59 protein-coding genes (2 of these 59 running past the window's edge) are annotated in these 55,620 nt (G+C 55.9%); 36 read left to right on the top strand and 23 right to left on the bottom strand.

Annotation, left to right across the window (positions count from 1 at the left end):
• From ACWJ62_RS12270 to ACWJ62_RS12280, 3 genes are all read left to right on the top strand, one after another.
• Positions 1-211 carry the 3' portion of an ABC transporter substrate-binding protein gene (locus tag ACWJ62_RS12270; RefSeq protein ID WP_449286437.1) on the top strand. It extends 1,001 nt beyond the left edge of the window, so only the last 211 of its 1,212 coding nucleotides appear in the window; its start codon lies beyond the left edge, outside the window; its stop codon occupies positions 209-211.
• Between the two features lie 106 nt (positions 212-317).
• Positions 318-1,205: a branched-chain amino acid ABC transporter permease gene (locus ACWJ62_RS12275; RefSeq protein WP_449286438.1), complete on the top strand. Its 888-nt coding sequence runs from the start codon at positions 318-320 to the stop codon at positions 1,203-1,205.
• A gap of 2 nt (positions 1,206-1,207) precedes the next feature.
• Complete coding sequence (locus tag ACWJ62_RS12280; protein ID WP_449286439.1) at positions 1,208-2,203, top strand: branched-chain amino acid ABC transporter permease; 996 nt, start codon at positions 1,208-1,210, stop codon at positions 2,201-2,203.
• Positions 2,204-2,286: 83 nt separating this feature from the next.
• On the opposite strand, the gene ACWJ62_RS12285 is transcribed toward ACWJ62_RS12280, so the two are convergent.
• On the bottom strand, positions 2,287-2,814 hold the full coding sequence (locus tag ACWJ62_RS12285) for a hypothetical protein (protein WP_449286440.1): 528 nt from the start codon (positions 2,812-2,814) through the stop codon (positions 2,287-2,289).
• An 8-nt stretch (positions 2,815-2,822) separates the two neighbouring features.
• A complete protein-coding gene (locus ACWJ62_RS12290) occupies positions 2,823-3,455 on the bottom strand; it encodes a hypothetical protein (RefSeq protein WP_449286441.1) in 633 nt (210 codons plus the stop codon).
• Positions 3,456-3,699: 244 nt separating this feature from the next.
• Between ACWJ62_RS12290 and ACWJ62_RS12295 the strand changes: the two genes are divergently transcribed.
• Entirely contained in the window at positions 3,700-4,890 is a 1,191-nt protein-coding gene (locus ACWJ62_RS12295; protein ID WP_449286442.1) for an efflux RND transporter periplasmic adaptor subunit, read from the top strand.
• Entirely contained in the window at positions 4,887-7,991 is a 3,105-nt protein-coding gene (locus ACWJ62_RS12300) for an efflux RND transporter permease subunit (protein WP_449286443.1), read from the top strand. The genes ACWJ62_RS12295 and ACWJ62_RS12300 overlap by 4 nt, the downstream gene beginning before the upstream one ends.
• A 12-nt stretch (positions 7,992-8,003) precedes the next feature.
• Here the strand turns inward: ACWJ62_RS12300 and ACWJ62_RS12305 are convergent, their stop codons facing one another.
• On the bottom strand, positions 8,004-8,777 hold the full coding sequence (locus tag ACWJ62_RS12305; RefSeq protein WP_449286444.1) for a DODA-type extradiol aromatic ring-opening family dioxygenase: 774 nt from the start codon (positions 8,775-8,777) through the stop codon (positions 8,004-8,006).
• 26 nt (positions 8,778-8,803) lie between these two features.
• Entirely contained in the window at positions 8,804-9,244 is a 441-nt protein-coding gene (locus ACWJ62_RS12310) for a DoxX family protein (protein ID WP_014576415.1), read from the bottom strand.
• Positions 9,245-9,348: 104 nt separating this feature from the next.
• On the opposite strand from ACWJ62_RS12310, the gene ACWJ62_RS12315 reads away from it, so the two are divergent.
• Positions 9,349-10,239, top strand: a complete 891-nt coding sequence (locus ACWJ62_RS12315) for a LysR family transcriptional regulator (protein ID WP_449286445.1) — start codon at positions 9,349-9,351, stop codon at positions 10,237-10,239.
• A 24-nt stretch (positions 10,240-10,263) separates the two neighbouring features.
• Here ACWJ62_RS12315 and ACWJ62_RS12320 read toward each other — a convergent pair whose 3' ends face one another.
• From ACWJ62_RS12320 to ACWJ62_RS12335, 4 genes are read right to left on the bottom strand one after another with little or no spacing between them, the layout of a single operon-like run.
• Positions 10,264-11,091: an ABC transporter permease subunit gene (locus ACWJ62_RS12320; protein ID WP_053114713.1), complete on the bottom strand. Its 828-nt coding sequence runs from the start codon at positions 11,089-11,091 to the stop codon at positions 10,264-10,266.
• Positions 11,084-12,013 carry an ABC transporter permease subunit gene (locus ACWJ62_RS12325; RefSeq protein WP_449286446.1) on the bottom strand — a complete coding sequence of 310 codons (930 nt, stop codon included), beginning with the start codon at positions 12,011-12,013 and terminating at the stop codon, positions 11,084-11,086. Before ACWJ62_RS12325 ends, ACWJ62_RS12320 begins: the two co-directional genes overlap by 8 nt.
• Positions 12,014-12,017: 4 nt before the next feature.
• A complete protein-coding gene (gene potA, locus ACWJ62_RS12330; RefSeq protein ID WP_230707651.1) occupies positions 12,018-13,136 on the bottom strand; it encodes a polyamine ABC transporter ATP-binding protein in 1,119 nt (372 codons plus the stop codon).
• 3 nt (positions 13,137-13,139) lie between these two features.
• Entirely contained in the window at positions 13,140-14,246 is a 1,107-nt protein-coding gene (locus ACWJ62_RS12335; protein WP_449286447.1) for a polyamine ABC transporter substrate-binding protein, read from the bottom strand.
• A gap of 328 nt (positions 14,247-14,574) precedes the next feature.
• Between ACWJ62_RS12335 and ACWJ62_RS12340 the strand changes: the two genes are divergently transcribed.
• A complete protein-coding gene (locus tag ACWJ62_RS12340) occupies positions 14,575-15,939 on the top strand; it encodes a glutamine synthetase family protein (protein ID WP_449286448.1) in 1,365 nt (454 codons plus the stop codon).
• A gap of 65 nt (positions 15,940-16,004) precedes the next feature.
• On the opposite strand, the gene ACWJ62_RS12345 is transcribed toward ACWJ62_RS12340, so the two are convergent.
• Positions 16,005-17,522 (bottom strand): aldehyde dehydrogenase, encoded by a 1,518-nt coding sequence (locus ACWJ62_RS12345; protein WP_449286449.1) that lies wholly within the window; start codon positions 17,520-17,522, stop codon positions 16,005-16,007.
• 184 nt (positions 17,523-17,706) lie between these two features.
• On the opposite strand from ACWJ62_RS12345, the gene ACWJ62_RS12350 reads away from it, so the two are divergent.
• The 3 genes from ACWJ62_RS12350 to ACWJ62_RS12360 all read left to right on the top strand — a co-directional run bounded on the left by ACWJ62_RS12350 (position 17,707) and on the right by ACWJ62_RS12360 (position 21,151).
• On the top strand, positions 17,707-18,987 hold the full coding sequence (locus ACWJ62_RS12350; RefSeq protein ID WP_449286657.1) for an NAD(P)/FAD-dependent oxidoreductase: 1,281 nt from the start codon (positions 17,707-17,709) through the stop codon (positions 18,985-18,987).
• 345 nt (positions 18,988-19,332) lie between these two features.
• Entirely contained in the window at positions 19,333-20,826 is a 1,494-nt protein-coding gene (locus ACWJ62_RS12355) for a hypothetical protein (protein ID WP_449286450.1), read from the top strand.
• Between the two features lie 88 nt (positions 20,827-20,914).
• Positions 20,915-21,151 carry a hypothetical protein gene (locus ACWJ62_RS12360; protein WP_449286451.1) on the top strand — a complete coding sequence of 79 codons (237 nt, stop codon included), beginning with the start codon at positions 20,915-20,917 and terminating at the stop codon, positions 21,149-21,151.
• Between the two features lie 82 nt (positions 21,152-21,233).
• On the opposite strand, the gene ACWJ62_RS12365 is transcribed toward ACWJ62_RS12360, so the two are convergent.
• From ACWJ62_RS12365 to ACWJ62_RS12375, 3 genes are all read right to left on the bottom strand, one after another.
• On the bottom strand, positions 21,234-21,662 hold the full coding sequence (locus tag ACWJ62_RS12365) for a DUF7282 domain-containing protein (protein ID WP_449286452.1): 429 nt from the start codon (positions 21,660-21,662) through the stop codon (positions 21,234-21,236).
• 117 nt (positions 21,663-21,779) lie between these two features.
• Complete coding sequence (locus tag ACWJ62_RS12370) at positions 21,780-22,511, bottom strand: anti-sigma factor (RefSeq protein WP_449286453.1); 732 nt, start codon at positions 22,509-22,511, stop codon at positions 21,780-21,782.
• Entirely contained in the window at positions 22,508-23,116 is a 609-nt protein-coding gene (locus ACWJ62_RS12375) for a sigma-70 family RNA polymerase sigma factor (RefSeq protein WP_449286454.1), read from the bottom strand. Before ACWJ62_RS12375 ends, ACWJ62_RS12370 begins: the two co-directional genes overlap by 4 nt.
• Positions 23,117-23,264: 148 nt before the next feature.
• Between ACWJ62_RS12375 and ACWJ62_RS12380 the strand changes: the two genes are divergently transcribed.
• Positions 23,265-24,275 (top strand): diguanylate cyclase, encoded by a 1,011-nt coding sequence (locus tag ACWJ62_RS12380; protein WP_449286455.1) that lies wholly within the window; start codon positions 23,265-23,267, stop codon positions 24,273-24,275.
• Between the two features lie 10 nt (positions 24,276-24,285).
• Here the strand turns inward: ACWJ62_RS12380 and ACWJ62_RS12385 are convergent, their stop codons facing one another.
• Positions 24,286-25,296 (bottom strand): AraC family transcriptional regulator, encoded by a 1,011-nt coding sequence (locus ACWJ62_RS12385; RefSeq protein ID WP_449286456.1) that lies wholly within the window; start codon positions 25,294-25,296, stop codon positions 24,286-24,288.
• Positions 25,297-25,384: 88 nt separating this feature from the next.
• On the opposite strand from ACWJ62_RS12385, the gene ACWJ62_RS12390 reads away from it, so the two are divergent.
• Positions 25,385-26,998: an FAD-dependent oxidoreductase gene (locus ACWJ62_RS12390; RefSeq protein ID WP_449286457.1), complete on the top strand. Its 1,614-nt coding sequence runs from the start codon at positions 25,385-25,387 to the stop codon at positions 26,996-26,998.
• 58 nt (positions 26,999-27,056) lie between these two features.
• Positions 27,057-28,715: an acetolactate synthase large subunit gene (locus ACWJ62_RS12395; protein WP_449286458.1), complete on the top strand. Its 1,659-nt coding sequence runs from the start codon at positions 27,057-27,059 to the stop codon at positions 28,713-28,715.
• A gap of 112 nt (positions 28,716-28,827) precedes the next feature.
• Here the strand turns inward: ACWJ62_RS12395 and ACWJ62_RS12400 are convergent, their stop codons facing one another.
• The 5 genes from ACWJ62_RS12400 to ACWJ62_RS12420 all read right to left on the bottom strand — a co-directional run bounded on the left by ACWJ62_RS12400 (position 28,828) and on the right by ACWJ62_RS12420 (position 32,448).
• Positions 28,828-29,073, bottom strand: coding sequence for a hypothetical protein (locus tag ACWJ62_RS12400; RefSeq protein ID WP_349521300.1), 246 nt, complete (start codon positions 29,071-29,073; stop codon positions 28,828-28,830).
• Between the two features lie 161 nt (positions 29,074-29,234).
• A complete protein-coding gene (locus tag ACWJ62_RS12405) occupies positions 29,235-30,017 on the bottom strand; it encodes a DUF5602 domain-containing protein (RefSeq protein ID WP_449286459.1) in 783 nt (260 codons plus the stop codon).
• Positions 30,018-30,224: 207 nt separating this feature from the next.
• Positions 30,225-30,968, bottom strand: coding sequence for an SGNH/GDSL hydrolase family protein (locus tag ACWJ62_RS12410; RefSeq protein ID WP_449286460.1), 744 nt, complete (start codon positions 30,966-30,968; stop codon positions 30,225-30,227).
• 24 nt (positions 30,969-30,992) lie between these two features.
• Positions 30,993-31,325: an SMR family transporter gene (locus tag ACWJ62_RS12415; protein WP_008175853.1), complete on the bottom strand. Its 333-nt coding sequence runs from the start codon at positions 31,323-31,325 to the stop codon at positions 30,993-30,995.
• Between the two features lie 97 nt (positions 31,326-31,422).
• Positions 31,423-32,448, bottom strand: coding sequence for a DUF2235 domain-containing protein (locus ACWJ62_RS12420; RefSeq protein ID WP_449286461.1), 1,026 nt, complete (start codon positions 32,446-32,448; stop codon positions 31,423-31,425).
• 878 nt (positions 32,449-33,326) lie between these two features.
• On the opposite strand from ACWJ62_RS12420, the gene ACWJ62_RS12425 reads away from it, so the two are divergent.
• From ACWJ62_RS12425 to ACWJ62_RS12485, 13 genes are all read left to right on the top strand, one after another.
• Positions 33,327-33,977: a hypothetical protein gene (locus tag ACWJ62_RS12425; RefSeq protein WP_449286462.1), complete on the top strand. Its 651-nt coding sequence runs from the start codon at positions 33,327-33,329 to the stop codon at positions 33,975-33,977.
• A 114-nt stretch (positions 33,978-34,091) separates the two neighbouring features.
• Positions 34,092-35,549 carry a TIR domain-containing protein gene (locus ACWJ62_RS12430; protein ID WP_449286463.1) on the top strand — a complete coding sequence of 486 codons (1,458 nt, stop codon included), beginning with the start codon at positions 34,092-34,094 and terminating at the stop codon, positions 35,547-35,549.
• Positions 35,550-36,044: 495 nt separating this feature from the next.
• Complete coding sequence (locus ACWJ62_RS12435) at positions 36,045-36,329, top strand: hypothetical protein (protein ID WP_449286464.1); 285 nt, start codon at positions 36,045-36,047, stop codon at positions 36,327-36,329.
• 110 nt (positions 36,330-36,439) lie between these two features.
• Entirely contained in the window at positions 36,440-37,057 is a 618-nt protein-coding gene (locus tag ACWJ62_RS12440; protein ID WP_449286465.1) for a hypothetical protein, read from the top strand.
• Between the two features lie 34 nt (positions 37,058-37,091).
• A complete protein-coding gene (locus ACWJ62_RS12445; protein WP_449286466.1) occupies positions 37,092-37,808 on the top strand; it encodes a hypothetical protein in 717 nt (238 codons plus the stop codon).
• A gap of 122 nt (positions 37,809-37,930) precedes the next feature.
• A complete protein-coding gene (locus tag ACWJ62_RS12450) occupies positions 37,931-38,809 on the top strand; it encodes a hypothetical protein (RefSeq protein WP_449286467.1) in 879 nt (292 codons plus the stop codon).
• The gene (locus tag ACWJ62_RS12455) at positions 38,809-39,315 is read left to right on the top strand and encodes a Panacea domain-containing protein (RefSeq protein WP_286810104.1); all 507 of its coding nucleotides are present in this window, start codon (positions 38,809-38,811) and stop codon (positions 39,313-39,315) included. Before ACWJ62_RS12450 ends, ACWJ62_RS12455 begins: the two co-directional genes overlap by 1 nt.
• 44 nt (positions 39,316-39,359) lie before the next feature.
• The gene (locus ACWJ62_RS12460) at positions 39,360-39,938 is read left to right on the top strand and encodes a hypothetical protein (RefSeq protein ID WP_449286468.1); all 579 of its coding nucleotides are present in this window, start codon (positions 39,360-39,362) and stop codon (positions 39,936-39,938) included.
• A gap of 104 nt (positions 39,939-40,042) precedes the next feature.
• Positions 40,043-40,792, top strand: a complete 750-nt coding sequence (locus tag ACWJ62_RS12465) for a DUF4145 domain-containing protein (RefSeq protein WP_449286469.1) — start codon at positions 40,043-40,045, stop codon at positions 40,790-40,792.
• 88 nt (positions 40,793-40,880) lie between these two features.
• Positions 40,881-41,285: a hypothetical protein gene (locus tag ACWJ62_RS12470; RefSeq protein ID WP_449286470.1), complete on the top strand. Its 405-nt coding sequence runs from the start codon at positions 40,881-40,883 to the stop codon at positions 41,283-41,285.
• A gap of 116 nt (positions 41,286-41,401) precedes the next feature.
• Complete coding sequence (locus tag ACWJ62_RS12475; RefSeq protein ID WP_449286471.1) at positions 41,402-42,094, top strand: toll/interleukin-1 receptor domain-containing protein; 693 nt, start codon at positions 41,402-41,404, stop codon at positions 42,092-42,094.
• 187 nt (positions 42,095-42,281) lie between these two features.
• The gene (locus tag ACWJ62_RS12480; RefSeq protein WP_449286472.1) at positions 42,282-42,947 is read left to right on the top strand and encodes a M15 family metallopeptidase; all 666 of its coding nucleotides are present in this window, start codon (positions 42,282-42,284) and stop codon (positions 42,945-42,947) included.
• A gap of 262 nt (positions 42,948-43,209) precedes the next feature.
• A complete protein-coding gene (locus ACWJ62_RS12485) occupies positions 43,210-44,115 on the top strand; it encodes a homocysteine S-methyltransferase family protein (protein WP_449286473.1) in 906 nt (301 codons plus the stop codon).
• Between the two features lie 101 nt (positions 44,116-44,216).
• On the opposite strand, the gene ACWJ62_RS12490 is transcribed toward ACWJ62_RS12485, so the two are convergent.
• Entirely contained in the window at positions 44,217-45,416 is a 1,200-nt protein-coding gene (locus ACWJ62_RS12490) for an MFS transporter (protein ID WP_449286474.1), read from the bottom strand.
• Between the two features lie 120 nt (positions 45,417-45,536).
• Between ACWJ62_RS12490 and ACWJ62_RS12495 the strand changes: the two genes are divergently transcribed.
• On the top strand, positions 45,537-45,995 hold the full coding sequence (locus ACWJ62_RS12495; RefSeq protein WP_449286475.1) for a hypothetical protein: 459 nt from the start codon (positions 45,537-45,539) through the stop codon (positions 45,993-45,995).
• A 31-nt stretch (positions 45,996-46,026) separates the two neighbouring features.
• Here ACWJ62_RS12495 and ACWJ62_RS12500 read toward each other — a convergent pair whose 3' ends face one another.
• Complete coding sequence (locus ACWJ62_RS12500; protein ID WP_449286476.1) at positions 46,027-46,428, bottom strand: GFA family protein; 402 nt, start codon at positions 46,426-46,428, stop codon at positions 46,027-46,029.
• On the bottom strand, positions 46,425-47,030 hold the full coding sequence (locus ACWJ62_RS12505; RefSeq protein WP_449286477.1) for an NAD(P)H-dependent oxidoreductase: 606 nt from the start codon (positions 47,028-47,030) through the stop codon (positions 46,425-46,427). Before ACWJ62_RS12505 ends, ACWJ62_RS12500 begins: the two co-directional genes overlap by 4 nt.
• Positions 47,031-47,140: 110 nt before the next feature.
• Between ACWJ62_RS12505 and ACWJ62_RS12510 the strand changes: the two genes are divergently transcribed.
• The 6 genes from ACWJ62_RS12510 (at position 47,141) to ACWJ62_RS12535 (ending at position 50,932) form a co-directional block, all read left to right on the top strand.
• Positions 47,141-47,500 carry a winged helix-turn-helix transcriptional regulator gene (locus ACWJ62_RS12510; RefSeq protein ID WP_449286478.1) on the top strand — a complete coding sequence of 120 codons (360 nt, stop codon included), beginning with the start codon at positions 47,141-47,143 and terminating at the stop codon, positions 47,498-47,500.
• Positions 47,501-47,540: 40 nt separating this feature from the next.
• On the top strand, positions 47,541-47,870 hold the full coding sequence (locus ACWJ62_RS12515; RefSeq protein ID WP_449286479.1) for a TfoX/Sxy family protein: 330 nt from the start codon (positions 47,541-47,543) through the stop codon (positions 47,868-47,870).
• A 68-nt stretch (positions 47,871-47,938) separates the two neighbouring features.
• Positions 47,939-48,325 carry a GFA family protein gene (locus ACWJ62_RS12520; RefSeq protein WP_449286480.1) on the top strand — a complete coding sequence of 129 codons (387 nt, stop codon included), beginning with the start codon at positions 47,939-47,941 and terminating at the stop codon, positions 48,323-48,325.
• Entirely contained in the window at positions 48,322-49,536 is a 1,215-nt protein-coding gene (locus tag ACWJ62_RS12525; RefSeq protein WP_449286481.1) for a serine hydrolase domain-containing protein, read from the top strand. Before ACWJ62_RS12520 ends, ACWJ62_RS12525 begins: the two co-directional genes overlap by 4 nt.
• Positions 49,533-50,468: a M14 family metallopeptidase gene (locus ACWJ62_RS12530; protein ID WP_449286482.1), complete on the top strand. Its 936-nt coding sequence runs from the start codon at positions 49,533-49,535 to the stop codon at positions 50,466-50,468. Before ACWJ62_RS12525 ends, ACWJ62_RS12530 begins: the two co-directional genes overlap by 4 nt.
• Before the next feature lie 77 nt (positions 50,469-50,545).
• Complete coding sequence (locus ACWJ62_RS12535; RefSeq protein WP_219123163.1) at positions 50,546-50,932, top strand: phosphate-starvation-inducible PsiE family protein; 387 nt, start codon at positions 50,546-50,548, stop codon at positions 50,930-50,932.
• On the opposite strand, the gene ACWJ62_RS12540 is transcribed toward ACWJ62_RS12535, so the two are convergent.
• On the bottom strand, positions 50,929-51,738 hold the full coding sequence (locus ACWJ62_RS12540; protein WP_449286483.1) for a substrate-binding periplasmic protein: 810 nt from the start codon (positions 51,736-51,738) through the stop codon (positions 50,929-50,931). The genes ACWJ62_RS12535 and ACWJ62_RS12540 overlap by 4 nt on opposite strands.
• A 141-nt stretch (positions 51,739-51,879) precedes the next feature.
• Positions 51,880-52,956, bottom strand: a complete 1,077-nt coding sequence (locus ACWJ62_RS12545) for a TauD/TfdA dioxygenase family protein (protein ID WP_449286484.1) — start codon at positions 52,954-52,956, stop codon at positions 51,880-51,882.
• Between the two features lie 190 nt (positions 52,957-53,146).
• Here ACWJ62_RS12545 and osmF point away from each other — a divergent pair, with 190 nt between their 5' ends.
• The 3 genes in view from osmF to ACWJ62_RS12560 are tightly spaced (at most 36 nt apart) and all read left to right on the top strand, a layout consistent with a single transcriptional unit that may run on beyond the window.
• Positions 53,147-54,070, top strand: a complete 924-nt coding sequence (osmF, locus tag ACWJ62_RS12550) for a glycine betaine ABC transporter substrate-binding protein OsmF (RefSeq protein ID WP_449286485.1) — start codon at positions 53,147-53,149, stop codon at positions 54,068-54,070.
• Between the two features lie 36 nt (positions 54,071-54,106).
• Positions 54,107-55,261 carry an ABC transporter permease gene (locus ACWJ62_RS12555; protein ID WP_449286658.1) on the top strand — a complete coding sequence of 385 codons (1,155 nt, stop codon included), beginning with the start codon at positions 54,107-54,109 and terminating at the stop codon, positions 55,259-55,261.
• A 20-nt stretch (positions 55,262-55,281) separates the two neighbouring features.
• A protein-coding gene (locus ACWJ62_RS12560; RefSeq protein ID WP_449286486.1) for an ABC transporter ATP-binding protein crosses the window boundary here: on the top strand, positions 55,282-55,620 show its beginning. The gene runs 609 nt beyond the window's last position; the window shows 339 of its 948 coding nt (coding positions 1-339); its start codon is at positions 55,282-55,284; the stop codon falls past the right edge of the window.

Here is a 55,620-nt window from a genome sequence, read left to right on the forward strand (position 1 = left end):
GATGATGGACACACCGATCAACGACATGTTTGCCAAGAACGGCAAGATCCGCGTTGATGGCCGCATGGTGCACGATATGTACCTGGCGGAAGTGAAGACCCCGGCCGAGTCCAAGAACGAGTGGGATCTGTACAAGATCCTCCGGACCATCCCGGCTGAAGAGTCCTATCGTCCGCTCTCCGAGAGCAAGTGCAAGCTGGTCAATAACTAAAAGCGACCGTTATGGGTTCGTCCTGCGACAGGGCAGGGCGAACCCATGAAAACGGAAAAGAATAAAGCCAAAAAACAATCCCTGTGCTGCTTCTGGAGTTAGCCCAATGTCCATGATTTTCGGCGTCCCTTTAGCTGTGCTATCCGGCCAGCTCCTGATCGGAATAATCAACGGCGCCTTTTACGCCCTGCTGAGCCTTGGGCTCGCGGTCATCTTCGGTCTGCTGAAGATCATCAATTTCGCCCATGGCGCCATGTATATGCTTGGCGCTATGACCACCGTCCTGATGTTCGATTATCTGGGCGTGAATTACTGGGCCGCCTTATTGCTGGCGCCACTTCTGGTTGGTGCCTTCGGTGTCGCCATTGAATATTTTCTACTGCGTCGCATCGCGGGGCAGGATCACATCTACAGCCTGCTGCTGACGTTCGGTGTCGCGCTGATCATTTCGGGTGTGCTGGTGAACTGGTTCGGGGTTTCCGGCCTTCGTTACACCATGCCGGACTTTTTCAAGGGCGGCGTAAACCTTGGCTTCATGTTCATGCCGTACTACCGGGCGTGGGTCATCCTAGCGGCACTGGTCGTCTGCTTTGCAACCTGGTTCGTGATTGAGAAAACCAAGCTGGGCGCCTACCTGCGGGCCGGTACGGAAGACTCTCAGTTGATGCAGGGTTTTGGCATCAATGTACCTTTGCTGATTAGCCTCACCTACGGTTTTGGTGTGGCGCTGGCAGCCTTCGCCGGTGTTCTGGCCGCGCCCATTTATTCGGTGACACCGGTCATGGGGTCGGCCACACTGATTACGGTATTCGCTGTGGTGGTCATCGGCGGTATGGGCTCCATCGGCGGTGCCATTATCACCGGCATTCTGATGGGCGTTATTGAAGGGCTCACCAAAACCTTCTACCCGCCGGCATCCTCGGCGATCATCTTCCTGGTCATGGTTCTGGTTCTTATGTTCCGGCCCAGTGGCTTGTTCGGTAAGGAGGCATAACCATGAATCAGCCAGTCAATTCCGCCGACATTCACAAGGCTATCGTTCAGGAACAAGCCGCTCAGGATCGCAAAAAGATGATGCTGAACGGTGCGCTGCTGCTGATCCTGCTGGCGGCACCGTTCATGATCTATCCGGTCTTCCTGATGAAGATCCTGTGCTTCGCGCTGTTTGCGGTGGCGTTCAACCTTTTGTTCGGTTTCACCGGACTGTTGTCATTCGGACATGCGGCCTTTCTGGCCACAGGGGGCTACACCACCGGTTACCTGCTCAGTAATTACAGCGGGCTCAGCACGGAGATGGGCATCATCGCCGGTACACTGGCGGCCACGGTGCTCGGCACAGGCTTTGCCTTGCTGTCAATTCGTCGCCAAGGCATCTACTTCGCGATGGTCACCCTGGCGCTTGCGCAGCTTGTCTTCTTCTTCTTCGTCCAGTCCGAGTTCACGGGCGGTGAAGACGGTATGCACGGCATTCCCCGCGGCGAGTTGTTGGGCTTCATCAATCTCGAAGACAACCTGAACATGTATTACTTTGTTCTGGCGGTGTTCATCGCCTGCTACCTGTTGGTGCAGCGTATTGTCGGTAGTCCGTTCGGCCAGGTGCTGAAGGCAATCAAGCAGAACGAACCCCGTGCCGTCTCCCTGGGTTACAACGTGGACCGCTACAAGGTGTTGGCATTCGTGATTTCAGCAGCACTGGCAGGGCTTGCCGGCTCAATGAAGTCCGTAGTCTTCCAGTTGGCCTCCCTGAACGATGCCCACTGGCATATGTCGGGCGAGGTTATCCTGATGACTCTGGTGGGCGGTATGGGAACACTGCTCGGCCCGGTGGTCGGCGCCACCTTTGTGGTGAATATCGAGTACCAGCTGTCTCAGGGTGCGCTGCGTGATTGGGTGGATCCGATTCTTGGTGGCATCTTCGTGCTCACCGTTCTGGCATTCCGCAGCGGGATCGTGGGTGAGATCCAGAAGTTTGTGAAGAAGAATTTGGGCTGAAACGTTTTCTGCCCCTCAAAACCAAAAGGGCCACCTCTCACGGTGGCCCTTTTGCGTTTTATGGCAGGCTTGCGGTTAGTCGGCTACAGCTCAGCCAGACGACTGGGTGTTCCAACATAAACATAAACTGCGGAATCCCCGCGGAAAGCCACCCTGTGAACCGACACATTCGGTGTGCCCTTTTCTGAAGAGCTGAATCTGGTCATCATACCCGCATTCTCGCCATCCCGAGTCCTCTCGCCTTCCTGGCTTGTCCAGCTATCTCCGAGGCACTGTCCCATCCAGTTTACGGCTGTGTTGTACCTTGTGGTGGCAACTTCGTCGTTGGGAGTATTGCCGGAGCAGACATAGGCGCTATCGTCATTCGCCCAGCTCCAGATTTCGCAGTCTCCCCGTATCAGCTGTTCCTTTGCATTGTAGACAGTAACCGAGCGGAGGCTATTTGCACCGCCCCGGTATTGTTCGAACCCCGATGGATAGTCAGCAATGATTCCTTTCAGTGAAGCGCAGGGATCCTCGACCCCCAGCGACAGCGTGTCCTGAAAGGAGCATCCCGCCAGGGACACTCCCAGCATTACGGCAGTAAAATTCGCGGTCTTGCGGATGGTCATGTGTTGTCTCATTCAGTGAAAGATTTTTGAAGCTCTCGCACGGCTACGCGGGCAAACTCCCGGGCCGCCTGTTCGAGCGAGTTGGGATCAATGGTGCTGGAAAACATTTGCCAGATCGCCTTGCCAGAGTCCGTATCGAACAATGTTGTTCTCAGGATGTATTCCGTGGATTCCTCGTAACGGTCCGGAATTGTCATGGTTTCCATATAGGTGACGGAAGCAAGAGCACCAATATGTGTGGTTACTGGGTTATAGACAACCTGGTTGGGCACATACTCAATCTGACGATTTTTTCTAACTAGTGAGACGGTTAAAACACCATCGGCAGTCTGTGTTTGCAAGCGCTCTATTACTTTCTCCTTCAGTGCGGCTGAATCTTCCCACGGAAGGGAGGGTGCCGGGCCGTAGGGTTCAGCCTCGAATCCGTCGGAACGGAGCTGGGATACAAGCGCGGATTCCATCAGAGTCCTGCTGCTTTCTTTCGGACTGATTGCCAACACCAGCAGATTTCTGGGCGCATCGGAAACGTCCGGAGCTTTACTGATACTTTTCACCTCCGGGCCTGATGAGGCGCAACCACCAAGAAACAAAGCAGCAAAGACAATCATGAGTAAGGGACGAAGGTGAATCGGCAGTGTCATTGGCAGGTCCATTTGTAAAGCGTCCATGGGTGGAACGATTTTACCCCGTTCCGGCTTGATCTAGACCAAATATAGCAAACTTTTGAGGTCATCTAGTGGTCGACGGAAAGCGGATAAGATAACACCGGCCTTTTCCCATTTGAGAAAAACAGAGCCTTCTATGGCCTGCCTTAGAAGCTTTGTCTAATCTTATTGCGGGCGTTTGCTATCCAACCGGGGAGTACCCATTCAAGGAGATGAAATAATGCCTTTTTTTGCAATATGGAAAGCAGGTTTGAAAAAAGGGGCAGCTCTCCAACTTATGGTATGGGGCGCAATCATCCTGGCAGGCTGCTCTGAGCCTCAAGAGCCAAAGCAAACCAATCCCGTTGCCGTTTCTGTGGTGGAACTTGAGGCCAGTGAAATCCGGCCCTCCCGGGAGTTTGTTGCCAGAACGGCCGCTTCCGCCAAAGCCGATATCACGCCACGCATTGAAGCGGAAATCCGGGAGATTCTTTTCACCGAGGGAGCGAAAGTCAGCCAGGGCGAGCTCCTGATCCGGCTTGAGGATACTCGTGCAAGCGCTGATCTTCAGCAGGCAGATGCGGAACTGGCGGCCGCCAGAGCCGAAGTGGACTCCGCAACCCGAAATCTCAAGCGAGGGGAGGAGGTGTCGGAGAAAGGCTTCCTGTCGGCTGCGGACCTGGACAAGCTCAAAGACCGCTTCAGCGCAGCAGAAAGCCGCCTGAAGGCTGCACAGGCCTCGGTTCAGAAGGCGGGCAGCAATCTCGAATACGCTGAGATACGTGCACCTTTCGATGGCTGGGTCGGACGCCTGAATTACGATGTGGGAGCCGTGGTCAGTCCTGCAACCGGGCCTATAACGTCGGTTCTGGTGACAGACCCTGTCTACGTCGAATTCCAGATCAACGAGGCTGACTTCATCAACTTCCGCCGCAGAGGAACGGAATCGGCTCAAGCGCTATCCAGATCCCTGGGGCTCTTTCTTACCCTGCCAGATGGTGAGCGCTATGAGCAGAGCGGGGTTGTGGATTTCGCCGATGTGCAGACCGATGCCAGCACGGGCACCGTTGCGATGCGAGCGGTTTTCCCGAATCCCGATGCGGTGCTCGTTCCGGGGCTTTATGTGACTCTCCGAATTGAAGGTCAGTCCGGTGAAGCCCGCGTGCTTGTGCCTCAGGTAGCGGTTCAGGAAACCATTGAAGGTAAGTTTGTGCTGGTGGTCGATGACCAGAACCAGGTTGCCCAGCATTTTATCCAGACCGGCTCCCGGGAAGGCGCGCTGCTGGTGGTCAATTCGGGGCTGGCAACTGGTGACCGGGTGATTGTGGAAGGCCTGCAGAAAGTCCGGCCCGGGGTCACGGTCAGCGCTGTTCCAAAGCAGATTGATCCGCAAACCGGAGCGCTCATCCAGACGGGTGAGGCGAGCCAATGATCAGTCGGGTTTTTATCCATCGACCGAAGTTTGCGTTTGTTATTTCCATTCTGATCACCCTGGCCGGATTGCTGGCGTTGCGCATTCTGCCGGTCAACATGTATCCGGACATGGCCCCGCCCCAGATCCAGGTGAATGCCTCGCTCCCCGGGGCCAGCTCCCAGGTGGTGGAGGAGGCGGTTATCCGGCCGGTAGAGCAACAGCTGAACGGCGTGGAGGGCATGATCTATATCGAATCCACCGCGTCCAGCGATGGCACGGCCAAGATCACCCTTACTTTCGAGAGCGGCACCGATACAGACATCGCCCAGGTTAACGTCCAGAACCGCGTTGCCCTGGCGGAACCGTTTCTGCCTGATGAAGTCCGGCGACAGGGTGTGGTGGTCAGCAAGCAGGCCGGCAACATGCTGATGGGTATCAACCTGACCTCCGAGCGACCGGATCTCGACGGTGTCTTTCTCAGCAACTACGCCTCGAACAACCTTGTTGAAGCCCTTGGTCGAGTGCCAGGGGTGGGTTCGGCAGAAGTGATGGGTGCGAAAGACTACAGCATGCGAGTCTGGCTGGATCCCCGCCGGATGGCCTCCCTGGATGTGACCGTTGCAGAGGTTGCCGCCGCGCTCCGGGAGCAGAACCAGATTGTCGCCGCGGGCAAACTCGGCCAGCCGCCAGTGCCTGCGGGCCAGCAGTTTGTCTACAGCATCCAGACCCGGGAACGCCTGTCAGATCCTGAAGAGTTTGCCCAGACCATTCTCCGCTCCAGGCCCGATGGCGGCTTTGTGCGCCTGAGGGACGTTGGCCGTATCGAGCTGGGTTCCCGCTCCTATACCTCCACCGCGAAACTGAACAATCAGGACACCGCATTCCTGGTGATCTACCAGCTGCCCGATGCCAATGCGCTGGAGGTCGCGGAGCGGGTAAAGGCCCTGGGTGAAGAGGCCTCAGGCAGTTTTCCGGCGGGCGTGAATTACACCGTTCTGTACGACACTACGGAATTCATCAGCCGCTCCATCAGTGAAGTCATCATTACCCTGTTCCAGGCCGTCGGCCTGGTGATCCTGGTGGTGTTCCTGTTCCTGCAGAACTGGCGTGCCACTTTGATTCCGAGTATTGCCATCCCGGTTTCCCTGATCGGGACCTTTGCGGTTATGTCAGTGCTTGGCTATTCCATCAACACCATCACGCTGTTCGGGCTGGTGCTGGCGATCGGCATTGTGGTGGACGACGCCATTGTGGTTATCGAGAATGTGGAACGCATTCTTGCGGAGGAGAAGCTGCCGATCCGCGAGGCGGTCACCAAGGCAATGGCGGAAGTCACGGGGCCGGTAATTGCCACCACCCTGGTATTGCTGGCCGTGTTCGTGCCTGTTGCGTTTATGCCTGGAATAACCGGCAAGCTTTACCAGCAGTTTTCGGTCACCATTTCGGTGGCCGTGATCATCTCCTCAATCAATGCGCTCACACTGAGCCCGGCCCTGTGCGTTGCGCTGCTTGGCAGGAGCGGGGAAAAGGCCATTGGCTGGCTCCGGCCTTTCGAGATACTGATTACGCGTACAACCAGTGGCTACTCGAAGCTGGTTGTGCAGCTCCTGCGCAAGGGGGCTCTCGTTGGCGTTACCCTGGTGGTGATCCTGGTTGCCGGTGCTGGCCTGTTCAAATCAGTGCCCTCGGCGTTCGTCCCGCCGGAAGATCAGGGATTCCTTTTCGTGGATGTGCAGTTGCCCGATGCTGCCTCCCTGGAGCGCACGGAAGCCGTGCTAACCAAAGTAACGGACATGGTTCTGGAAGATCCGGCAGTGACCGATTTCATTACGGTATCCGGCTTCTCGCTGCTAGGTGGCACATCCTCAAACAATGGCCTTGGCATTGTGATGCTGAAAGACTGGGAAGAAAGGGAAGATGCCAGTCTAGGTCTGGGGGCGGTCATTCCCAGGCTGTATTCCAGGCTCTGGACAATCCCCGAGGCACAGGTGATGGTCTTCAATCCGCCTCCAATCCCCGGGCTGGGAACCTCATCCGGCTTCGACTTCCGCCTGCAGGATAATCAGGGCAGGGACGTCTCGGAGCTGGCCCAGGTTATGAATGGTCTTATATACGAGGCCAACCAGCGTGAAGAGCTATCCCGGGTATACAGCACCTATCGCGCGAACATTCCGCAATATTTGCTGGAGGTTGAAAGGAACAAGGCCAAGGCCCTGGGTATTGAGCTCTCCGATATCTTCTCTACCCTGCAGACCCAGCTCGGCTCGCTCTATGTGAACGACTTTACCCGTTTCGGCAAGAACTACCGTGTGCTTCTGCAGGCCGAAGGCGAGTTCCGGCAGCGCCCCGAAGATCTGTCCAATTACTTTGTCCGCAACCGGGATGGCGACATGGTGCCGCTGACCACGCTGGCTTCGCTCAATCCCGTACTCGGGCCTTCAAGCATCCAGCATTTTAACCTGAAGCGCTCGGTAACCATCTCCGGGGAAGCGGCAGCCGGCTTTGCCAGTGGCGACGCTATCGCGACCATGGAAGAGCTGTCACAGAGCCTGCCGCAAGGGTATGAATTCAGCTGGGCGGGTCAGAGTCTGCAGGAAATACAGGCGGGTAACCTGGCGGCAGTGATCTTCCTGCTGGCCCTGGTGTTCGTGTACCTGTTCCTGGTGGCTCAATACGAAAGCTGGACCCTTCCGGTGGCGGTGCTCGGTGCTGTGCCATTGGCCCTTGCCGGCGCCATGGCCGGGCTCTGGCTGGTGGGGCTGGCGAACAATATTTATGCCCAGGTGGGCCTGGTACTGCTGATCGGGCTCTCCACCAAAACGGCCATTTTGATTGTGGAATTCGCAATGCAGTTGCGCCAGTCCGGCCTGTCTACCGCCGAGGCGGCCCAGAAAGCGGCGGTACTGCGGTTTCGGGCAGTGTTGATGACCGCACTGTCATTTGTGCTTGGCGTACTACCGCTGGTCTTTGCCAGCGGCGCTGGTGCGGCAAGCCGGGTCAGCCTCGGTATCACGGTTCTCAGTGGCATGGTTGCCGCCACCGTTCTGGGTACATTGCTGGTGCCCGTGTTTTACAAATGGATCCAGTCTGTGCGGGATCGCCGCCAACCGGCGGCATAGTTCGCTGATAGTTCAGGCCGGATGCTGGAAAATAAAGGCGTCCATTGCCAGAACACCGTGCTCGATTCCGCCATCAATCACCACGCCGGGTTGCTGTTCCCCGGCCGCACCGGCCGCCACCAACAGAGGCAGGAAATGCTCGGTGGTGGGATGCGCCCGCCTGGCGTGCGGGGCTTTCTCCAGCGTTGCGATCAGCTGCTGATGGTCGCCTGCTGTCACCTTTGCACGGACCCAGTCCGTAAATTGCCGAGCATAGCCGGAGGCGTTCTCGTCACCCCAACGAACTTCGTACAGATTGTGGGTAAGGCTGCCTGATCCGATGATGAGCACACCCTCATGCTCGAGCGGCTTCAGGGTTTGGCCCAGTTGCCAGGCAGACGCAGGCTCAAGATCCGTTGGCATCGAAACCTGGAACACCGGAACCGAGTGATCGGGGAAAAGGTGCATCATTGGGACCCAGGCCCCGTGATCCAGCCCCCGGGTCTGGTCAGCACTGGCCTTCCAGCCCCCTGCCTCCAGCAACGCCAGAGCGGTTCGCGCCAGTTCCGGGTGGCCGGCTGCCGGATAGTCGAGGTCATAGAGTTGAGCTGGAAAGCCCCGAAAATCGTGAATTGTCTCAGGTGTTTTCGAGACACCTACCCGGATTTCCTTCGTCATCCAGTGCGGTGAAACCACCAGCACAGCTTCGGGCCTGGTAAGGCGTTTGCCCAGTTCCGTCAGGGCCGGGCCAGCCAGGCCCGGCTCCAGTGCGAAGGTGGGAGCGCCGTGGGAAACAAACAGACTCATGATTGCTCCTCCGGGTTGCGGTGGTGTTATCTGGCTGCAATCGCGCGGTCAATGGACGCTCGGCCTGCGCCGCTGAACACCAGGGATACGGATACGGCCAGCAAAGCCAGGCCAAACTCGTACCCATTGTTACTCATGAACAGGCCGTTGCCGATATGAACGCTGAAAATGGCGATCAGCATGGCGAATGCCAGTACCGCGCTGGCGGGCCGAACCAGCAGACCGATGATCAGAGCCAGGCCACCAAAGAATTCCGCGCCGCCGGCTAACAGGGCCATCAGGTAGCCGGGACTCAGCCCGATGGAATCCATCCATTGTCCTGTACCTTCCAGGCCGTAGCCGCCAAACCAGCCAAACAGTTTCTGTGCGCCATGAGCGGCGAAAATGATACCGACCGGAATCCGAAGGGCCAGAGCCCCCCAGCCTGCGTCAGTGGCGATCAGTTTGTTCAGGAATGCGTTGTTCATGATAAATCTCCTCGGGTGTGTTGTGAGCATGTGGGTACTTTACAAATATCAATAAACGGGATAAACGTAGCTTTATTGAATTAACTGTTCCGGAAAAAGAAACAATGGATCGATTACTGGAGATGCAGACGTTCTGTACCGTGGTTGAGGCGGGGAGCTTCGTGGCTGCGTCGGAGACCCTGGGAATGTCCAAGGCCGCTGTTTCGCGTTATGTCAGCGAACTTGAAAGTCGTCTCGGGGTTCGGCTGTTGCAGCGGACTACCCGCCGCCTGTCGCTGACGGGGGAGGGCGAGGTGTTCTATGTCCGGTGCCGGGAGTTGCTGGCTGGCGTTGAGGAGGCAGAAGCGGAAATTACCTCCCGCAATGATGTAGCACGGGGCACGTTACGAGTGAATGCGCCGGTCAGCTTCGGAATCAGCCACCTGGCACCTTTATGGGGAGACTTTCACGCCCGCTACCCGGATGTGGAGCTGTCCATCGATCTTTCAGACCGGCTGGTGGACATCGTCGAGGAAGGCTTTGATCTGGCCATCCGGATTGCCACACTGCAAAGCTCCACGCTGGTCAGCCGACGGATAACCTCCACCCGGCTCATTGCCTGTGCCTCGCCGGATTACATTGCCAACTATGGTTCCCCTGTTAAACCGGTAGATCTGGCCAGCCACAGGATCATCGGCTATAGCAACTTCACCACCGGCAACGACTGGCCCTTTGAAGGCCCCGACGGCGCCACCAGTGTCCGCGTGAGGCCATGGATGTACGCCAATAACGGTGAAACCTGCTGCGCCGCCGCCGTGGCCGGGCAGGGCATCGTTCTGCAGCCCGGTTTTCTGGTGCATAAAGATCTGAAAGCCGGCAGGCTGGTGGAACTGATGCCTGACTACCGTTCCACCGAGCTTGGCGTTTACGCCGTCTATCCAACCCGCAAGTTCGTCACTCCCAAAGTCCGGGCGCTGGTTGATTACCTTGTCTCCGCCTTTCCCGACGCGCTGTAAGGCCACAGGCGTGGCCTGAGTACGCTAGGCGTCCGGTGTTTGCAGGCGCTTCCGTTCGGCGCGGCGCATCAGGTACCAGGCGATAAACGCAATCAGCGAGACGGCCAAAATGATCAGGGTGGCCAGCGCATTGATCTTCGGCGAAACCCCCATCCGCACGGAGGAAAACACCACCATCGGCAGCGTTGTCGCACCCGGCCCGGAAACGAAACTGGCAATAACCAGATCGTCCAGTGAAAGGGTGAACGCCAGCAGCCAGCCAGATACGAGCGCGGGAGCAATCACTGGCAGTGTAATAACGAAGAAGGTCTTCAGTGGCGTACAGCCCAGATCCATGGCCGCCTCCTCAATGGAGCGATCCACTTCCTGCAACCTGGCCGACACCACCACCGCCACATAGGCACTGCAGAAGGTGGTGTGGGCGATCCAGATGGTTGCCATGCCACGGTCCACCGGCCAGCCGATGGTCTGGGCCATCTGCACGAACAACAGCAGCAGCGACAGGCCCGTGATCACCTCCGGCATAACCAGCGGCGCGGTAATCATGCTGGACAGCAGCGTGCGCCCGCGCATCTTCTTGAACCGGGTGATTACGAACGCACACAGCGTGCCCAGGCACACCGCCATGCTGGCGGAGTAGAAGGCAATCCGCAGGCTCATCCAAACCGCCGACAGAATCTGCTCATCCCGGAACAGCTCGCCATACCAGTGCGTCGAGAAACCGGCCCACACCGACACCAGCCGGGACGCATTGAACGAATACACGATCAGCACGAACATTGGCAGGTACAGGAACAGCAGGCCGAGAACCAGCATCACTTTGGAGAAACTGAAGGAACGGGACTTAACCATGCTTTTCCATCTCCCGGGCCTGGAACCGATGGAACAGCACAATCGGCACCAGCAGTAACAACAGCATCACGATCGCCAGGGCAGACGCCACCGGCCAGTCGCGGTTATTGAAGAACTCCTCCCACAACACCTTGCCGATCATCAGCGTATCCGGCCCTCCCAGCAGTTCCGGAATTACGAATTCTCCCACCGCCGGGATAAACACCAGCATGGAACCGGCCAGAATACCGGCCTTCGACAGTGGCAGGGTAATGGCCCAGAAGGTGGTCAGGCTGCGGCAGCCCAGGTCTGATGCCGCTTCCAGCAGCCGCACGTCCAGTTTCACCAGGTTGGTGTAGATGGGCAGCACCATGAATGGCAGGTAGGCGTAAACAATGCCCAGCACCACCGCGAAGTTGGTGTTCAGCATTTTCAGGGGCTGGTCAATCAGGCCCAGCCACATCAGAAAACTGTTCAGCAGCCCCTGATTGCCAAGGATGCCCATCCACGCATAGACACGGATCAGGAACGAGGTCCAGGACGGCAGCATCACCATCAACAGCAGCACCAGTTGCCAGTGCTTCGGCGCCCGCGCCATGGCGTAGGCCATGGGGTAGCCAATTAGCAGGCACACGACGGTGGCGAGGAATGCCGTTTTCACCGACCCCCAATAGGCAGCGAAATAGAGGCTGTCCGAAAGCAGGAACAGGTAGTTGCCAATATTCACCACCACCGAGAGGGTGTTGTCCACCCACCGGAATACGGGCTCGTAAGGGGGAATGGCCATCACCGCCGAGGTCAGGCTGATCTTCAGCACCAGCGCAAAGGGCAGGAGGAAGAACAGCAGCAGCCACAGGAACGGGATGCCGAATACCACCCGGCGATTGAACAGGACTGCACGCACCCGCTCGGTAAAGTGGGCGGATAGAAGTTTCCGTCTCATCGGCTCAGTTCCAGAGCAGGATGGGGCTGGAGGCTTCCCAGGATACGAATACCCTGTCGCCCCAGGTTGGCCGCTCGCCACGGCGCTCCACGTTCGCCATGGTGGCCTGAACGCGTTTGCCGCTGGCCAGTTTCACGTAGTAGGACGTGATGTCGCCCAGGTAGGCAATATTGTCCACCGTGCCGCAGCTCCAGTTGTGCTCGCCGTCCGGTTTGTCAGAGGTGAGGTAGATCTTCTCCGGACGCAGGGCCACCAGTGTTGCCGTGCTTTCCGCCGGGGTGGTCACGCCGCGATCAATAAATACTGGCGCGTCCAGCAGGTCGCTGGTCAGCGTAACGCTGTCGGCTTCGTCTTCCCGGATATGAGCCTCGAAGATATTCACAGAGCCAATGAATTCCGCTGTCATGCGGCTGTTTGGGCTCTCGTAGATGTCGATCGGCGAGCCGATCTGGGCAATCCGGCCCTGGGCCATGATGGCTATCCGGCTGGCCATGGTCATGGCTTCTTCCTGGTCATGGGTCACCATCAGGCAGGTGGCGCCAACGTTTTCCAGGATTTCCACCAGTTCCAGCTGCATTTCAGTGCGCAGCTTCTTGTCCAGGGCACCCATTGGCTCGTCCAGCAACAGCAGCTTGGGACGTTTGGCCAGTGAGCGGGCCAGGGCAACCCGTTGTTGCTGACCACCGGAAAGCTGCTGAGGTTTGCGCCGGGCATAGGGTTCCATCTTGACCAGCTTCAGCATGGCGGCCACCCGGTCGCGAATTTCGCTTTTCGGCAGCTTGTCCTGTTTCAGGCCCATGGCAATGTTCTGCTCCACCGTCATATGGGGGAACAGGGCATAGGACTGGAACATCATGTTGGTCGGGCGCAGGAACGGGGGCAGAGCTGTAACGTCCTGGCCGTCGAGCATGATGGTGCCGGCGTTGGGCGTTTCAAAACCTGCGAGCATGCGCAGCAGGGTGGACTTGCCGGAACCGGAACCACCCAGAAGGGCAAAGATCTCTCCCTTGTGGATGTCCAGGTTCACATTGTCCACGGCCAGCGTGCCATCAAAGCTTTTGGAGATGCCCCGAATGCTGAGTAACACCTCCGCTTGCGCGGAGGTGTTGTTGCCGTTTTCCACCGCTTAACGACCAGATTTCACGTTGGTCCAGGTGCGGGTCATCAGACGCTGGGCGTCCTGAGGCCGGCCTTCCATGATGTACAGCTTCTTCATCACCTCATCGGTGGGGTAGATGCTGGTATCGCTCAGAATCTCCGGATCAACGAATTCGTTGGCCGGCCTGTTCGGGTTGGCGTACCACACATAGTTGGTCACGTCCGCGATGATTTCCGGACGCATCAGGAAATTCATCAACTTGTGGGCGTTCTCCACGTTCGGTGCGCCGGCCGGGATGGTCATCATGTCGAACCACAGCACCGCACCCTCTTTGGGAATGGTGTAGCGGATCACGTTGCCGTTCTCGGCTTCCTCGGCGCGGGCAGCGGCCTGCAGGATGTCGCCGGAGTAGCCTGCAGCCACACACAGATCACCGTTGGCCAGGTCGCCAATGTAACGGGACGAATGGAAGTAAGTGATGTTCGGGCGAATGGCCTTGATCACCTCACCGCCTTTCCTGATGTCATCGGCGTTGTTGCTGTTCGGGTTCAGGCCGATGTAGGCCATGGCGGCACGCACCATCTCTTCGCCGGAATCCAGCATGGCAATACCGCAGCCGCCGGCGGCAAGCTTGCCGGTGACTTCAGGATCGAATACCAGGGCCCAGGAATCGGTGGGAGCGCTGTCACCCAGGATTTCCTGGATACGGCCTTCGTTATAACCATAGCCGTTGGTGCCCCAGAGGTAGGGCAGGGCGAACTGGCTACCCGGGTCAACCTTTTCCAGATCGTCCATCAGATCCGGGTTCAGGTTGCTCATGTTGGGCAGTTTGCTGTGGTCCAGCGGCACGAACGCGTTGGCAGAAATCTGCTTGGCCACGTAGTGGTTGGATGGCACAACAAGATCGTAGCCGGAACGACCGGAAAGTAGGGCAGCTTCGAGGATCTCGTTACTGTCGTAAACGTCGTAGATGACCTTGATGCCGGTTTCTTCCGTGAACTTCGCCAGGGTGTCCTCAGCGATGTAATCGGACCAGTTGTAGACACGCACTTCCTCAGCTGCAAACGCGGAGGAGGCACACAGAGACAACGCAACAGAGGCGGCCAGCGCCTGTGGCTTACACAACTTCAACATTGGATGATGTCCCTCACTCAAAAGGGATTAATACAAAACGCGCAGGACGCACGCAGTGTTGTGCAGGTCTGCTGAGGGTGGCCGCAGTTGGCGAAGGTCGCCGCCTTTTGACTCCTTAGGGCTTTTCCTGGAAACGGCGGTTGGGAGCCTGCCGAATTCTCGCGATATGTATCATGAGATTCCGGGTTGCGCTATAAAAATTTTACTGCGGGATTTGTGGTATGTCCCTATCTTGCCAAACACCCCGGAAAACGGGATAAAGGAGTGTTTAAACCCCTGCGCCGGCTCCTCGGCACCAGGCCTGTTTGCGTTGTGGAAGGCTTCCCCTATGGCTTCTGGTTCTACGAGTGCCGACGTGTTCCTTCAGGCACACCCCGAACTGCAGTTTGTTGATCTGCTGATCCCGGATATGAATGGTATCGTTCGCGGCAAGCGAGTGGATCCCTCTGCCCTGGCGAAGGTATTTGAGCGTGGCGTAGCCATGCCGGCTTCCATCTTTGCTCTGAACATTCAGGGCACCACGGTGGAAGAAACCGGTCTGGGGCTCGACATCGGCGAGGCAGACCGTGTCTGTCTGCCCATTGAAAATACCCTCACTATGGAACCCTGGCAGAAGCGGCCCACCGCGCAACTTCTGCTGACCATGTATGAGCTGGATCGCGAGACACCGTTTTTCGCAGACCCGCGGGTGGTATTGGAGAACATCGTGAAGCGGTTTGAGGAGCTGGGGCTGACTCCCGTGGCGGCCTTTGAGCTGGAGTTTTACCTGATCGACCAGGAAAACCTCGCCGGTCGCCCTCAACCACCCAAATCACCCATCTCTGGCAAGCGCCCGGCGGGCACGCAGGCCTATTCCATTGATGATTTGGACGAATACGCAGAATTCCTGGCGGACGTACTGGATGCCGCCCACGAACAGGAGCTGCCGGCGGATGCTCTGGTAGCCGAGTCAGCGCCCGGGCAGTTTGAGGTCAACCTGCACTACGTGGATGACGCCGTGCGGGCCTGCGACCACGCCACCCTGCTGAAGCGTCTGATCAAGAACATGGCCTACGACCATGAAATGGACACCACGTTCATGGCCAAGCCATACCATAACCAGGCTGGCAGCGGCATGCACCTGCATGTAAGCCTGGTGGATGGCGAAGGCCGCAACGTGTTCGCGGGCGACGCCGAGCAGCCCAACGACATGCTGCGCTGGGCCGTGGGTGGGCTGGTAGCCACCATGAACGACGCGATGGCGCTGTTCTGCCCCAATATCAATTCCTACCGCCGGTTCAGCCCGGAGTACTATGTGCCCAGCGCTGCGACCTGGGGCGTGGATAACCGCACCGCATCACTGCGTCTGCCGGGCGGTGATCCCGAGGCCCTGCGAATTGAACACCGGGTGGCCGGCGCCGATGCCAACCCGTATCTTCTGATGGCCGCGGTGCTGGCGGGCATTCATTACGGCATCTCCAACCGGATAGAGCCACCGCCGGTCACCGTGGGTAATGCCCACGAACAGCACGAAGCCTCATTGGTGAATAACCTGCGGGATGCCTTGCGGGAGCTGGGGCAATCGAAAGTGATGGCCGATTATCTCGGCAGCCAGTTTCTGGATGTGTTCGTCGCCTGCAAGGAGCATGAACTGAATGAGTTCGAAATGACTATCTCGGATCTTGAATATCTCTGGTACCTGCACACGGTCTGATCAATTCCGGGATAAAAAAACGGCGCCTTGAGGGCGCCGTTTTTCGTTTGCCGGACTGCACCGAACTACTCCAGCACCAGCCAGGTGGCCTTGAGTTCTGTGTACTTGTCGAAGGCATGCACAGACTTGTCGCGGCCGTTGCCGGACTGCTTGAAGCCACCGAACGGTGCGGTCATATCACCGCCGTCATAGTGGTTAATCCACACGCTGCCGGCCCGCAGTGCCTTGGCTACCTTATGGGCGGTATTGATGTTGGAAGTCCACACCGCCGCGGCCAGGCCGTAGATCGAATCGTTGGCAATACGGACCGCCTCGTCAGCGGTTTCGAACCCGATCACCGACAGTACCGGCCCGAAGATTTCCTCCGAGGCGATGCGCATCTGGTTATTCACCTCGTCAAACACCGTGGGCTGAACAAACAGGCCGCCGGTGTCCTCCATGATCCGCTGGCCACCTTCTACCAAGCGTGCGCCTTCCGACTGGCCAATGCCAATGTAGTCGATAATGCGATCCAGCTGCCCCTGATCCACGATGGCGCCGCAGGTTGTTCCCGGGTCCAGCGGGTGGCCGGGACGCCAGGTTTTCAGGGCCTCGCGAATCAGCCCCACAAACTCGGCACGAATGCTGTTCTCGACCAGCAGGCGACTGCCGGCGGTGCACACCTCTCCCTGGTTGAAGGCAATGGCACTGGCCGCCTCGGCAGCGGCTTTTTTCAGGTCTGGCGCATCGGCAAAGACAATGTTCGGGCTCTTGCCTCCGGCCTCCAGCCACACCCGTTTCATGTTGGACTGGCCGGCGTAGATCATCAGCTGCTTGGCCACATTTGTGGACCCGGTAAACACCAGGCAGTCCACGTCCATGTGCAGGGCGAGGGCTTTGCCCACCGTGTGGCCATAGCCCGGCAGCACGCTGAAAACGCCGGCGGGAATGCCTGCTTCTTCGGCCAGCGCAGCCAGGCGAATGGCGCTAAGGGGCGATTTCTCGGAAGGTTTGAGAATCACCGAATTGCCGGTGGCCAGGGCTGGCGCGATTTTCCAGGCCGCCATGATCATCGGAAAGTTCCAGGGCACGATGGCCGCCACAACCCCCATGGGTTCCCGGGAGATCATGCCAATCTGGTTGTGGGGCGTAGGGGCAAGTTCACCATACACCTTGTCGATGGCCTCGGCGGTCCAGCGGATTGCCCGGGCGGTGGCCGGCACATCCACGCTCCTGGCGTGGTTGATTGGCTTGCCCATATCCAGGGTTTCCAGCAAGGCGAGCTCGTCGCCGTGGGCTTCGATAAGCTCAGCGAACCGGAGCAGCACCGCCTTGCGTTTTGCCGGTGCCAGCTGGCTCCAGATGCCCGCCTCAAAGGCGAAGCGGGCAGCCATAACGGCCTGGTCGGCATCGCTCTGATCGCAGCTCGCGATGGAGGCCAGCTTGCTCCCGTCAATCGGGCTGACTGAAGCAAAGGTCTCGCCTTTGGCAGCCCATTGATAGGCGCCGTTCAGATAGGCGCGGCCTTCCAGCGTGAGGTTTGTGGCCAGGGCCTGCCATTCGGCCTGGCTAGTTGGGGTGGAAGAGCTGACGGGTTGATTCATGGACGCCTCGCAGGCTGTAGAGTTGAGCAATCATAGCAGCACTTTCACGCCCGGGCGCCGCCCGCGATATAGGTATAAGAACGTGTCTTTCCGAACGCGCGCCGCTGGCATAGACTCTTTGCTGCGCGCACCGTTGCCGCCGGTTCCTGAACGTCTCTTTCACCCTCTCTGGCGCCACATAATGATCGAGTATCCCCCGGTTCCCTCGTATTACGCAGCTTCCGCCAACCGGGCCCCTGTGCGCCCGGCGCTGCGAGGATCCTGCGAGGCGGATGTCTGCGTCGTCGGTGCCGGCTACACCGGTCTATCCACGGCACTGTTCCTGGCAGAAGCCGGTTTTCGTGTGGTGGTTCTGGAGGCTGTTACCGTTGGCTGGGGGGCTTCGGGGCGCAATGGCGGCCAGATCGTCAACAGCTTCAGCCGCGACCTGGACAGCATTGAGCGCCAGACCTCAGGAGACCATCTGAATTTGCTGGCTGAAATGGCATTCGAGGGCAGCCAGATCATTCGCCAGCGGGTGAAGAGTTATGGCATTCGCTGTGACCTGAAAGAAGGCGGTATTTTTGCCGCGCTCTATCCGAGGCAGCTGAAGCATCTGGAATCCCAGCAGACGCTGTGGCGCCGATTCGGTTATGACCAGCTGGAATTGCTGGATCGGAATGCAATCCGCTCCCGGGTTGGCACGGAGCGGTATGTCGGCGGTGCGATCGATCACACTGGCGGCCACATTCACCCTCTTAATCTGGCCCTGGGCGAAGCCGCGGGTCTGGAGTCGCGCGGCGGCGTGATTCACGAACACTCGGCAGTTACAGAGGTTCTTCCGGGGAAAACGGCAATCGTCAAAACCGAACAGGGGGAAGTCAGGGCGCAGTATGTCGTTCTGGCGGGCAACGCCTATCTCGAAGGCCTGGTGCCGGAACTCGGCGCCAAATCCATGCCATGCGGCTCGCAGATTATTGCCACCGAACCGTTGGACGATGCCGTTGCCAGAGAGTTGCTGCCCAGAGACAACTGCGTCGAAGACTGCAACTACCTCCTGGATTACTTCCGGCTGTCTGGTGACAACCGCCTGATCTACGGCGGCGGTGTGGTCTACGGCGCCCGCGATCCGGCCAACATTGAGCGTCAGATTCGCCCCAATATGCTGAAAACCTTTCCGCAACTGGCGAACGTGAAGATTGATTACGCCTGGACCGGCAATTTCCTTCTAACCCTGTCACGCCTGCCCCAGCTGGGCCGCTTGCACGAGAACGTGTTCTATTCCCAGGGCTGCTCAGGCCATGGAGTCACGTTCACCCATGTGGCTGGCAAGGCTCTGGCGCTGGCGATTCAGGGCGAGGCCGAACGTTTTGACGCGTTCGCCAGCCTGCCGCATTACCCGTTCCCGGGTGGCCGCGCCTTCCGGGTGCCTTTTACGGCGATGGGGGCCTGGTACTATGCCTTGCGGGACAGGTTGGGCGTTTGAGTCCCCGGAAAACTGTGAAACGGTACCCGTTTCTTCAACGTTTAAATTTGTAATCAGTCGGCCCGCTAATCGCTCCCGGCCCACAGCCGAGATTTAATCGAATTGTGAAAAGCTGCATTAAAACAATGCTTTATGTTCGGAAGTCCGGGCTCCGTGCTGTAACCTTCCATCACAACGTGTATCCCTCCGTAACCGCCAATTTCCTGACGGGGTCCGGCTGAAAAATCCGGAACTGCGCCGCATATAACCGAAAACTGCCGCTGTAAGATTCGCTCAAATTCGTCAAATAATTGGTGCGAGAAAATGTCATATTGCGGCAAAAAACTAACGAAGCAAGGACTGCTGATGTTTCCTGCGGCTGTTCTGCTTTCGGGCTGCGGTCTGGACATTTCAAGTGACGAAGACACCGCCACACAGTCCTCGGTCACTGCCGAGCCGACGGTCCAGATTGCCGGCGCAGCGGTCAAGGGCGTCATCCAGCAGGGTCTGGTGGTTGCCAACCGCCTGATTGCGGACAAGGACGGCTTTTACGCGCCCCAACGCCAGGCAGCAAAACCGGTGCTGACGGCTGACGATGGCAGTTATGAGTGGCAGCTCCGGGGCAAGGCCGAGGGCTGGGCCCTCGTTGAACTTACGGCTGATGGCAGCACCCGTATGATCTGCGATGTTGTGCCTCAATGCGATCAGGCTGGTAGTGCGCCGGTGGCGTTTGGCCAGACCATGCCTCTGGATAGCAGTTTCAGCCTGCGTGGTGCCGGCGACCTGCGCATGGAAACCGTAAACCTCACGCCGCTGACCCACTTGGCTGTAACTCTGGCGGAGCGCAGTGGTGACGGCCTTTCACCGGTTGCCATTTCCAATGCTTACACAACAGTCGAAAACTGGTTCGGCCTTCCGGCCGGCGCACTGCGCCTGACACCGCCGGACCTCACCAATCTGGACGACATGACCGGCGTATCCGCTGACGCCATTCAGGTGGCCATTGCCAACGCGGCATTCCTGGCTCTGGTCAATGACAACGCCCAATGGGATTCGATTTCGGATGTGTTGGCTGATGTCAGTTCACAGGTGAGCGCTACCGGCCAGATCAGCGTTATGGGTGACGGTACCAATGTAGCGCTGGCGGATCTGGTCAGTGCTGCTGCATTGCAGTCTTCAGAGCTCCAGAATGCAGTGGATTCAAGCGTCATTAGCCAGAGATTGGCCGTTGTTGAACACCGCAATGTACAGCGCTTCAAAACCATAGCCGATGTTAACGAAGAAAGTGACACCGACGTTGCCGATTCCGGTGACACTACCGACGGAACCACCGGTGGCGATGAAACCGCTGGAACTGATTCCGGCAGCACCACTGACACCTCAACCGATACCAGCACCGATACCTCGACCGATACCTCAACAGGTTCAACCGACGAGCAGGTTGCGGGTACAACTGAGCCCGATACGTCAGGTGAGTCGACTACAGGCGGTGATACAACCACCGATACAACCACCGACGAAACCGTAGCGGACACAGGAACAGACACTGAAACCAGCGAGCCCGTCACCGAAACGACGCCCGAGGAAACCGCTCCTGAAAATACAGCACTGCTGAGCTGGACCGCACCGCTAACCCGCGAAAATGGCGAGAGCCTGGCCATGGGCGAAATCGCAGGCTTCGAGGTGGTCTATGGTTCCAGCGCCGAAAACCTGGACCAGAGCCTGGCGATCGGCGATGCCTCCGTTGACGAGTTGCTGGTAGACGAGCTCACCGAAGGCACCTGGTACTTCGCGATCCGCACCCTGGACACCGATGGCAACCGCAGCCGTCTTTCCGAGGTGGTCTACAAGCAGATCTGATCCGTTGCCAGGAGGCAGCGTTGCCCCTGTGGGCTTCGCTGCCGGCCTGCTACCATGTACCAGACAGCGGCTTCACTCTGAGTACCTGATGGAATTTTCCGACGATCGCCATGCCCTCCTTGAAGTCATTCCCGACGTTCGCGACGGCCTCACCCGCACCGAACGCATCATCCTTTACGTTCTGCAGGAAACCCAGCGTGAGCTGAACGGCCGTAATGTGCCGACAGCCATGCTGTATGGCCGAGTGCTTGAGTACGTTGATATGAGCGAGGCAGAACTTCACCTGTATCTGGACCGGTTGGGGGTCAAAGGAGATGGAAAGTAAGGGTAGCCGCGGATGAAGAAAACGGTTTGAGTTGCCGGCTGCATCCGCCATTCAGCTCAGCAGCCGACAATAACGCCAGCGGTTATTGTGCTGTGATGGTCGACATCACCAGCTTGCCATCCTTCTTGATCGGGCCGTCTTCCTTGGCGCCCAGGGTGTATTCGAAAATGCCGGTTTTCATGCCGCCGTCTTCGCTGTGAACCATCAGCATCAGCATGTCACCGGATTGCACTTCCTCGGTCAGGATGGCGGCAACGTCCATGTTCATGCCTTTGCGCAACGGCGCGTGGGCGACAACAGGGCCCGGCTTCATGGCTTCGTCGGTGCGGTGAACCACCAGCCAGCCATTCTGTTCGGCAACTACCTTTCTGGCGGATACAACGCCGTTGGCAACAGACTGGTCGTTGGTCCAGACCCCGGCCTTGTGTTCAGCGGCCAACGCTGAACCCGTTGCGAAAGCGCCAGAAACCAGGGCGGCTAGAAGTGCGGAAGTTTTTGCGTGCTTGTTCATTGCGTTCTCCTGAGTGTCAGTGTTTCCCGCCCGTCGGGTTGTTATTGGGCGGGTTAACTGGAGCTACGGGAGCGGATGCGCAAAGTTTCAGGCACGGTAAATTTTTTTGGCGCCTGCCTATGGGTTGTTCCCGTCGGTGGGGTAGAGGTAACCGTGAATCGCCGGTCCGGTGGGCTGTCCGGTGGGCGAGCCGCCTTCGGGCTCGACGCTGATACCGAACGTGGCCTCCTTGAGCAGGGCAGGGTCGTAATTGCTCAATGCCCCTTCATCCAGTGCGAAATCGTTGCCCAGAACGCCCACTGAGCGAGGGTTTGGACCCAGCTCGTCTGCCTTGATCCACAACTGATAGGATTTTCCGGGCCTTGGCTCGGCCGTCACCGGCCGGATATTCAGCCGTTGCTCCTTCAGGTCCACCGTCAGCAGGAAGGCCGGCTGTTCATCGTTGTTCTGGAAAACCGCTACAAACGACTGGGCTTGCGGCTCGGGCTGCGGCTGGAACGCCAGAATGGCCACGAGAACCAGGGCGGCCGCCGAGGCAATTGCCGTGCTCCAGCGCCAGCGGTTCAGTTGGCTGCGCAGAGCAACCACGTTGGACGTTTCGCCAGCCTCGCGAGGCGTCGATTCCACGCGGTCCAGAGCCTTCTCGATCTTTGCGAACAGCGCCGGCGAGGGCTGAACGGGCTCGGTTTCTTCAGCCAGCCTGCCCAACCGCTCTTCCCATTGCAGAATCAGCGCATCTACCTCCGGATCCTCATTGCGCCGGCTTTCAAGATACGCCCGCTCCGAGACTGGCAATGTGCCCAGAACGAACTCTGCAACCAGCATGTCCAGGTCGTCGCGTTCAGTCATGATTCGAGGCACCTTTTGAGCTGTTTCAGGGCGCGGTGAAGCCAGGTCTTTACCGTGTTGATCGGCTGTTCAAACTGGCTTGCCAGGTCCTCCCGGGACCATCCGTTGAGGTAGGCCAGGCGCACCATGTCCTGCCGGTCTTTTTCCAGTTGGTCGATGCAGTGATTCAGTTGATTTGCCGCCCGCTGGTCTTCCAGCTGTTCCTGAGCTGATGTCTGTCGGCCTGGCATCTCATCCAGCTCATCGCTGTTCGTGGTCCGTCCGGCGGGGTGTTTGCGCAGCTCATCAATAGCACTGTTACGGGCAATCGAAACCAGCCAGGTGATCGGCGAGGATTTGCCGTCCTGAAATTGCCCGGCTTTCTGCCAGATCTTGAGGTAACTGTCCTGGATAACATCGTCTGCCCATCCTCTGTCTCTGAGGATACGCAACACGGTGCCCAGAAGTTTCGGAGCAGTTGCCTGGTAGAGGAGGGCGAAAGCCTCGCGGTCTTTCCGAGCCACACGGTGAATCAGCTCAGCAACGTGCTCAGGGGTGTCTGAGGTCGACTGCGAACTCGTCGCGCCAATGGCATTGTCTGGGAGCTGATGGGAGTCAGGCTTCATGGTGCCTCAGGCTCTGGTGTCTGATCAGCAGGTTACTTGTTGGTTCGCGGTTGCTCAACATGAAATTGCAGTCTGGCTATTACCCGATGTGGCAGGTTGGGCTATAGTCAGGCGTTAATCAGTCTCAGCAAAACACGGATCTTACACTGTGACATCAACGGTAAACGAAGTTGAGCCGGCCGATATTCATCTGCTCACGGGCATGCTCGATACCATGTCTGATCATGTTTTTCTTTTGCGGCTGGAGGGCGAACGGTATCGCCTTGTCTATTGCAATGAAGCTATGGACAGGTTCATGCAACAGACTGACGAGATGCTTTGTGGGCGGTTCCTGGACGAAATCGTTCCAGACCCTGAGCTGAACCGGCGAATAGCCGACAACTACGCCCGGGCAATAGACGCTGGCGAAATGATCCGGTACGAAGAGACCACCGAAGGCTTCGATTCGGCGCCGCTTACCATCTTCGAAACCAGTATTTCACCGCTGTTGGGCAAGGATGGCAGCACGGTGTATATCTGCGGCATCTCCCGGGATATAACCGCCCGGCGCAATGCCGAAGTGGCGCTGAAAAAGACTAATGAGTCCCTGGAACTCCAACTGGCCGAGAACCGTCGCCTCCAGCAGCAGCTTCAGGAAGAGGCCATCCGCGATCCCCTGACCAATCTATTTAACCGACGCTACCTTCTGGAAAGCCTCAACCGTGAACTGAGCAGGGCGCAGCGGGGGCACTATCCTGTAACCCTGATGATGGTGGACCTTGATCACTTCAAACAGCTGAACGACGAACACGGTCACGCTGCGGGCGATCAGGTGCTCGTGGAATTCAGTCGGCTGCTGTCCCATGGCATGCGCAAGGAAGACGTGGTTTGCCGGTGGGGTGGTGAGGAATTCCTGATTATGATGCCGGGGCTTTCAATGGCCGATGCACACCAGCGAATGACCGAATGGCGCCGAAAGAACAGCCCCATGGAGCTGACCCTTGGCAACCTGCAGTTGGTTGTTCGTTTTTCTTCAGGGTTGGCAACCGCGCCGGAGCATGGCTGCAACCCGGATGATCTTATTAACTCGACCGATGAAGCTCTGTATCTAGCCAAGAAAGGCGGGAGGGACCAGCTTCAGTTGTCCGGGCAGCCGGGAACAGTCGATTCGCCCAAATAACACATCTCGCTCAAGCCGAGCTGTGCTGCTTGCGCCACCGCACCGGCGGCATGCCCGTCCAGCGGCGGAACGCGCGGTAAAACGTGCTTACCTCGGCAAACCCCAGCGCCTCGGCGATTTCCGGGAGGGAAGAGCTGGAATCGGCGACCGCCTGCAGGGCTTTTTCACGGCGTACGTCGTCAACCAGCCCATCGAAGGTTTGGCCCTGTTCCCGGAGCCGCCGGGCCAGGCTGCGTTCGCTGATGCCCAGGGCTTCGGCTGCGTCTGCCCGGCGAGGCAGAACCGGTCCGATCCGGGCGGTCAGCCATCTGCGTATTTCCGGCACTGAGGCACTGTTGATGGAGAGCGCGGCAAGGCGGGCATTGGTGTAGCGCTCATGCACCTGGGCAAGCTGGGGGTCTGCCTGGGGCAGGGGCTGGTCAAGAACGGCGTTGTCGATCTGTACGCCGCTGAAAGCCTGCTCGAACTCTACCGGGCAGTTGAATACCGTCTGATACCCCGCCAACGGCCCCAGCCGCGGTTGGCTGAATTGCACCCGGGCCGGTTGCATCCGGGTTCCCGTGACCCAGCTCCCGAAGCCCACCACTGAGGCCAGCACCGCTTCGATCTGATGCGGGCTGAATGCCAGCCGGCCCTGTCTGGGATGGTAAACCAGCCAGGTAGCAGCGTTGCCGGCGACAACCTGGAAACGCCCACCATCGGAGATCAGCCGCTGGAAACGCTGCACCATCACGATGGCCTCCCGCAGAGTGGCGGCGGACTGCAGAGCAAACCCGACGCCGCTGATACTCATCGGAGAAAACTCCGCACCCACCTTCAAACCAAAGCCCGGGTCACCGGTGCAGCGTTCGGCGGCGTGCCAGAGCCGGGTAATATCGTCGATCGGCCAGCGTTCCAGTTCGCAGGCGGCTTCCGGAATGCCAGCTTCTGCCAGCAGTTGGTCGGCGTTTAAAGACAGCCTCTCGGCAGCACCGATCACGGTGTTAACCCAGCCAATGGAAACCGTGGCCTCTAAAGTCAATTTTGTTGGCCTCTGAAGTCAATTTTAAAGCCATGGTACCGGTATATCTTTAAAGCTGACAACTCATTGCAATCGGGTCGGATGCGATATGGCCAAGGTGATTTCCTCAGACATTCTGGTGGTCGGCGGCGGGCTGGCCGGTATTGTCGCGGCTCTGGAAGGCCTGCGCGCAGGCAAGTCCGTAACCCTGGCAGACCGGGATACCGAAGAGCGCATGGGAGGCCTGGCTCTGTGGGCCTTTGGCGGCATGATGCTGGTGGGCACGCCGTTGCAGAAACGCATGAAGATTGCCGACACACCGGAGATCGCCCTGGAAGACTGGCTCAGCTTTGGCGAACTGGCGGCCGATGATGAATTGCCCCTGCAATGGGCCCGCTACTATGTGGAGCATTCACGCTCAGAGGTCTACGACTGGCTCAGCAACGAAGGGATCAAGTTTTTGCCCGCCGTGAATTGGGTTGAACGTGGACGTTTTGGCGATGGTAATCGTTTGCCCCGTTACCATGTGGTGTGGGGCACCGCCCGGGAACTGGTCCGGTGCCTGATGACGGCGCTGCACCGGGAGAACACCAGCGGCAAACTCACACTGCTGCACCAGCATCGAATTACCGAACTGGACCACCAGGCGGGAAAAGTCAGCGGCGCCCTGGCCATTAACGAGGCCACGGGTGAGGAAGTCCGCTTCGCCGCTTCGTCCGTGGTGCTGGCCACCGGCGGCATCAACGGCAGCCACAAGGAATGCCGCGCTAACTGGCCGGTCGATCGCCCGCAACCCTCACGCATGTTGAACGGTGCTCATCCCAATGCCGACGGCCGCATGCATCACTGGGTGGCCGACACCCTCGGGGGCCGGATTACCCACGCCGGCGAAATGTGGAACTACGCGGCCGGCTTCCCGCATCCATACCCTCACTTTCCCGGCCACGGCCTATCCACCATCCCCTGCAAATCGGCCCTGTGGCTAAACCATCTGGGTGAGCGAATTGGCCCGGAACCCCTGGTGACCGGCTTCGATACCCACTGGTTGTGCCAGCGCGTGGCAGAACAGGAAAAACCCTGGACCTGGCACCTGCTCAACTGGCGAATCGCCGCCAAGGAGTTCGCCATCTCCGGCGCCGAGCACAACGCCCGCATCCGGGACAAGCAGTTCCCCCAGTTTGTGAAAGAGCTGTTGCTGGGCAACCACGCCCTGATTCGGCAGATGCAGCATGAGAGCAGGGATTTCCTGGTGGCCGAAAGCCTGACGGATCTGGCCGGCAAGATGAACGCGCTGACCTGCTCCAACGACATCAACCCGGCAACGCTCAAGGCCACCGCCGATGCGTTTGATGCCAATTTCGCGGCAGGCACCAGTCTCCATGACGATCCCCAAATCCGGATGATCCAACATGCCCGGGAATGGAAGCCGGACCGCCTGCGCACTTGCAAACCAGCCCCGCTGCAAAAATCCGGCGCGGGCCCCTTCATCGCCATCCGCATGCAGCTGATTACCCGCAAAAGCCTGGGTGGCCTGCAAACCGACCTGCAGAGCCGAGTCCTGGGCGCCCACGGGCAGCCGGTTGAAGGCCTCTATTGTGTCGGCGAGGCGGCAGGCTTTGGCGGCGGCGGTGCGAACGGCAAACGTTCCCTGGAAGGCACCTTCCTGCCTGGCTGCATCATGACAGCCCGGGCAGCGGTCCGCGCCATTGTGGCCGGAGGCTGAATACTGTGGGCAAAACACATAACCAAAACCCCGAACCCGGAAAGCTTGGAGAACAACAATGACAAACGGCGCACAAGCCCTGATGAAAACCCTGGTGGATGCCGGCGTTGAGGTCTGCTTCAGCAACCCCGGCACCAGCGAGATGCATTTTGTGGCCGCCCTGGATGACGAACCCAAAATGCGGGCGGTGCTTGCCCTGTTCGAGGGGGTAGCCACCGGCGCCGCAGACGGCTACGCGCGCATGGCCGACAAACCTGCCGCCACCCTGTTGCACCTGGGCTGCGGGCTGGGCAACGGCCTGGCCAACCTGCACAACGCCCGCAAGGGCAAAGTGCCGGTGTTGAACATTGTGGGCGACCACGCCACCTACCACGTGAAATACGATGCCCAGCTACAGTCGGATATCGAGACCGTAGCCCGTAACGTGTCCCCGGGGTTTGTGCGCACCGCCAAGAGCACGGAAACCCTCTGCCAGGACGCCGCCGAAGCCATTGCGGCTGCCCGCACAGCGCCCGGGCAGGTAGCCACATTGATATTGCCGGCCGATGTGTCCTGGGGGGAGGGCGGTGTGCCCAGCGCACCCATGGCACCGCCAACACCGGAGCCGGCAGACGATGCCACAGTGGAAGCCATTGCCAAGGCGATCCGCTCTGGCAAGAAAACCGCCCTGCTGATGGGCGGTCATTCCCTGCGCGAACCGAGCATGCTGGCGGCCGCCAAACTGGCCGCACACAGCGGCGTTACCTTGCTGGCGGAAACCTTCCCCACCCGCATGGAACGGGGCGCAGGCCTGCCTTACATCGAGCGCCTGGCCTACTTGGCCGAATTGGCCACGGTGCAACTGACGGATGTGGAACAACTGATCCTGGTGGACGCTAAGGCGCCGGTTTCCTTCTTCGCCTATCCCGGCAAGAAGAGCTACCTCGTGCCGGATTCCTGCCAGGTACACACCCTTGCCGCCCCGGACCAGGACATTCTGGCGAGCCTGAACAAACTCAATGACGCCGTTGGCGCCAGCCAGGCCGAGCCGAAGCTCCAGCCAGAGAAGCGACCGGGCCGGCCACGGGGCAAGCTGACTGCCGAGAAAGTCTGCAAGGCGGTAGGCGAACTGATACCGGAAAACGCGATAATCGTAGACGAGGGCATCACTTCCAGCCTGATGCTCTCGGTAATGACGGCCGGCGCACCCCGCCACGACATGATCACCCTCACCGGCGGCGCCATCGGCCAGGGCCTGCCCAATGCCGTGGGTGCCGCCGTGGCCTGCCCGGACCGGCCGGTTATCGCCCTGATCGGTGACGGCACCGCCATGTACACCATCCAGGCCCTGTGGACCATGGCCCGGGAACAGCTGAACGTAACCTCCATCATCTTCAACAACGCCTCCTACTCCGTGCTCAACATCGAGCTGGAGCGGGTAGGCGCGGAAGAGGCCGGTGAGAAAGCCAAATCCCAGCTGGACCTGCGCGGCCCGGTGATCAACTTCGCGGAAATGGCCAATGGCATGGGCGTTCACGGCGTGCGGGTGCACACCGCCGAGGAAATGGCAAAAGCCCTGGAATACGCACAGAGAATGCCCGGGCCGCACCTGATAGAGGCCATGATCCCCGAATCACTCAGCGGCGTGAAACGCCGTGTACTGCCCTGGATGCTGCGGGCACTACCCAGCCTTCCGGTATCAGTTTCCCGGGCGCTGAAGCGCAAGCTGGCGCCTTAACAGGATTGGCGAACGCCTACATAAAATTGAGTGAAGAAAGTGGGCCTGTCTACTGCGGCGGAGACAGGCCCTTCGCTTCCTGGGACTCAACGGTCCCGCTCAACCGGGTGTGTCAGAGCTTGGATAGCTCTGCATCGAACGCTTTGGCACCCGCATCGGTAAACTCATAAGCTCCACGAATATACTTCAGCGTTGCCATTTCTGTATCTGTAACGCCTTGTCCATCCTTAGCGGACTTAAAAAGGTCTTTTGCTTCGTCGACCGAGATTTTGCCCTCGCCCCGACCCGTGGTGTGTTTTACGGCCAGATCAATGAGCTCTTTCTCATATTTGTTGCCATCAATTGTCACATAAGCCATAAGAATATCCTTCCGTGAGGTACTGGATCGTTCTTTCCGGAACGTTAATGCTTATGCCGGAGAATGTGCCGAGGATCGGCACATTCCTTAATTTAGCCCCTTGTTCAAAAAATGCACAGGTCATTCGTAATGAGATCCTGAAGTGCATTCTTGCCGGACCCTCAGTCAGACCTCTCCAGATCCTGGAGCGCGATGGTGTATTCACTTTTCACGGCATCAAATCCAATCCGATAGGTCGCCGGGTACCACGCCGGGTAGCTATACCGCTGGGGTTGCTTTACCGGTGAGGTCATCTCCGGAAGCGACTCCAGAAAAGCCAGCGATACCATCGGCTCAACGAACATCAGCTCGCCTTTGTAATAGCCGTAGATGAAATTGTGGCTGAACGGTCGGCCATGGAATTCATGCCCGGCAGGGTCCAGGCCGTGCATTCCCATCTTGTCCACGGCCGTATCTGGAGGGATGACATAACCAGCCGGAATCAGCTGCGGGTCTGGTGCCGCCATGGCCAATTCACGGCCTTTGCCATGGAAGGTAATCGCTTCACGCTCACCATTGCTGATCAGGTAGAAATGCACGTCAAAATGGGGAACGTTGTAAACCCCTTCCGGGATATGGCCAGCAGGGTTCCAGTCAAGGACAACGTGATCGTAGCCCGTTTGCGGGCCGGCGTCCGGCATGGGTAATGAGAACTCCCAGACCATTCTCTCGCCCTGAACAGCAGGCAGTCCCTGAAGCGCCTCTTTGGTCATAATGACAGACACAGATTCAGGTTCGTTCATCCCGTTTGTCGTGACTTCCACGCGTACTGTGCCGCTACCGACGGCGACCGGGACTCCGGTGAAAACCTGCAGGTCGGCCGCGATGGCGACATTGGCAAAACCAAGGCAGGCCACCGCAACAACGGAAAGGCTGGATCGGAACAGACAAAGAGCAGTTTTCATCTCATCACTCCTCAATGACAGAGACCCTGCGGCACAACTAGTTAGGCTAGAAAGCGATTCACAAGGCCGTTAGGCCATCGCCCTTCGGGCTAACTCAGAGGAGATCGGATTTGGCAGGTTAGGCTGACAGCAGTAAAACGCGCTTCCTGTCTGCACGCTTCTCCCTACTACCACCAGAACGGGATTTGGCTGGATCTATTTACTATATCAGTTGGCCTGGCTATCGCTACTGAAAAGTTGTTCAGGGATAGCTTTGTCTGCCAGTGCCTCAGCAATGTACTGGTAGCCCCGCTTGCCAGGATGATAACCGTCACTGGCAAGCAGCGCCGGATCCGTGACCACCGGGTACTTCAGCTGCTTGAAGTCTTTGGGAAACTGCTGTGCAAGGCGGATATAGAGCTTATCCAACTGCCGGGCCCGCCATCCCATCACATGCCGGAGCGGCGAAGGCAGTGCCGTAAACAGATGCATGGGCGGCACGCTAAGAAGCAGAACAGGCCCCGGATAACGGGATGCGAGCAGTTGGCGCAATGCCCGCAACTGCCGGCGGAAACGAAAGCGGGGCGTGAAGCCCGTGGTGTCGTTCACTCCCATGCTCAAGAGCACCACATCCGCCTCTGGCAGTTCGGCGGTTTCCAGCTTTTGAATCAACGCCGCAAGCCGAATGCCGTTGACCCCGAAGGTGTGCCAGGCAATGGTCTGGCCCGTGCGCTCGTGGATTTCCCTTGCCAACTGGCCGGCCAGGCCCTGATCGTGGGTTTCAACGCCCACGCCGGCCGCCGTGGATTCGCCAATCACCAGGACTCGCCTGTCGGGAGTGCCTTCGCCATATTGACCGCACGGAGAGCCCCCCGCCTCCGGCAGCCTGGGCGTTGTGCGGCGCGCCCGCTTGCCCTGGTAGAGCAGTACCGGAAAGAGAAGGGTCGTGGTCAGCCAGAAAGGGAGATGCATGGAGGCTCCGGTTTTACCGACAGGTTAGTGAGCGACTGACTTGGAAAACAGATTGATCACTGCAACACCCGTGATGATCAGCGCCATACCAATCACAGTGGCGGCATCCAAAGCCTGCCCGTAAATCAGCCAGCCGATAAGTGCCACCAGCACAACGCCCATCCCTGCCCAGATGGCATAGGCCACGCCCACGGGAATTTCCTTCAGGGTCAGCGAGAGGAAGTAAAAGGCAATTGTATAGCCGGCGATCACCAGCAGGCTGGGCCAGAGTTTGGTGAACCCTTCACTGGCTTTCAGGCCGGTGGTGGCTATCACTTCCGCTACGATGGCAACGCCCAGAAAAATCCAACTCTTCACAACTTACAGCCCCCATTGGTGAACAACCGCCCGGCACGACCGAACGATACTCTGTGGCTGCGGAGTCTATCAAAAACCAGGCGGATAACGCGCGGGCTTATCCCGGCCAGAGCGGTGGCCATTGGCCGTGGATCTTGTTGTACTGCTCGATCGGCTCGCTGCGGTAGCCGCCGGCATAGCGCTCTTTCACACTGGGATGCACCCAGGTGCGGTTGGTCTCGGGCGGGGGGATCTCCCGCAGCAGCTTGCCCAGCAGCTTGTACTTGCCCTTGTACTCATTGTGCTGTTCGGCATTGGCGTGGGTTACGGCGGGCAGGGAATCGTTGAACACCAGGGCGTGTTTTTGCGCTTCTTCTTTCAACCACAGCAGGGGGATATCCGCCAGGGTGCGACCCTGCTTGTCTGGCTCGTAACCTCCGCCGACGTCCGAGTGCACCCCGGCAAACCACACCTGCGCCAGATCAGTGCCGTGTCGCGGGTCCCAGAGCGTGGGCTCAAAATCCTCCCGCTGCTCGTCCAGCGAGAGGGCGTGGCGGGCGACGCGAATGTTGCTGCCGATCTTGCAATCGTAGAACAGGTCCCGATCCTTGATCAGGCCGAAAAAAGTAAAGGGCAGGCCCAGGGCGCCCACGGTATCCCACACCCCGACAAACCGGATGGGCGTGCGCTGCTCCAGCGAATATTTCGCCTTCCAGGCCATGGAATGGTCGCCGTTGGCCTTGTGCTTCTTGGTTTTGTAAAGCTTGAAGGCCTCCTCGATCCGGCTGCCGTGTTCTTTTCGCAGAATGCTGCAATTATTGATCATCCCGCACAGGCTGCGGGCCGTGTAGGCGCCGCGGCTGAACCCGAACAGGAAAATCTCGTCGCCGGGCTCGTAGTTGTGCACCAGAAACCGGTAGCCGTCCATCACGTTCTTCTCCAGCCCGTACCCGGTGGCGCCGGCCCGGAGTGAATCGTGATAGGAGCCAATGCCCCAGTCGTAGAACACCACCTGTTCCACCCCGTTACCGTCGGTAGGCCGGATGGCGCGGGCAAATTGCAGAACGTTGGTGGGAAAGTCCTCCCCCAGGATTTCTTCCGGGCGGTTCCAGGTGCCATCAAAGCAGACAGCAATGCGTTTCATGGGAGTGACCTCCTGTCGTTTTGTTTCCCTGTGCTCCGCCTGTCGAATGGGGAGCAATCTTGCCCACCCTCCGGCGCATGGAAACGACCGGTACATCCTGTTTCGCGGGTATAGATGAGTATCTCAGGTATGTGGGTGGGAGGGTAGTGCCGAAGCGCCGGGCGCTGGAGTTATACGCACGCGTTCGCATAACTCCAGATGTCACATGAGAAATGTCGGTAACTATCTGATAGGGTTGGAAAGTGGAAGAAATCTGGGCGGAGTTATACGCCCACGGTAGGGGCAGGAGTTGCTCAAAAGAGGGCGTATAACTCCGGCGGTAGCCGTGGGAATTGGTGCTCAAGATACTGTTTTTAATAGAGAAGCTCGTTTTTTCTTGAGCGCGTTTGAATGGAGTTTTACGAACGGGTGATATACGAACGCGTTCGTATAATTAGCTGTTAAAGCGGTGGGTTGATTGCAAAGGTTTTCTTGCCGCTTCACCGTAGGTTAGAGTAAATAACTGTATAAATAAACAGTATTATTTTCAGTCTGGAATCGGGTGCAAGAAAACAAATAATGCGGATCGCCGTTGAGCGCTCTCCTTGCTACCCTCAAGAGCCAGAGCAGACGCATAAGTCGCGGCTTGATGCGTCTGCTCTGGCTCTTGAGGGAAAGCCGATCAAAGCTCGATCGTGGTCGCCTTTGTTGAGTGCCTTCTGGTCTTGGTTGCCCGCGCTGACGATTGGCCTGAGAGCTTCCCAGGGGTGTCTTCAGGATATGGAGTGGCCTGTGACTAAGAGCAATATGACAGTCTTTCTGGACGTTCCGTTTAACAACACGTTGCACGCGACCTGCGCTTCGCTCCGGCACGTGAACATATTTCGTTAGGAGAGTAAATGTTACCAAGCTTTGGTATATCGCAAAAAATAGTCGAGAACCCATTTTATAACTTGGGTGTCGCCTTGCCATTTTTATGCGCCTTCTACCTTGTAAATATCGATACCCCAGTTGCTATACCTATTGTTGGCTATGATCTTAGCCGAGAAATATCGAGCATTCTCCGTATAGCGATGGTTGGTTTCTTCTATTATTTAGTTGTCGTCTATTGTGCAATGGCAAGTCATTTTTCTTTTTTTGTGGCCGAGTCTAGGCTCTATTGGGCGCTACCAATATTTATATGCTTTGCCTCGGTCAAGCTTATATTTGGCGATGCGGATCAACCAAAATTGGGCGTGATTTTCGGAATCCATGCGGCGCTGATCATGTTTTTCCATTGGATAGGGGACGGGGATAAAGAGCGTGTTTCACTCGTTGTAACCCAGCTCATAGGCGCTGTCTTATCGGTTTCATGCTTTACTGCCGGCGTCCTTTGGTACTTTGGAGATTATCTTTTTATCGAACAGGTTGGTGCTGTGCTCGGCATCGGTACTCCAACAGCTGAGTCTTTAAAGCTGGGAGCCTTAATGATGTTCACATTGGGCTACGTTATCTTCTACGGAGTGTTTCAAGTTAGCCGAATGATTGAGTTTGATCCGACAACCTCCTAACAAGTTGTTGTAGTTCGTTCCGGCCTACGGCCTCCACCGGACGCCCCTGTCGGGGCGCCGCTAAACAAAAGCGTTAGGCACTCATAAAAATACTTGTGTTTTATAAGGATAAATATGAAGCCCCGAATATTCATAGGTTCATCAGTGGAAGGATTGAGCGTCGCATATGCCATTCAGCAAAACTTAACATATGATGCTGAATCGACAGTATGGGACCAAGGGATATTTGAGCTTTCTCAAACCACAATTGAATCCCTGTCAGGCGTGGTTGATAACTCAGATTTTGGGATCTTTGTTTTTACGCCTGATGACATCACTACGATTCGGGGCAAAGAAAACAACACAATTCGTGACAACGTAATTTTCGAGTTTGGATTATTTATAGGTCATCTAGGCCGAGATAGAGTTTTCTTCGTCACACCAGACGGATCTGATTTTCGTTTGCCCACCGATTTGTTAGGGGTGACTCCCGGAAAATACGATCCAAGCCGAAAAGATGGGAGTCTACAGGCTGCTTGTGGGCCAGCATGTAATCAAATACGACAAACAATAAAAAAGCTTCCTCTATTAACATCTCAAGATAAAGAAAATGAAGCAGACGAGGCTGAGGAAGATAGAAAGAGTAAAAATGGTGATTGGATATTTGATCTTGTTGACAATAAATTCTCATTAGCGAGAGATAAGATTAAGGAAGAAATAAAAGAAAAATCAGGGACGGATCTTATAGAAGCTAACGCTTGGCTCGCGTATGTGAACTTCAAAGAGGATGAAGTGTCAGGATTGGATCCTCTTTTGGAGATTGCCAAGGCAAATGAAGGCGAACCAAAAATAGTTGCACTTATTGCACGAATGTTTCTTTGGGAAACCTACACTAATTATTCGTTAGAAATAATAAATAGCTCCTTGGAGAAATATCCGGAAAACAACGAATTTATGATTATTAAATCAGAGTGCTTAAAAACCGATGGTGGAATCGATTCCGCTATCGAGGCATTATCAAAACATGGATTTAATGATGTTCCTGAAGTTGCAATTTCACTTTCAGAACTACATGAAGAAAAAGAAGATTTAGAAGGTGCCATAGAATCTATCAGCTCTTCGTACTTAAAATATCCTAGCAATAAATCCGTTTTATACAAATATGCGAGACTTCTTCAAGAGGTGGGACGCAATAAAGAGGCACTGTATTTGCTCGACAAACTGGTAACAGAGTATCCGGATGAGGTCGCGTACTGGGGGTATTTGAGTAACACATGCGTGCAGCTCGATCTTTATGAAAAGGCAATGTCTTCTTGTAAAAAAGCTCTAGAGCTTTCTCAAGGAAAGGAAGCTTGGATACTTCATAACATAGGAAATATGTTTAAGAATAAGGGTTTCTATTCCGAGGCGGAAGAATGGCTTAATAAAGGACTTGAAGTCGAGCCTAAGTCTGAGTATGCACACGATAGGCTTTCTGGCGCAATAAAAAGTAGAAACGAGGAACAAAGAAAGTTTTTGGATTTTTGTAATGAAGGGCGTATTGGCATTCGCCGGAAATATCAAGAGATGTCAGAGCGCCTAACCAGTGAATGAAGCCGACCAATTTTCCGCTACCGCTTCAAATTGGCGGCTTATTCAAGGCGTTAAAGCGGTGGGTTGATTGCAAAGGTTTTCTTGCCGCTTCACCGTAGGTTAGAGTAAATAACTGTATAAATAAACAGTATTATTTTCAGTCTGGAATCGGGTGCAAGAAAACAAATAATGCGGATCGCCGTTGAGCGCTCTCCTTGCTACCCTCAAGAGCCAGAGCAGACGCATAAGTCGCGGCTTGATGCGTCTGCTCTGGCTCTTGAGGGAAAGCCGATCAAAGCTCGATCGTGGTCGCCTTTGTTGAGTGTCTTCTGGTCTTGGTTGCCCGCGCTGACGATTGGCCTGAGAGCTTCCCAGGGGTGTCTTCAGGATATGGAGTGGCCTGTGACTAAGAGCAATATGACAGTCTTTCTGGACGTTCCGTTTAACAACACGTTGCACGCGACCTGCGCTTCGCTCCGGCACGTGAACATATTTCGTTAAAAATCGGAGGGAACCGTGCTCAAAATTGATACGCAGCCAGTGATCTACTATTCACAGCTCGACGAGGATCACTTCTTTACCTGGGCCCAGGAAATACCTTGTATAAAAAGCATCGACCGCGGCTATCTGCATATCCAAGAATCAGAGGTAGACGAGCAAGCTATGAGGGATCTGTTGGCTATCTTGGAGCGCTACAGGTTGCCAGCAACGCCACTCGCAGCACTTTGTACTCCCGAGAATGAGTCTTGGTTCAAGGACAAAGACAAGTTCTGGTACCAAGATGTCTTCGGGAGTTTTTAACAAGTCGCAGCAGTACGCGGCCTACGGCCGCCGGACGCCCTTTTCATGGCTCCTTCGTCGCCATTCTAAGGTCGCCGCTGTGCTCAGCGTTAGAGAAGTAGGGAGTTTTCTTGGACTTTGATGCAACCTCATTGGGTGCAATTATTGCGGCAGGCATTACCGCAATTGCATCACTTATTGGCCTGATCATCAGTAAGGAACATAAGACTTCCGAGTTCCGCCAGGCATGGATTGACGCACTCAGAAATGATTTGTCTGAACTTATTGGATGCGTTGACGCTGTCGCACAGCACATGCGTGTTGTAGAGAACGATTCTCAAGGACAGGGTGCTGTCCAAACAGAACTGTTTGAGAAAGTTAAACCTGAGATTGTTCGGAGTGAAGCGTTGTACTGCAAGGTGCTCCTTCGTATCAATCCGAAGGAGCATGTAGAACTAGTTAATCGACTGGAAAAAATAAGGAAATCATTCGACCAAGGAATCATACCAACGACGGACGATCTCCATGACCTTGAGATGTCTCTAGTTAGTGAAAGTCAGGCAACGCTCAAACGGGAATGGGAGCGAGTAAAGCGCGGAGAGACAACATTTCGAGTTGCGAAGATCAGCGCCCTTATCTTTGTAGTTTTCACCGCCATCGCTGGGATATACGCTATCTCCGGTGCGGAGTCTGACAGCTCTAACAATCCAATTCAGGCGGCGCCAAAAAATGGCGCGTCTAATCGGTAGCGTTAGATTATCAGTTTGATTTGGGCAGAGTTACATGAAGAAGTGGCTTACAGAAAACAAAATATATTTTGAAACGGCCGCGGCTTCTTTATTGGGGGTCATGGCCGTCTTGGTCTCAATATCGCAGGTGTTACTGTCTTGGAAACAAACCGAGCTGGCAGAAGCCCAGCTGATTGTCGCGGAGCAATCCATAAGCCCGAGCATTCATGCATTCGTGGTTCAAGTTAGAAATCCGGAAACGGGACGTTTTTCTGAGGAAGAGCTCAGAGTCTATAATCTGGGAGCCCCGGCATTAGCAGCGGATATATCCAACGCGGTGTGGTTGCGCGTCAAGCTATACCCGGAAGATACCGGCAAGAACATTATCGAGGCAGAATTACCGATGCGCGGCTATTTTTCCGCTACAGAAGTCACTCAGGATCCCGAAGGCCTGATGTTTACATTGAAAGGTCATAGGAACAGTAAAAAACTAATAGATTTCACGAATACGTTTGAGCAGTATGCTGAAAAACAGGGTTTTTATGCAGAATTAAAGTTGAGTAGATTTTTTGAAATCTCCTACCGAGATAGTTTGGGCCAAGAACGCACAGACTACTATTCTGTGGTGCCGTTGCGAGGAGCCCTTCAAGTCATCGAAGATATTGGAAAGGCTAAGCTTTCTGGCTATCGAAATAGCATTGGAAGTGATGATTCAATTGACATTGATAACGTTACTAAAGAAGAGCTATTGAATAAAATTTTAAATTTCTAGGTTTTATCGCTGATCAAATATCTAACAAATGGCTGTTGTCGAACATACCTACGCCACGCTCCGGCACACCGCAAAGCCAAACGTTAGAGCGCGACTGGAACAAAAGGACATAGCGAGTACTAATGGAAATTGCACTTGAGGAAATGTCATTTTACAAGCGATGGGGCTACAAAATTGCGGGTGCAGGTCTTATTCCTGCAATCATAAGTGCGATAGGATTTGCCTATATAGGGATACCTGAAAGCCTGCAAATTACTGTTAGACGCTGGCTTCCCGAAGTTTTGAGAGAGCATCTTTTGTTATTGTGTTCTGCAGGAACTTGGCTAATTGTAGTTCTTGTTGTGAGCGTTGTATGCCTGATCTGGAGCGGCCTCGGAAGTCATGTGACCTTGGCGTTGATGAGGCGAAAGTGTAAGGAACTATACGAGTCTTATTCTGCTCTAAAGCAGGAGAGTGAGAGCAAATCAATCAATTGCTATCGACTTTTTAGTAATTGGCTATATTCGTACAGCAACCATCTTGGTTTAACTGTTAATGAGAGAGTGAGCTTGTACAAATTGGATATGAACTTGTTCTCTTGTATTGGCCGGTACTCTGAGAATGAGATCTACAACAGCAAGCCCTCTCGACTTTATCCAAGAGAGCAAGGTGGGATATCTCGGGCTTGGGAAGTGGGGGTTTTTGAAGACACTGATGCCCCAGATCCTGAAGAAGATCTTCAAAAATGGATTGACTATAATGTGAAAAACTACAGTTTCACAGAAGAAGAGTTAAAAAAAATACGAATGAAAAGCCGCGCATTCTATGGAGTAAGGTTAAAAAATTCGAAGAATGAAACGACTGCGGTTATATTATTTGAATCTCTGAACAATAACGGGTTGCCATTTGGCAAGCTAAGGCGATTGCTAAACGATCAAGAAAAAACGAATCTAACTGCTCTAATTGAGTCTTTAGATGAGCATATTCCAACTCTGGAGTCTGCCAGAGAGGAGGGCTTTTAATGAAAAGCGTGATCTCTAATATCGTAAAGTATTTGTTAAAAGAGTACCCGCACAAAACGGAGCTTTCGGCATCTAGGCTTACCAAGATGATATATTTGATGGACTGGAAAAGCGCAATAGATCACGGGCGGCAAATAACAGATGCAAAGTGGCACTTTAATCACTACGGGCCTTACGTTGATGACTTTGTGAAGCTAGCTAGGGATGACAAGGAGATATCCGTAGAAAATACTGCCAATTTTTATGGTGGGAGAAAACAGCTATTCAAACTCTCTTCAAGCTACAAAGGGAGTATAGAGCTCACAGAAGAGCAAAAGAAAATTGCTGATTTTGTTATTGATGCAACTAAACAAAAAAACTATGAGGACTTTATTCAACTTGTTTACTCTACATTTCCAGTAATCTCAAATGATCGATACAGTGATTTAGACTTAGTCGATTCGGCGACAAGATATAAAGCCCTGCTCGCAAATAGCTCTAACAAGTCACGGAAGGCGGACGCGTAAGACGCGCCGCTTCGTTCAGCGTTATACAAATTTGAGAATGGTGCATGGAAGGAACTGAATTAATAATTTCCCTGTTGAGTGATATTAAGGCCCAGCTTAGTGAAGGGGATGGCGTCTCGAAAATGACCATAGCCATTATAGCTGCCGGTGGCGCACTGGCTGGGACATTAATCACTTCGATTTTTCAGTTTTTAAACGGGAAGGAGGCGGCCAAGAATGAACGCTCGAAGTTGGATGCGCAGTTGAAAGCGGAGCTGGTATCCAAGCAGAGGCAGGAGTGGATGGATTCGGTGAGAGAGAAAGCAGCAGATTTGCTTGCGGAATATGATCATGTGTTTGGTCTACTGACAGATTCAGATGGTCAAAACCAAGAACAATTGAACAAGCTTCATCTCTCGACTGCCCGAAATGCTGTTTTCATTCAGCTGAAGTTAAATCCAAAAAAAGACGCTCAAAAAGCCGTAATTGACTCTATCGAGTCGTTGCTGATGCTATTCCAGTACGTAATGCATAAGCCCGATGATAATCATGCGGCTGACTACGATAGGTGCAGGAAACAATACATTAAAAGTCTAAACGATCTTTTCAGCCATACCTGGCAAAGGATCAAACGTTTAGAGTAATTGTATAACAAGGCCATTAAGGTTGTTCCGGGCCGTTGGCCCTCCACCGGACGCCCTTGTCAGGGCGCCGTTTATCGCTGGCGTTAAGTTCCTGAGGTCAAAGTATGAATGAGCAGCAATACCTCCGGTACCTGAGTTACCGTTTCATCAAACCATTTCATCGGTCATCCACACCAGACTGGAAGTGTCCCCATTGTGAAAACGGTCTTCTTTCCCTGAGGAAAGATTCACTTTTTTACGAAGAAACCCCAGATTCGAGGTTTTTGCACTCGCATCCAGATTGGGAGCCTGACTGGATTGACTACCGATTTTCGGCTTCCTTCGAATGCAATAAGTGCACAGGTATTACCTTTGTATGTGGGATAGGAAATGAGACTTTTTACCCAGCAGTGGAAGATGGCGATGAAGATTTCGAAGATATAGAGTTTATCCCAAAATATTTTGAGCCAGCGATCCCGTTATTTGCGATTCCGAAAGGGTGCCCTGATAGCATAGGGAAAATACTAAAATCTGCATTTTCAGTTGCATGGGCTGATCTGGCATCAGGGTGTAACCGTTTGAGAGTTGCCGTTGAGAAGCTGATATTTGAATTAGATCCAAGCCTTGATGGGACTCTTCACCGAAAACTAGAAGCATTATCAGAGTCTCACAGGGAGCCAGCGCACCTGCTAATGGCGATCAAGTGGTTGGGTAACGACGCTAGCCATGATGGGTCATTGCGCGAATGCGACTTGGCCTTTGGATTCCGAGCGATGGAGAGCGTTCTCAAAGATTTGTATGCTAACGAAAGAGATGAGCTTCGAGATCTTGCAAGCATTGTTAACGCCGGGCGCGGGTCGCCGGCCAGAACTTAACAAGTAGCTGTTGTCGGACGCACCTACGCTGGCGCTCCGATTCGCCGCAAAGCCATAGCGTTATGCGGCACACAGGAGGATACATCTAATGTCGGCGAACACGATTTCATGGTCGGTCTATTCGATATTTGTCGCCGCCGCCCTGTACCTAAATTGGCATCCCGATATTTTCTCATTCACTGGTAACTTGGGAATTTTAAAGCTTGTTGTCTGGGTGACATTCGCAGCGTTTCTTGCATATAGCGTTTACTGCAGTTTCCAGGAAAACATATTTCGCACCATTCGCAAGATTGCGGAGTTTCACTGGGGTAGGCAGATAGGAATAGATCTTTATCTTGGACTTTTTATCTTTCAAATCTTCATCTACCTACACGAAGGGTCGCTTGCAGCAGTTCTTTGGCTTGTTCCAACGCTTCTGTTCGCTAACCTTTCAGCTTTGCTCTATCTCGGCATTCATTTTGATTCGATTGCATCAAAGTTGCTCGGGCTGTAGGGCATGCCGCATAGCAAGTGGCAGCACGGTGACCGCTTTTCCGCCGCGCTGCGGCTCCAAACCGGCGGGTGAGCCGGGCGTTAGAACTACTCGTTCACATGGAGAGGTAAGGAAGCATGGCTAGATGCACAGCACCATCAAGAGGACATCGTTCAGCGAGCGCGGCAGCCAACTGCCCTGCATGTGGCGGGCGCTATGGTCGTTACGGAGGTGGAGGCTACAGTCCATACTCGACCCCATCTTATCCCTCGTCTGGTAGCAGTGGGAGCAGCGGCGGATCAAGTCGTAGTGCAAAGCCACGCTGGTCGAAATCAGGTTCATCTGTATCGTACACGCATGCTCAGGTTCAGTCTCTCGAACCAGTTCGAGAAACCGTTGAGATCCGAGCAGCGCAGCAACCTGATCTTCGCGATGTTTTCTTGTGTCATGCTTGGGGTGACCGTAGAGATGCGGCTAAAGAGCTTCATGATTTGCTTGTAGCTGCTGGTGTAAAAGTTTGGTTCAGCGAAAATGATCTGGGGCTTGGCGTCCCAATGATGAGGGCCATCGACAAGGGTTTAGCGAATTCTAGAATAGGACTTGTATTGGTCACCCCAGCAATGCTCGAACGCTTGCCAAAAGAGAGCGTTGCAGACAAAGAACTTTCAGCACTACTGGCACGCAACCAACTCATCCCCATCGTGCATAACACTTCCTATGAAGCCCTAAGAAATGTTAGCCCCATGCTCGCCTCTCGAACTGGGTTGGATACTTCTGAGGACTCAATGGAAGTCGTCGCAGAGAAAATCGCCGAGTTGGTAGAGGTATAATTCTGTGGCTATATGTTCTAACAAGGCAATTAAATTTGTTCCGGCCCGATGGGCCTCCACCGGACGCCCTTGTCAGGGTGCCGTTTATGGCTGGCGTTAGGCATCTGGCAGAACGTTCGGCAAACGAAGGAGCATCCGATTGGCAGGTCGTGAATTGGTAGAAATGGCAGACTTTCGAGTGCAGCGCATGCCCATCGAGGACTGCGGGGAATCTCTGATTGATGTAGCAAGTGGCGGTCTGATCGCTTATGGCCTGCCTCCAGAGTGTCCTGAGACTGCGCCGTTCTACAGGATGCTGCGGGAAGGGGTCGTATATAAGCTTGAGAAGGCCCAAAAACGACTTCCCGTTGGCCTACAGTTTCGCCTATACGAAGGCTTTAGGAGCCCCCAGGTCCAGAAGATGCTCTTCGATGGACAGTTACGAAGGATGCGACGGGAAAACCCTTCCCGGTGTGATGCATGGTGCCACGCCCAAGCCGCAAAGCTCGCTTCGCCACTCTGCACTTTCGAAGGTGTTGATATCATTCCGCCACACAGCACCGGCGGCGCATTCGACATTGAGATAGTCGACAAGGCTGGCAAACCTCTGGACTTTGGCATGGAGTTGAGCGATTGGGACGTTGTTCCGCCAGAACTATGCGCTACAGACTTCGATGGTCTTCCGGATCCGGTGGTGCGCAACAGAAAGCTCTTAGTGGAGACCTTGGCCGCGGAGGGGTTCATCAACTATCCGAGAGAATGGTGGCACTTCTCCTACGGAGATCAGTATTGGGCATTCGCCACCGGAAACGCGATGGCACTGTACGGGACTGTCCAAGAAACAAGCTACGAAGTAAGGCATAGTAATGCCTAACAATTCGCGTCACACGGATGCCGTTTACGCCGCTTCGCTCTGCAAAGGCAACTGATCTTGCACCGCTTTAGTGGACGGTGGTACGTAGGAGCGACCTTAAAGAAGGTGAAAGCCAGGGGCGCCATGTCGGGGATACAGTCCTGAAAAGCAACCTTACGCGACGAGTAGACTTCGGGCTATTCATGGTTGAGGTGGTGTGTGGGGTGTGCCCCTCACACCCCTGTTGGCAAGGTTAACAAACGAGTTCCTCCGAGAATTTCAGATGAAAGAGCTTCTAGAAAACCATCGCTTTATCCTCGCCGAGGCTGCCATTATCGAAAGGCTCCGTCGTAGCGGAAAGGTAGAACTGGACCAGAGTTTAGTTCACGCCCCATTGATTTATAGCAACGAGGGTAGAGCGGAGCTGGAGAGCCTGTACCGGGAATATCTGGGCATCGCTGAGGCCAATAACCGGCCAATATTGCTTTGTACACCTACTTGGCGGGCAAACAGGGAGAGAGTGCAAGCCTCAAATCAGCGACAGAGCATTAACGTTGACGCCGCAAAGTTCCTGAAAGAATTAGTTGTCGAAGAATCCAGGAAAGTGCCCGTTAAAATTGGTGGTCTGATTGGCTGTAAAAACGATTGCTATCTGCCTGAGGAAGGCTTGTCACTGAATGAGGCAAGCGAATTCCATAAATGGCAGATCGATCAGCTAGCAGACTCAGGTGTGGATTTCCTCATTGCAGTCACGCTGCCTTCAATAGAGGAGGCCGCTGGAATTGCTCTTGCAATGGAAGCTACGGGATTACCTTACATCCTAAGTTTTGTGATCGGTTCCGATGGTAACGTCCTGGATGGAACAGAGCTTCAGAAGGCAATTGAATATGTCGATGCCAAGACCACCAGTAAACCGCTTGGATATTTTGTTAACTGCTCCTACCCGTCATTTCTTAATCCAGATACGCTCTCTGAAACATTATTTGAACGGCTAATTGGTATACAGGCAAACGCCTCCTCCCTTAGCCATGATGAGCTGGAAGGTTCAGCAGAACTAAGATCCGAATCGGTTGAAGAGTGGGGAAGGCTTATGGCGCAGTTGAACAGAGATTTCGGATTAAAAATTCTTGGTGGTTGTTGCGGTACCGATGGCAAGCACCTCGAGTATCTGACGGAGAATATCACCTGACGCATAATAGTAATGGGATGGCGTGAGAATGCCCCAACTATAGTGGTAATTTTTCGCCCCGTCTGATTCGCCCTGCGTCACTGCTTGGTAAATATCCGGTCTCATCGCGCCTCTGCCCGTTCCCGCCGAATCAGCAGTACCAATGCCAGCGCCGCCAGTGACCCCATCACAGCGGCGAAACTGATCCCGGTTGTCTTCAGGCTGGTCGCGGTTGCCATCAAGCCCAGGCCGATCACCGGCACCGAGATGGCGATATAGGCCACAACAAAGAAGCTGGACGTTACTGCGGCCTTCTCCGTCGTCGGGCTGGCCGAGGCGATCTCACCCATGCCGGCCCGGAATGAAATACCCTGGCCCATGCCTGCAATCACGGCCCCGGTTACGAACAGGGCGAGGGATTGGGTATAGATGCCCAGTGCTATCGGAATTACCCCGAGCATCAGAGACACACAGCCCAGAGGAAGGCGCAGCCTGAGCGGCAGGGCACCCTGCAGGAACTGGCCCAGGGTTGAGGCGATGAAAATGCTGCCGGCTACGACGCCGACCAGCAACCGGTTGTCATAGCCCAGCACCTTGCCCATCATCGCCGGGGCGATGGAGGTGAAGAAGCCACACATGGCGAAGCCGGCAAAACCGGCAATCGCGGCGGGAATGAATACGCCGCGAACCTCGGGTGGCACGCTCAGGCGCTGGATGGTCAGTTTTGGGCGAGCGGGTTTTGAGACGGTCTCCGGCGCTGCCCAGATGCAGCACACTGCCAGCACGGCCATGGCCGAGTGCACCAGAAAGGTCAGGTGCAGTGGCCAGGGCAGATACTCGGAGAGGGCACCGGCAAGCATGGGCCCAAGGCCAAGCCCGCCCATGTTCGCCGCCGTGGCAAAGAAGGTTGCCTTGTCCCGCCAGTGAGGCGGAGCTAATTCAAGGACGGCCACCGTGGCCGTGCCGGTAAAAATCCCCGCAGACAGCCCGGACAGTACCCGGCCGGTGAGTATCATTCCCAGCCCATTGGCCTGCCAGAACACCAGGTCACTGATGATGGAGCAAGCCAGGCCTGCGAACAGCATTGGCCGGCGGCCTATCTGATCAGACCAGCGCCCCGTCGTTACCAGTGCGGCGATCACACCAAAGGCATAGGCGGCAAAGATGATGGTGATCATCAGATCGGAAAAGCCGAATCTGTCCTGGTAGATGGGGTAGAGCGGTGTCGGCATGGTGGTGCCGATCATTGTCACACTGAAGGTAAAGGCCGCGCCCACGAATATGAGTAGCGGAAGCCAGGGGTGCTGCTTGGAGGGGGCCATGCCAGAGTTCCAATGAACAGTGATTGAAAGGCCGGTTACACTATCAGATGCATTGGGCGGAATCGAAGCATCCTGCCAATCAGGGCAATCTTCCAGCTTTACTCACACAAAGGAGAGAGCGTGCATCAATCAGCAGCCAAGTGGATAGTGTCGCTACTGAGAGACAGGAATATTCCCTTCCTCATTTGTGGAGGACTCGCCGCAAGGGGATATGGCTCTCAGCGCGATCTCCATGACATTGATCTCTTTGTCCCTGGGGAGCACTTTTTGTCTGTGGTCCAGGCAGGGCAGCCGTTTGTATCCAAAGCGGCTGCCCACCGCCAGGAAGAGGGCTGGGACCTGACCTACGTCCAGTTCAAATATGAGGGTGTCAAAGTGGAGGTAGGTAATGCCGACGGTGCACAAATCTTCGATGCGCAAAATAAAGCCTGGGTTGCGCTAAACATCAATTTTTTTCGATTCGAGACTGTGCACTTACTTGGCCTTGAGCTTCCCTTGATGCTGAAGGAGGATCTTGTCTGGTATAAATCCCTACTCTCAAGGCCGGTGGATATCGTGGATGTCCGGGCCATGCGGTGATGGCCCGCTTTATACCTAAACCGTTCAGCTTTCATCGTTTTGGCAATTTATCATCAATGTCGATGATTCGGCGGTCGTAGAAGAAATGTCCGTTTGGCTGATAAGACTCTGGAAGTGTATTCCCGTTGGTCTTGAGCACCAGAAGCTGTGAAACCAGCCTCCAGCCCTTAGCGTTGGTGTTGAAGAGCACCTCCCCACAATCACGACAAAACACGCGTGTCATCCGCTTGGAAGGGTGCTGGAACGTTTTTACACTCGACTCACCCCTCGTAACCGAAACCTGATCCGCTTCCCATGCCAGCACAGAGTGGTAGGGGACCTGAAGCAGCTCCCGGCAATCCTCACAGTGGCAGAACGCATGGACTTTCGGGGCTCCGGTCATGGTGACTTCCACTGTGCCGCAGTCGCAATGTACTTGATGCGCATCAGTCATGATGTGCTCCGTTCGCCCGGAATTTGCGCCTGCAAGTGGGCTTTAAAACGTTCGAAATCCTGCTCCACCTGCGGGTTTTTCATCACGTCGTAGCAGGCGAAGGTGTTCAACGCTTCCATGCCGAAGAAGCGGAAATTCATGTGCATTGGGAAGAGCAGGTCGTCCACGCTCCCGCCCCGGAAGAGATACTCATCCGGGTTATTGAAGGCTTCTTCGGGGGCATTGAAAGTGAGCGAGAGCAGGTATTTTTTGCCCTGCAGCGTCCCGCCATTACCATAATTTGCCTTGGGTGCCTCTTCGGTGCGGCCGTCGCCGTTGCACAACGCGCCGCCCATACCGGCGGTGTAGACTTCGTCCATGTATTTCTTGAAGCTCCAGGGCACGCCCATCCAGTTAACCGGGGTTTGCAGCAGGATGATGTCTGCCCACTGGTGGTTTTCCAGCTCCTGGTCCACGTCCCAGCCTTTATCGACTTCCACGATCCTTGTCTGATGCCCGTCGGCAGTGAGCAACTCGTCGGCCATCTGGACCAGAGTTCCGTTGAGTTTGCCTTCCGCGAAAGAATAGTAGTGGTGCGCATTGATAATGAGGATATTGCTCATCAGAACCTCCCTGATTAGTAACGAAAGTAATCCTGGTATACTATGGTTACCTGTAAATGGTGTTCAATTAGTATACTTTTAGTAACCTGCTTCCAGTTGCTGGAGAACAGATGGAAAGTCGCGTAGAAACAGACCACTACGGCCGAAAAAAAGTTTTCAATGCCTGCATGGAACCCTGCGCCATCGAGAGGGGCATGCGCATCATTGGCGGAAAATGGACTGGCTCCATCATTTACCACCTGAAAGACGGTCCGGTGCGCTTCAACGACCTTGCCCGCATGCTTGGCGGTGCCAGCAAGAAGATGATCGATCAGCGTCTCAAGGACCTTGAGTCGCGGGAGATGGTGGTGAGAAAGGTCATCAATGACCGGCCGGTCGCGGTGACTTATGAGTTGACGGAGTTTGGCCGCAGCGCGCTGAAGATTCTTGATGACCTAAGGATATGGTCGGAGAAACACGATCTCGCATAGTATGTCCGGGGGTAGAACTGAAAAAGCCTGAAGAGAGCCCATGGCCATGAGCGAATACGTTGAATACCTTAAAGAAGTTTTTTCTGAATTCGGTGACATTCGCGCCAAAAAGATGTTCGGTGGCTATGGCATCTACCACGATGATGTAATGATCGGCCTTGTCGCCGATGACATGCTCTACCTGAAAGTCGACTCTGAGTCAGTCAGCCGTTTCGAAGAACGTGGGTTATCCCAGTTCATGTATCCGAAGGGGCAGAAAATGGTGGGAATGTCGTACTACCTGGCACCAGAAGAGGCACTGGAAGACTCATCAGAAATGCGCCATTGGGCGACACTGGCCTATGGTGCAGCACTTCGGTCACGAAAATAATATTTACTGCTGGGCTACCTGTTCGCGATGTTGTGGGTTTCTCAGTAAGAGGCGATAGAGAAAAACCGATGACTGTTCATTCTGGTTCCTGCCTTTGCGGCACCGTGAAATTTGATATAGAAGGCGATTTCGAGAACTTTTACCTGTGTCATTGCCAACACTGCCAAAAAGATACGGGTTCTGCGCATGCAGCCAATCTGTTTTCGCAATCCGCCAAATTGACGTGGCTAGCCGGTGAGGATGCTGTGACTTCCTATACGCTGCCGAGTACTCGCCACAGCAAGAGTTTTTGCAAGCTGTGTGGTTCCGCGCTGCCAGGCACTCAGCTTGAAGGGTTGCTCGTGGTTCCGGCAGGGTGTCTGGACACTGAAGTCTCCATAAAGCCAACGGCGCATATTTTCACGGCGAGCAGGGCAGCCTGGGATGAGGCGCTTGAAGAGGTACCCGTGCGATGACGGAACTCACACAGGTGGCCGGCCTGTCTACGGAACAGCTTCCAAATATTGAACGTCACCTTGACCGTTGCTATCTCCAGCCCGGGAAGTTACCCGGCGCGCTGACACTGGTCGCCCGGCGAGGGGAGGTTGCCTATGTGAAAGCCCAGGGGCTGATGGACGTGGAACGCAACAAGCCGGTCCGCCGGGATACGGTGTTCCGCATATATTCCATGACCAAGCCGATCACGTCTATCGCCATGATGCAGCTTTATGAGCAGGGGCGGTTTTTACTGGATGATCCCGTACACAAATATATTCCTGCCTGGAGACACCAGCGGATTTATAAAAGCGGGGTTTATCCGAACTTCCTGACCACGCCTGCATCCAGCACCATGACGATCCGCGACCTGTTCACGCATATGTCAGGCCTGACTTACGGATTCATGCAGCGCACAAATGTTGACGCTGCCTACCGCGAGCTTAAACTGGATGGCAGCCGGAGCATGGAGCTGGAAGCCCTGGTCGATCGCCTCGCAGGGCTGCCTCTGGAGTTTTCCCCGGGCACAGCCTGGAATTATTCGGTCAGCACGGATGTGCTGGGGTATCTGGTGCAGTTGCTGTCCGGAAAGCCGTTTGATGAGTATCTGCGGGAGCATATTTTTGAGCCTCTGGATATGCCTGACACCGGCTTCCACGTTCGGGATGATCAGCTTGACCGCTTCGCTGCCTGCTATCAGTACCAGGCCGGTGATCAGTTCACGCTCCAGGATGACCCCGAGACATCTCCCTTCCGGCGAAAGCCCCAGTTCATGTCCGGTGGTGGCGGGCTGGTTTCCACCATCGACGATTATTTCCACTTCGCCCAGGCCCTGTGTCAGGGGGGCGAGTTCCGGGGGCGGCGAATTATTGGTCGAAAAACTCTGGAATTCATGTGTCGTAACCATCTGCCCGGCAATCAGGATCTACCGGGCCTGTCTGTCGGTGCATTCAGCGAGACACCTTTTGCCGGTACTGGCTTTGGCCTGGGTTTTTCGGTAAAAACTGACGTCGCCAAATCCCAGACCAACGGATCGGTTGGTGAGTACGGTTGGGGTGGCCTTGCGAGCACTAACTTTTTTGTCGATCCCGTAGAGGAGCTGGTGATGATTTTCATGACGCAACTGATTCCGTCGTCCACCTACCCCATCCGTCAGGAGCTGCGGGCGATCGTTAACGGAGCGCTGCTATGAACACAGATTCAACACCCTATCCAATCGGCACGCCCGGCACTCCATGGGGCACAGCAGAGCGCGCCGAGTGGTTGTCACGGCAAACCCGTCAGCGCAGTTACGAGGCGGAGGTGTTGAGTGTGATCGAGCGCCTTGGCGCGCGGTTTGATGTGGAAGAATACGGCGGGCTGGATTACGGCCCGGATTATTATCCGCTGATGGCGATTCGCAGCCGCGACTGGAACAAAGACCTGCCCGTGGTGCTGATCACCGGCGGCGTTCACGGTTACGAGACCAGCGGTGTTCATGGCGCGCTTGAGTTCCTCGATAAGCACGCGGCGGATTATGCGGGGCGCGTGAACCTTCTGGTTGCGCCCTGTGTCAGCCCCTGGGCATACGAGCGCATTCATCGCTGGAACCGGAATGCAATCGACCCGAACCGCTCGTTCCACGACGACAGTCCCGCGGAAGAGTCGGCCGCCCTCATGCATTTGGTTGCGCCGGTTCGCGAGCGTGCATTGATTCATGTGGATCTTCACGAAACCACCGATACCGACGAGTCGGAGTTCCGCCCGGCGCTGGCCGCTCGCGATGGCAAGCCATTCGAGCCGGCCGGCATTCCCGATGGCTTCTATGTGGTGGACGATAGCGAAAACCCGCAGCCAGATTTCCAGCAGGCACTGATTAAGGCGGTGGAGCAGGTGACGCACATTGCACCCGCCGACGAGAAAGGCGAGATTTTCGGCTCACCAGTCGTTGCCCGGGGCGTGATCCAGTATCCGCTCTCGCAGTGGGGCCTGTGCGCTGGCATGACCCGCGCTCCCTACCGGACCACCACTGAGGTGTATCCCGATAGCCCCCGTGTAACCCCCGAGCAATGCAATGCCGCGCAGGCCGCGGCGGTGTGTGCAGCGATTGATTACGGGTTGGCTCATCGCGGAACCGCACTTTAATCAATGTGATCGGCGTTGGCTGATTACTTGGCTAGACTTGCCTAAGAGACATACCCTAAAACAACAAGGCAAACCCGATGGATTCTTCCGAAAAGAAGTTGGCGCTCGGTCTTTTTCAGATAATCGAGCGCATTCTGCTGTTCCTCGTTGTATTGATGACGCTTGGTGGGGTGGCGTTCGAACTTCATTCTCTATACGCCGCCCAAAGCATCAATCTCGCAGATATTCTGCTGATGTTTCTGTATCTGGAGGTTATCGGCATGGTGGCGGTGTTCTACTCGGATCGGCGATCCGCTTCTGTCTTTCCGATTTTCATTGCCATCACGGCGCTGGCCCGACTGATTATTCTTCAGGGCAAGGACATGGCGCCCGAGAACATTTTATACGAGGCCATTGCGATTCTGATTCTCGCTATCGCGGCGTTCGTGATGACCCGGCTCAACCAGGTTCGCAAATATGACTAGCCGGACTCGGATAGATAGGGCTGCGCCAGGGCCTCAAGCTTTTCTTCTCTGAGTTCGCCGATGGCATTCCATATGTGCTCTGCAAGCTCCGGGTTTGCCGCTTTGAATTCCCGCGAGAGCATCAGGTAGTAGGGCTTGGTTTTGAGAGGCGGATCAATCCGGACAATGCCCGGGAGCTGCCTGGCGTTCTGGCGTAACAGAAAATCGGCGGTGACCGATTGGAGCGCAACGGCATGAACGCGTCTGGCAGTCAGTAACTGCAGGCTTTGCCTGGAACTCCGAACCTTGATTACGGAAACGCCCAGGTTTTCCAGATCGTTCACGATGGAGTAGCCCAATGGGGCGCCAACGGAAAGGTCCGTGTCTTCGAAAGCCTTGCCGCTCCAGCCCACATCTGTATCTGGCAGGGCATAGAGATTGTAGCTGATGGTGGTTAGTCGGCGGGTAGGGTCAACCTGACCGTCCCGCCAGGGGTATTCGCCAATTCGGGTGCGGGCCGCGTTGTAAGAAGCATTGAAGATACCATCCACCTGGCCGGTTTCGAGCATGGCCAGGCATCGTTTCCAGGGGTATCGGCTGAACTTGATCCGCAAATCCGGTACCCGCTCTTCCAGCAGTTTGACCAGCTCCACCGCTGCGCCGGGTCTCTCCAGAACCTCTTGGGTGTCGCCCATGTAGTAGGGGAATTGCGTTTTATCTTCGTAGGCAACATGCAGGACGGTTTCTGCATGGCCAATTCGGGCTGGACTCCAGAGAAGCAGAATGGATAGCGCGAGAGCGAGAACTGCATGAAGACACGCTTTCATGGGCATGCTCAAAAGAGTGAAGAGACAGGAATAGCTTAGTTTGTGGCGAGGAATTTTCAATACATCTTTCCATTGAGGCCAGTGGTTCTGGCATCGGACTGGAATGTATAGTGACGCATGGCCGCATGCAAAGCGGGTTAATCAGTTCTGCATGCGGATGTCATCTTTCCACCGAAAGCCCACGCCGCCGGCCTGCCATACGCCGTCTTTGTTGAACGGGTGGGGGCCTGCCATGTTGATGTACTGCGGCAGTCCGAAATGGGGCGCGAGGTTTCGCGGCGCCTTAATGGTGACCCGGTCCATGATGCGCAAACCCTGTTGCTCTGCCGGCAGATGCGCTTCTGGCGCGGCGCGGTGGGCGACGGCCCAGTTATCGACAAATAACAGATCACCGGTTTCGTATTCGTAGCGAATTCCGTAGCCACCCTCGAAGGAATCGTTCAGCAGATCGTTGTAATCATTGAAGAGTTTCTTCATGGCGGCCTCGTCCAGCAGGTGGAAGCTGTCCGCGGGTGCGGGCAGGGTCTTCAGCTGGTCGAGCGTCAGACCGTCTTCCGGCAGGCGCTCCAGCACGGCGCCGGTCATGCCCAGATGTAGCCAAACACTTTTGCGACCGGAAATCGGGTGGGTGTGAACCACGGGGTGGGTCACACTGGATGCGGAGTTTACCGACACCAGCCGTTCCCAGAAATCCTGTTTCTCCGGCGGGAGTGCGTCAAATGCCGCACCCTGGTGCGCGAAGTGGGTACCGCCGCCTTTCTCGGGGGCACGGGCCATGTAGTAGGCGCTGTGGGAGAAGGTGGCGGCTTCGAAACTGCCGTCGTTGTGCCATTGTGGGCCAACGCCGAGAATGCCCTGGCGGCCATCGTTGGAGCAGCGGAAAATGTGCCGGTTGCGGCCGGGTGTTGCGGGATGAACACCGTGGGTGGAATGGATCTCGCGACCGCCCCACCATTTGCAGGCATCGATCAATTCGTCGGGCGATAGGCCCGCCTGGTGCTTGAATACAATGAACCCGCGATTTGCCATTTCTTCTTCCAGGGCCTTGATAGCCGGCTCTGGCAGCTGGCTGCGCACATCGGCGCCATAAATTTCAACGCCGATCGGGTCCAGAGGCTTGAGGGATAAGCCTTCCTGTTCGAGCAGTGCCACGTTTTCAGGGTTCAGGGGCGCTACGGTGGAGGTCGGTTCGCGGGTTGTTTCCAGGGGCTGTGCCATAGCGTTCAACTACCATGCTGCTCGTTTTATAGCCAGCGTAACCCAGCGGGTTTTGGGAATTCAAACCCGATATCTCGATGTACATGTTTTGAATTGGGCGCGAGGGGGCTCTGCAGGGGCAAGACCAATTCGCGTTTGCCTTCGTAGATGCGGCCTCTAGACTGATAGTGGTAACCAAAAACCGAGAGGAATGGCCGTGACTCCCAAATCCCTTTTGCGCCGCACAGCGGCATTGATAGCGTTCGTGATGTCCGGATCGGTAATGGCTGCTGATCCTGTGGTGGTGTCTTCCAAAATCGACACCGAAGGCTCGGTACTGGGGCAGATGGTGTTGCAGTCCCTGCAGGGGGCTGGTATTCCGGTTGAAAACAGGCTCCAGTTGGGTGGCACCAGCATCGTCCGCAATGCGATCAAGGCAGGCGAAATCGATATTTACCCCGAGTACACCGGCAATGCTGCGTTCTTTCACGATCAGGCGGATCGGGATATCTGGAAAGATGCGGATAAGGCCTACAAGGAGGCTGCTCGCCTGGATAAAGAGGCACACAACATTGTCTGGCTGGAACCCGCCGAAGCGAATAACACCTGGGCGATGAGTGTGCGGGGCGATCTGGCGCGGGAAAATAACCTGGCCACACTCGAAGACCTTGCGGAGTACATCAATGAAGGCGGTGCCTTCAAGTTTGCGGCCAGTGCCGAGTTTGTGGAATCCGCCAGTGCCTTGCCGGCGTTCCAGGAAGCCTATGGCTTCAAGCTTGAATCCGACCAGCTGTTGATCCTTTCCGGTGGCAACACGGCGGCGACGCTGCGCGCGGCGGCCCTGAACAACAACGATGTAAACGGTGCGATGACCTATGGCACCGATGGTGGGCTGGACGCGCTGGATCTGAAGGTAATGGAAGATACCGCGGGCGTGCAGCCGGTGTATCAGCCAGCGCCGATCGTGCGTGGGGAGGTGCTGGAAGCCTATCCGCAGATCCGGGAGGTGCTGACGCCGATCTTCGAGTCGCTGGACCTTGAAACGCTGCAGCGCCTGAATGGCCAGGTGGCGGTGAACGGGGTGCCGGCGGATAGCGTCGCCCGGAATTACCTGGATTCCCTGGCTCAGGACTGAGGTTTGTCGATTTTCAGTTCCCGTTCCACTGGTTCCATGCCGAATCGAGTCCTGCCCGTGCTGGGACTGCTGGCCCTGGCGCTGGTCTGGCTTCTGGATTTTGGCGTTATACAGCCCAACCGCATCGTTCCGGGTACAGGTCACGGTCTGCTGTCGGCAGTTGGCGGGCTCTGGGGTGGCCTGGTTTCACTGATTCTCGCCGGCTGCGTTCTGCTGTCTCTTCTGTCGGTGCGCCGGCGGTACCTGCCGCTCCTGGCTTTGGTCGGTCTCTCCCTGGCGCTGATGCCCCTTCTGCTTGAGGTCTTCGCAGGCCGGCATCTTCCGGAAGACGCCCCTTACGCGCGATCGTCCATCGGGGCCGGTTTCTGGTGTCTGCTGTTTTTGCTGTCGCTGATGCTGATCGAAATTCTCGGGCGCCTCGGGAGCGGACGAGGGCTGCAGCTGATGATACTGGCCGTCATCGTTGGCAGCTGGCTGTGGATCCTTCGAGGCGGTGGGCTGGAGAGTCTGTCGCTGGTTCGGGAATTCAACGCCCGCCCGGACAAGTTCGAGCAGGCCTTATGGACTCATCTGGCACTGGCCTTTGGCGCGGTCGGTATCAGCGCCGGTCTGGCTTTTTTATTGGCCCTGAAGATGATTCGCAGTGTGGCCTGGCGCCGTCCTATCCTTGGTGCGGTCAGCTTTCTTCAGACTATTCCCAGCCTGGCGGTATTCGGGTTACTGATCGCACCGCTCAGTGCGCTGGCGACCGCTTTTCCGGCGCTGCAGGCCATGGGGATTCGTGGAATTGGCTGGGCCCCGGCCTTGTTGGCGCTGGTGGCTTACAGCCTGCTGCCGATGGTGCGCAACACCTTCGTCGCGCTTACCGAGGTACCCGAAAGCCTCGCCGATGCCGGGCGGGGCATGGGAATGAACGAGCGACAGCTGTTCTTCAAACTCAAGTTGCCACTGGCACTTCCCGTGATTGTGGAAGGCGTGCGCATTACCACGATCCAGGCCATTGGCCTGACCGCGGTTGCCGCGCTGATTGGCGCCGGCGGTTTTGGCAGCTTTATCTTTCAGGGCCTGGGGCAGGCGGCGATGGATCTGGTTTTGCTTGGTGCGCTGCCCACCATTGCACTCGCGCTGCTGGCGGATGCTCTGCTCACCATGCTGGCGGCCAGTCTCAAGCCGACACCGGCGACGGCCTGACAGGAGAGGGATAAGCCCGGATGATTGAACTGAAAAACGTTACCCGCCGCTTCGGAGATGCTGTGGCGGTGGACCGGATTAACCTCAAGGTCGAAACGGGGGAGGTGTGCGTACTCGTGGGCAGCTCGGGCTGCGGCAAGTCCACCACCCTGCGAATGATCAACCAGTTGTTGCCCCACAGCGAGGGCGAGATTCTGGTGGATGGTGAGGACGTTACCGCCATAAACCCGGAGCAGTTGCGGCTGAACATGGGATACGTGATCCAGGGCACCGGGCTGTTTCCGCACTGGACGGTGGCACGCAATATCGCCATGGTGCCTCAGCTTCTGAAATGGCCACGGGGGAGGATCGACGAGCGC

Source organism: Marinobacter sp. PE14 (assembly GCF_053566155.1).

Bases quoted from the DNA above. Each gene is read 5' to 3' on its own strand.
- ACWJ62_RS12275 (WP_449286438.1), top strand. From the start codon at position 318: ATGTCCATGATTTTCGGCGTCCCTTTAGCTGTGCTATCCGGCCAGCTC.
- ACWJ62_RS12280 (WP_449286439.1), top strand. From the start codon at position 1,208: ATGAATCAGCCAGTCAATTCCGCCGACATTCACAAGGCTATCGTTCAG.
- ACWJ62_RS12285 (WP_449286440.1), bottom strand. From the start codon at position 2,814: ATGACCATCCGCAAGACCGCGAATTTTACTGCCGTAATGCTGGGAGTG.
- ACWJ62_RS12290 (WP_449286441.1), bottom strand. From the start codon at position 3,455: ATGACACTGCCGATTCACCTTCGTCCCTTACTCATGATTGTCTTTGCT.
- ACWJ62_RS12295 (WP_449286442.1), top strand. From the start codon at position 3,700: ATGCCTTTTTTTGCAATATGGAAAGCAGGTTTGAAAAAAGGGGCAGCT.
- ACWJ62_RS12300 (WP_449286443.1), top strand. From the start codon at position 4,887: ATGATCAGTCGGGTTTTTATCCATCGACCGAAGTTTGCGTTTGTTATT.
- ACWJ62_RS12305 (WP_449286444.1), bottom strand. From the start codon at position 8,777: ATGAGTCTGTTTGTTTCCCACGGCGCTCCCACCTTCGCACTGGAGCCG.
- ACWJ62_RS12310 (WP_014576415.1), bottom strand. From the start codon at position 9,244: ATGAACAACGCATTCCTGAACAAACTGATCGCCACTGACGCAGGCTGG.
- ACWJ62_RS12315 (WP_449286445.1), top strand. From the start codon at position 9,349: ATGGATCGATTACTGGAGATGCAGACGTTCTGTACCGTGGTTGAGGCG.
- ACWJ62_RS12320 (WP_053114713.1), bottom strand. From the start codon at position 11,091: ATGGTTAAGTCCCGTTCCTTCAGTTTCTCCAAAGTGATGCTGGTTCTC.
- ACWJ62_RS12325 (WP_449286446.1), bottom strand. From the start codon at position 12,013: ATGAGACGGAAACTTCTATCCGCCCACTTTACCGAGCGGGTGCGTGCA.
- ACWJ62_RS12335 (WP_449286447.1), bottom strand. From the start codon at position 14,246: ATGTTGAAGTTGTGTAAGCCACAGGCGCTGGCCGCCTCTGTTGCGTTG.
- ACWJ62_RS12340 (WP_449286448.1), top strand. From the start codon at position 14,575: ATGGCTTCTGGTTCTACGAGTGCCGACGTGTTCCTTCAGGCACACCCC.
- ACWJ62_RS12345 (WP_449286449.1), bottom strand. From the start codon at position 17,522: ATGAATCAACCCGTCAGCTCTTCCACCCCAACTAGCCAGGCCGAATGG.
- ACWJ62_RS12355 (WP_449286450.1), top strand. From the start codon at position 19,333: ATGTTTCCTGCGGCTGTTCTGCTTTCGGGCTGCGGTCTGGACATTTCA.
- ACWJ62_RS12360 (WP_449286451.1), top strand. From the start codon at position 20,915: ATGGAATTTTCCGACGATCGCCATGCCCTCCTTGAAGTCATTCCCGAC.
- ACWJ62_RS12365 (WP_449286452.1), bottom strand. From the start codon at position 21,662: ATGAACAAGCACGCAAAAACTTCCGCACTTCTAGCCGCCCTGGTTTCT.
- ACWJ62_RS12370 (WP_449286453.1), bottom strand. From the start codon at position 22,511: ATGACTGAACGCGACGACCTGGACATGCTGGTTGCAGAGTTCGTTCTG.
- ACWJ62_RS12375 (WP_449286454.1), bottom strand. From the start codon at position 23,116: ATGAAGCCTGACTCCCATCAGCTCCCAGACAATGCCATTGGCGCGACG.
- ACWJ62_RS12390 (WP_449286457.1), top strand. From the start codon at position 25,385: ATGGCCAAGGTGATTTCCTCAGACATTCTGGTGGTCGGCGGCGGGCTG.
- ACWJ62_RS12395 (WP_449286458.1), top strand. From the start codon at position 27,057: ATGACAAACGGCGCACAAGCCCTGATGAAAACCCTGGTGGATGCCGGC.
- ACWJ62_RS12400 (WP_349521300.1), bottom strand. From the start codon at position 29,073: ATGGCTTATGTGACAATTGATGGCAACAAATATGAGAAAGAGCTCATT.
- ACWJ62_RS12405 (WP_449286459.1), bottom strand. From the start codon at position 30,017: ATGAAAACTGCTCTTTGTCTGTTCCGATCCAGCCTTTCCGTTGTTGCG.
- ACWJ62_RS12410 (WP_449286460.1), bottom strand. From the start codon at position 30,968: ATGCATCTCCCTTTCTGGCTGACCACGACCCTTCTCTTTCCGGTACTG.
- ACWJ62_RS12420 (WP_449286461.1), bottom strand. From the start codon at position 32,448: ATGAAACGCATTGCTGTCTGCTTTGATGGCACCTGGAACCGCCCGGAA.
- ACWJ62_RS12425 (WP_449286462.1), top strand. From the start codon at position 33,327: ATGTTACCAAGCTTTGGTATATCGCAAAAAATAGTCGAGAACCCATTT.
- ACWJ62_RS12430 (WP_449286463.1), top strand. From the start codon at position 34,092: ATGAAGCCCCGAATATTCATAGGTTCATCAGTGGAAGGATTGAGCGTC.
- ACWJ62_RS12445 (WP_449286466.1), top strand. From the start codon at position 37,092: ATGAAGAAGTGGCTTACAGAAAACAAAATATATTTTGAAACGGCCGCG.
- ACWJ62_RS12450 (WP_449286467.1), top strand. From the start codon at position 37,931: ATGGAAATTGCACTTGAGGAAATGTCATTTTACAAGCGATGGGGCTAC.
- ACWJ62_RS12455 (WP_286810104.1), top strand. From the start codon at position 38,809: ATGAAAAGCGTGATCTCTAATATCGTAAAGTATTTGTTAAAAGAGTAC.
- ACWJ62_RS12460 (WP_449286468.1), top strand. From the start codon at position 39,360: ATGGAAGGAACTGAATTAATAATTTCCCTGTTGAGTGATATTAAGGCC.
- ACWJ62_RS12465 (WP_449286469.1), top strand. From the start codon at position 40,043: ATGAATGAGCAGCAATACCTCCGGTACCTGAGTTACCGTTTCATCAAA.
- ACWJ62_RS12470 (WP_449286470.1), top strand. From the start codon at position 40,881: ATGTCGGCGAACACGATTTCATGGTCGGTCTATTCGATATTTGTCGCC.
- ACWJ62_RS12475 (WP_449286471.1), top strand. From the start codon at position 41,402: ATGGCTAGATGCACAGCACCATCAAGAGGACATCGTTCAGCGAGCGCG.
- ACWJ62_RS12480 (WP_449286472.1), top strand. From the start codon at position 42,282: ATGCCCATCGAGGACTGCGGGGAATCTCTGATTGATGTAGCAAGTGGC.
- ACWJ62_RS12485 (WP_449286473.1), top strand. From the start codon at position 43,210: ATGAAAGAGCTTCTAGAAAACCATCGCTTTATCCTCGCCGAGGCTGCC.
- ACWJ62_RS12490 (WP_449286474.1), bottom strand. From the start codon at position 45,416: ATGGCCCCCTCCAAGCAGCACCCCTGGCTTCCGCTACTCATATTCGTG.
- ACWJ62_RS12500 (WP_449286476.1), bottom strand. From the start codon at position 46,428: ATGACTGATGCGCATCAAGTACATTGCGACTGCGGCACAGTGGAAGTC.
- ACWJ62_RS12505 (WP_449286477.1), bottom strand. From the start codon at position 47,030: ATGAGCAATATCCTCATTATCAATGCGCACCACTACTATTCTTTCGCG.
- ACWJ62_RS12510 (WP_449286478.1), top strand. From the start codon at position 47,141: ATGGAAAGTCGCGTAGAAACAGACCACTACGGCCGAAAAAAAGTTTTC.
- ACWJ62_RS12515 (WP_449286479.1), top strand. From the start codon at position 47,541: ATGGCCATGAGCGAATACGTTGAATACCTTAAAGAAGTTTTTTCTGAA.
- ACWJ62_RS12520 (WP_449286480.1), top strand. From the start codon at position 47,939: ATGACTGTTCATTCTGGTTCCTGCCTTTGCGGCACCGTGAAATTTGAT.
- ACWJ62_RS12525 (WP_449286481.1), top strand. From the start codon at position 48,322: ATGACGGAACTCACACAGGTGGCCGGCCTGTCTACGGAACAGCTTCCA.
- ACWJ62_RS12530 (WP_449286482.1), top strand. From the start codon at position 49,533: ATGAACACAGATTCAACACCCTATCCAATCGGCACGCCCGGCACTCCA.
- ACWJ62_RS12535 (WP_219123163.1), top strand. From the start codon at position 50,546: ATGGATTCTTCCGAAAAGAAGTTGGCGCTCGGTCTTTTTCAGATAATC.
- ACWJ62_RS12540 (WP_449286483.1), bottom strand. From the start codon at position 51,738: ATGAAAGCGTGTCTTCATGCAGTTCTCGCTCTCGCGCTATCCATTCTG.
- ACWJ62_RS12545 (WP_449286484.1), bottom strand. From the start codon at position 52,956: ATGGCACAGCCCCTGGAAACAACCCGCGAACCGACCTCCACCGTAGCG.
- osmF (WP_449286485.1), top strand. From the start codon at position 53,147: ATGGCCGTGACTCCCAAATCCCTTTTGCGCCGCACAGCGGCATTGATA.
- ACWJ62_RS12555 (WP_449286658.1), top strand. From the start codon at position 54,107: ATGCCGAATCGAGTCCTGCCCGTGCTGGGACTGCTGGCCCTGGCGCTG.